Source organism: Terriglobus sp. ADX1 (assembly GCF_036877645.1).
In the GTDB taxonomy this organism is placed as follows: Bacteria; Acidobacteriota; Terriglobia; order Terriglobales; family Acidobacteriaceae; genus Terriglobus.
Map to the genome: position 1 here is coordinate 1 of NZ_JAEDXV010000007.1, position 57,671 is coordinate 57,671.

The 57,671-nt window shown below is 56.3% G+C and carries 45 protein-coding genes and 1 tRNA gene; 23 read left to right on the top strand and 23 right to left on the bottom strand.

Features of this window, described 5'->3' with window-relative positions:
• From JAO32_RS06300 to JAO32_RS06310, 3 genes are all read right to left on the bottom strand, one after another.
• Nucleotides 1–1,851: patatin-like phospholipase family protein (locus tag JAO32_RS06300; protein WP_334238612.1), on the bottom strand; the 1,851-nt coding region annotated here is incomplete at its 3' end.
• Between the two features lie 545 nt (nucleotides 1,852–2,396).
• On the bottom strand, nucleotides 2,397–3,503 hold the full coding sequence (locus JAO32_RS06305; RefSeq protein ID WP_334238614.1) for an NAD(P)-dependent alcohol dehydrogenase: 1,107 nt from the start codon (nucleotides 3,501–3,503) through the stop codon (nucleotides 2,397–2,399).
• A 202-nt stretch (nucleotides 3,504–3,705) separates the two neighbouring features.
• Nucleotides 3,706–4,350: a response regulator transcription factor gene (locus JAO32_RS06310; protein WP_334238616.1), complete on the bottom strand. Its 645-nt coding sequence runs from the start codon at nucleotides 4,348–4,350 to the stop codon at nucleotides 3,706–3,708.
• Nucleotides 4,351–4,822: 472 nt separating this feature from the next.
• On the opposite strand from JAO32_RS06310, the gene JAO32_RS06315 reads away from it, so the two are divergent.
• Entirely contained in the window at nucleotides 4,823–5,575 is a 753-nt protein-coding gene (locus JAO32_RS06315) for a hypothetical protein (RefSeq protein ID WP_334238618.1), read from the top strand.
• 248 nt (nucleotides 5,576–5,823) lie between these two features.
• Here JAO32_RS06315 and JAO32_RS06320 read toward each other — a convergent pair whose 3' ends face one another.
• Nucleotides 5,824–6,450: a response regulator transcription factor gene (locus JAO32_RS06320; RefSeq protein ID WP_334238620.1), complete on the bottom strand. Its 627-nt coding sequence runs from the start codon at nucleotides 6,448–6,450 to the stop codon at nucleotides 5,824–5,826.
• Between the two features lie 143 nt (nucleotides 6,451–6,593).
• Nucleotides 6,594–8,036, bottom strand: a complete 1,443-nt coding sequence (locus JAO32_RS06325) for a PAS domain-containing sensor histidine kinase (RefSeq protein WP_334238622.1) — start codon at nucleotides 8,034–8,036, stop codon at nucleotides 6,594–6,596.
• A 609-nt stretch (nucleotides 8,037–8,645) separates the two neighbouring features.
• Here JAO32_RS06325 and JAO32_RS06330 point away from each other — a divergent pair.
• Nucleotides 8,646–9,182, top strand: coding sequence for a DUF1269 domain-containing protein (locus JAO32_RS06330; protein ID WP_334238624.1), 537 nt, complete (start codon nucleotides 8,646–8,648; stop codon nucleotides 9,180–9,182).
• 319 nt (nucleotides 9,183–9,501) lie between these two features.
• Here the strand turns inward: JAO32_RS06330 and JAO32_RS06335 are convergent, their stop codons facing one another.
• Nucleotides 9,502–10,437 (bottom strand): LysR family transcriptional regulator, encoded by a 936-nt coding sequence (locus JAO32_RS06335; protein ID WP_334238626.1) that lies wholly within the window; start codon nucleotides 10,435–10,437, stop codon nucleotides 9,502–9,504.
• Between the two features lie 244 nt (nucleotides 10,438–10,681).
• Between JAO32_RS06335 and JAO32_RS06340 the strand changes: the two genes are divergently transcribed.
• Nucleotides 10,682–10,912 carry a helix-turn-helix domain-containing protein gene (locus tag JAO32_RS06340; RefSeq protein ID WP_334238628.1) on the top strand — a complete coding sequence of 77 codons (231 nt, stop codon included), beginning with the start codon at nucleotides 10,682–10,684 and terminating at the stop codon, nucleotides 10,910–10,912.
• A 63-nt stretch (nucleotides 10,913–10,975) separates the two neighbouring features.
• Entirely contained in the window at nucleotides 10,976–12,271 is a 1,296-nt protein-coding gene (locus JAO32_RS06345; RefSeq protein WP_334238630.1) for a tyrosine-type recombinase/integrase, read from the top strand.
• Between the two features lie 74 nt (nucleotides 12,272–12,345).
• Here JAO32_RS06345 and JAO32_RS06350 read toward each other — a convergent pair.
• A tRNA-Met gene (locus JAO32_RS06350) sits at nucleotides 12,346–12,422 on the bottom strand.
• Nucleotides 12,423–12,670: 248 nt separating this feature from the next.
• Between JAO32_RS06350 and JAO32_RS06355 the strand changes: the two genes are divergently transcribed.
• A complete protein-coding gene (locus JAO32_RS06355) occupies nucleotides 12,671–13,993 on the top strand; it encodes an acetamidase/formamidase family protein (RefSeq protein WP_334238632.1) in 1,323 nt (440 codons plus the stop codon).
• Between the two features lie 275 nt (nucleotides 13,994–14,268).
• On the opposite strand, the gene thiE is transcribed toward JAO32_RS06355, so the two are convergent.
• Together thiE and JAO32_RS06365 are read right to left on the bottom strand one after the other, a co-directional pair.
• Nucleotides 14,269–14,898, bottom strand: coding sequence for a thiamine phosphate synthase (gene thiE, locus JAO32_RS06360; protein WP_334238634.1), 630 nt, complete (start codon nucleotides 14,896–14,898; stop codon nucleotides 14,269–14,271).
• Nucleotides 14,899–16,368: an outer membrane beta-barrel protein gene (locus JAO32_RS06365; RefSeq protein ID WP_334238636.1), complete on the bottom strand. Its 1,470-nt coding sequence runs from the start codon at nucleotides 16,366–16,368 to the stop codon at nucleotides 14,899–14,901.
• A gap of 210 nt (nucleotides 16,369–16,578) precedes the next feature.
• Between JAO32_RS06365 and JAO32_RS06370 the strand changes: the two genes are divergently transcribed.
• The 4 genes from JAO32_RS06370 (at nucleotide 16,579) to JAO32_RS06385 (ending at nucleotide 20,014) form a co-directional block, all read left to right on the top strand.
• On the top strand, nucleotides 16,579–17,520 hold the full coding sequence (locus tag JAO32_RS06370; RefSeq protein WP_334238880.1) for an aldo/keto reductase: 942 nt from the start codon (nucleotides 16,579–16,581) through the stop codon (nucleotides 17,518–17,520).
• A gap of 86 nt (nucleotides 17,521–17,606) precedes the next feature.
• Nucleotides 17,607–18,056 carry a VOC family protein gene (locus JAO32_RS06375; RefSeq protein ID WP_334238638.1) on the top strand — a complete coding sequence of 150 codons (450 nt, stop codon included), beginning with the start codon at nucleotides 17,607–17,609 and terminating at the stop codon, nucleotides 18,054–18,056.
• A gap of 104 nt (nucleotides 18,057–18,160) precedes the next feature.
• Nucleotides 18,161–19,090 (top strand): TIGR03435 family protein, encoded by a 930-nt coding sequence (locus JAO32_RS06380; protein ID WP_334238640.1) that lies wholly within the window; start codon nucleotides 18,161–18,163, stop codon nucleotides 19,088–19,090.
• A 96-nt stretch (nucleotides 19,091–19,186) separates the two neighbouring features.
• Nucleotides 19,187–20,014: a DUF4159 domain-containing protein gene (locus JAO32_RS06385; RefSeq protein ID WP_334238642.1), complete on the top strand. Its 828-nt coding sequence runs from the start codon at nucleotides 19,187–19,189 to the stop codon at nucleotides 20,012–20,014.
• A gap of 341 nt (nucleotides 20,015–20,355) precedes the next feature.
• Here JAO32_RS06385 and accC read toward each other — a convergent pair whose 3' ends face one another.
• From accC to JAO32_RS06400, 3 genes are read right to left on the bottom strand one after another with little or no spacing between them, the layout of a single operon-like run.
• Nucleotides 20,356–21,747, bottom strand: coding sequence for an acetyl-CoA carboxylase biotin carboxylase subunit (gene accC / locus JAO32_RS06390; RefSeq protein ID WP_334238644.1), 1,392 nt, complete (start codon nucleotides 21,745–21,747; stop codon nucleotides 20,356–20,358).
• A 10-nt stretch (nucleotides 21,748–21,757) separates the two neighbouring features.
• Entirely contained in the window at nucleotides 21,758–22,252 is a 495-nt protein-coding gene (accB, locus tag JAO32_RS06395; protein WP_334238646.1) for an acetyl-CoA carboxylase biotin carboxyl carrier protein, read from the bottom strand.
• Nucleotides 22,253–22,294: 42 nt separating this feature from the next.
• Nucleotides 22,295–23,410: a M24 family metallopeptidase gene (locus JAO32_RS06400; protein WP_334238648.1), complete on the bottom strand. Its 1,116-nt coding sequence runs from the start codon at nucleotides 23,408–23,410 to the stop codon at nucleotides 22,295–22,297.
• Between the two features lie 61 nt (nucleotides 23,411–23,471).
• On the opposite strand from JAO32_RS06400, the gene JAO32_RS06405 reads away from it, so the two are divergent.
• Nucleotides 23,472–24,344 (top strand): metallophosphoesterase, encoded by an 873-nt coding sequence (locus JAO32_RS06405; RefSeq protein ID WP_334238650.1) that lies wholly within the window; start codon nucleotides 23,472–23,474, stop codon nucleotides 24,342–24,344.
• A 1-nt stretch (nucleotide 24,345) separates the two neighbouring features.
• On the opposite strand, the gene JAO32_RS06410 is transcribed toward JAO32_RS06405, so the two are convergent.
• From JAO32_RS06410 to JAO32_RS06420, 3 genes are all read right to left on the bottom strand, one after another.
• A complete protein-coding gene (locus JAO32_RS06410) occupies nucleotides 24,346–24,600 on the bottom strand; it encodes a helix-turn-helix domain-containing protein (RefSeq protein WP_334238653.1) in 255 nt (84 codons plus the stop codon).
• 137 nt (nucleotides 24,601–24,737) lie between these two features.
• A complete protein-coding gene (locus JAO32_RS06415; protein WP_334238656.1) occupies nucleotides 24,738–26,498 on the bottom strand; it encodes an AMP-dependent synthetase/ligase in 1,761 nt (586 codons plus the stop codon).
• A 201-nt stretch (nucleotides 26,499–26,699) separates the two neighbouring features.
• Nucleotides 26,700–31,229 (bottom strand): glutamate synthase-related protein, encoded by a 4,530-nt coding sequence (locus JAO32_RS06420; protein WP_334238658.1) that lies wholly within the window; start codon nucleotides 31,227–31,229, stop codon nucleotides 26,700–26,702.
• A 275-nt stretch (nucleotides 31,230–31,504) separates the two neighbouring features.
• Here JAO32_RS06420 and JAO32_RS06425 point away from each other — a divergent pair, with 275 nt between their 5' ends.
• The 8 genes from JAO32_RS06425 to JAO32_RS06460 all read left to right on the top strand — a co-directional run bounded on the left by JAO32_RS06425 (nucleotide 31,505) and on the right by JAO32_RS06460 (nucleotide 39,663).
• Nucleotides 31,505–31,942: an arginine repressor gene (locus JAO32_RS06425; RefSeq protein WP_334238659.1), complete on the top strand. Its 438-nt coding sequence runs from the start codon at nucleotides 31,505–31,507 to the stop codon at nucleotides 31,940–31,942.
• Nucleotides 31,939–33,048: an N-acetyl-gamma-glutamyl-phosphate reductase gene (gene argC / locus JAO32_RS06430; protein ID WP_334238661.1), complete on the top strand. Its 1,110-nt coding sequence runs from the start codon at nucleotides 31,939–31,941 to the stop codon at nucleotides 33,046–33,048. Before JAO32_RS06425 ends, argC begins: the two co-directional genes overlap by 4 nt.
• Nucleotides 33,045–33,827 (top strand): acetylglutamate kinase, encoded by a 783-nt coding sequence (argB, locus tag JAO32_RS06435; protein WP_334238663.1) that lies wholly within the window; start codon nucleotides 33,045–33,047, stop codon nucleotides 33,825–33,827. Before argC ends, argB begins: the two co-directional genes overlap by 4 nt.
• A complete protein-coding gene (locus JAO32_RS06440) occupies nucleotides 33,824–35,128 on the top strand; it encodes an aspartate aminotransferase family protein (protein WP_334238665.1) in 1,305 nt (434 codons plus the stop codon). Before argB ends, JAO32_RS06440 begins: the two co-directional genes overlap by 4 nt.
• Nucleotides 35,121–36,221: an ornithine carbamoyltransferase gene (argF, locus tag JAO32_RS06445; RefSeq protein ID WP_334238667.1), complete on the top strand. Its 1,101-nt coding sequence runs from the start codon at nucleotides 35,121–35,123 to the stop codon at nucleotides 36,219–36,221. The genes JAO32_RS06440 and argF overlap by 8 nt, the downstream gene beginning before the upstream one ends.
• 135 nt (nucleotides 36,222–36,356) lie before the next feature.
• Nucleotides 36,357–37,694 (top strand): argininosuccinate synthase, encoded by a 1,338-nt coding sequence (gene argG / locus JAO32_RS06450; protein WP_334238669.1) that lies wholly within the window; start codon nucleotides 36,357–36,359, stop codon nucleotides 37,692–37,694.
• Nucleotides 37,695–39,122, top strand: a complete 1,428-nt coding sequence (gene argH, locus JAO32_RS06455) for an argininosuccinate lyase (protein ID WP_334238671.1) — start codon at nucleotides 37,695–37,697, stop codon at nucleotides 39,120–39,122. It abuts the gene before it with no gap.
• Entirely contained in the window at nucleotides 39,109–39,663 is a 555-nt protein-coding gene (locus tag JAO32_RS06460) for a GNAT family N-acetyltransferase (RefSeq protein WP_334238672.1), read from the top strand. The genes argH and JAO32_RS06460 overlap by 14 nt, the downstream gene beginning before the upstream one ends.
• A gap of 48 nt (nucleotides 39,664–39,711) precedes the next feature.
• Here JAO32_RS06460 and JAO32_RS06465 read toward each other — a convergent pair whose 3' ends face one another.
• Entirely contained in the window at nucleotides 39,712–40,518 is an 807-nt protein-coding gene (locus tag JAO32_RS06465; RefSeq protein WP_334238674.1) for an ABC transporter ATP-binding protein, read from the bottom strand.
• Between the two features lie 55 nt (nucleotides 40,519–40,573).
• Between JAO32_RS06465 and JAO32_RS06470 the strand changes: the two genes are divergently transcribed.
• Nucleotides 40,574–42,001 (top strand): phytoene desaturase family protein, encoded by a 1,428-nt coding sequence (locus JAO32_RS06470; RefSeq protein WP_334238676.1) that lies wholly within the window; start codon nucleotides 40,574–40,576, stop codon nucleotides 41,999–42,001.
• 55 nt (nucleotides 42,002–42,056) lie between these two features.
• Here JAO32_RS06470 and JAO32_RS06475 read toward each other — a convergent pair whose 3' ends face one another.
• From JAO32_RS06475 to JAO32_RS06500, 6 genes are all read right to left on the bottom strand, one after another.
• Nucleotides 42,057–42,563 carry a superoxide dismutase family protein gene (locus JAO32_RS06475; RefSeq protein ID WP_334238678.1) on the bottom strand — a complete coding sequence of 169 codons (507 nt, stop codon included), beginning with the start codon at nucleotides 42,561–42,563 and terminating at the stop codon, nucleotides 42,057–42,059.
• A 136-nt stretch (nucleotides 42,564–42,699) separates the two neighbouring features.
• Nucleotides 42,700–43,812: a transferrin receptor-like dimerization domain-containing protein gene (locus JAO32_RS06480; RefSeq protein ID WP_334238882.1), complete on the bottom strand. Its 1,113-nt coding sequence runs from the start codon at nucleotides 43,810–43,812 to the stop codon at nucleotides 42,700–42,702.
• On the bottom strand, nucleotides 43,698–44,939 hold the full coding sequence (locus JAO32_RS06485; protein WP_334238680.1) for a PA domain-containing protein: 1,242 nt from the start codon (nucleotides 44,937–44,939) through the stop codon (nucleotides 43,698–43,700). Before JAO32_RS06485 ends, JAO32_RS06480 begins: the two co-directional genes overlap by 115 nt.
• A gap of 394 nt (nucleotides 44,940–45,333) precedes the next feature.
• The gene (locus tag JAO32_RS06490; protein WP_334238683.1) at nucleotides 45,334–48,555 is read right to left on the bottom strand and encodes an efflux RND transporter permease subunit; all 3,222 of its coding nucleotides are present in this window, start codon (nucleotides 48,553–48,555) and stop codon (nucleotides 45,334–45,336) included.
• Nucleotides 48,552–49,691, bottom strand: a complete 1,140-nt coding sequence (locus JAO32_RS06495; RefSeq protein ID WP_334238684.1) for an efflux RND transporter periplasmic adaptor subunit — start codon at nucleotides 49,689–49,691, stop codon at nucleotides 48,552–48,554. The genes JAO32_RS06490 and JAO32_RS06495 overlap by 4 nt, the downstream gene beginning before the upstream one ends.
• Nucleotides 49,688–51,124, bottom strand: a complete 1,437-nt coding sequence (locus tag JAO32_RS06500) for a TolC family protein (RefSeq protein WP_334238686.1) — start codon at nucleotides 51,122–51,124, stop codon at nucleotides 49,688–49,690. Before JAO32_RS06500 ends, JAO32_RS06495 begins: the two co-directional genes overlap by 4 nt.
• A 269-nt stretch (nucleotides 51,125–51,393) precedes the next feature.
• Here JAO32_RS06500 and JAO32_RS06505 point away from each other — a divergent pair, with 269 nt between their 5' ends.
• The 3 genes from JAO32_RS06505 to JAO32_RS06515 all read left to right on the top strand — a co-directional run bounded on the left by JAO32_RS06505 (nucleotide 51,394) and on the right by JAO32_RS06515 (nucleotide 54,771).
• Nucleotides 51,394–52,734, top strand: a complete 1,341-nt coding sequence (locus JAO32_RS06505; RefSeq protein ID WP_334238689.1) for an ATP-binding protein — start codon at nucleotides 51,394–51,396, stop codon at nucleotides 52,732–52,734.
• Nucleotides 52,734–53,393: a response regulator transcription factor gene (locus JAO32_RS06510; protein WP_334238690.1), complete on the top strand. Its 660-nt coding sequence runs from the start codon at nucleotides 52,734–52,736 to the stop codon at nucleotides 53,391–53,393. The genes JAO32_RS06505 and JAO32_RS06510 overlap by 1 nt, the downstream gene beginning before the upstream one ends.
• Before the next feature lie 85 nt (nucleotides 53,394–53,478).
• Nucleotides 53,479–54,771: a cytochrome P460 family protein gene (locus JAO32_RS06515; protein WP_334238693.1), complete on the top strand. Its 1,293-nt coding sequence runs from the start codon at nucleotides 53,479–53,481 to the stop codon at nucleotides 54,769–54,771.
• A 58-nt stretch (nucleotides 54,772–54,829) separates the two neighbouring features.
• Here the strand turns inward: JAO32_RS06515 and JAO32_RS06520 are convergent, their stop codons facing one another.
• Nucleotides 54,830–55,843 carry a metallophosphoesterase gene (locus JAO32_RS06520; RefSeq protein WP_334238695.1) on the bottom strand — a complete coding sequence of 338 codons (1,014 nt, stop codon included), beginning with the start codon at nucleotides 55,841–55,843 and terminating at the stop codon, nucleotides 54,830–54,832.
• Nucleotides 55,844–56,206: 363 nt separating this feature from the next.
• Between JAO32_RS06520 and JAO32_RS06525 the strand changes: the two genes are divergently transcribed.
• Nucleotides 56,207–57,628, top strand: coding sequence for a hypothetical protein (locus tag JAO32_RS06525; RefSeq protein ID WP_334238696.1), 1,422 nt, complete (start codon nucleotides 56,207–56,209; stop codon nucleotides 57,626–57,628).
• Nucleotides 57,629–57,671: the final 43 nt, after the last annotated feature.

Here is a 57,671-nt window from a genome sequence, read left to right on the forward strand (position 1 = left end):
GCCGGCCGTGACATCGATTCTTGTTCCCGCGGGAGAGGCGAGTTCCGCAGTCCTATTGCTGTAGACGACGTGTCCCGCTACACTTCCGGTCATCCCAGAAAGATGCTGAGTCGGAGATTGGTCTCCCCCCTCCCGCAACTGCCAAAGAACGGTCGAACTGCGATACTGGAAGGCAGCCTGGAGCGACTTGTTCAGCGTCATACCGAGATCTATCCCACCTCCCGCATGCTGCAAGAAACGCTCGGAGATCCGCTTCTGATTCGCCCACATGTAAACCGGCTCGCGGAGAAGTTCAACATGAGGTTGAATGAAGAAACCTCGATTCCCAAGCAACCGATAGTACTCAGTGTCCAAGTGAGTTCGGTATCCAATGCGGATGTTCGAGCGAAGCTCTGATCCGTACCCGCCAAGATTCTGGTCTATAAACCTCATGTCGAACTCCGTACTCGTAACGTTCGAATTCATCGCAACAATATCAGCGCCGAATAGGACGTAGGGCGGGCCGTCCTGTCGTGGTTTCCAATGCAATGCGATGCCATCATCCGGCGAGGTGGAGGAGGACGGGAGATTGAGATCCGGGGAGACCGGAGTCGGGAACGTCGTATAGTACGCGTCTATGCCCCCTGTGCCGCGTACATCGGACACCACGGCTTCGGCTTTGTCTGCATCGAAGGAACGCCCGTCAAGGGTGGCCGTTGCCCGTTCAAGCTGCGTCGTAACCTTTCGGTCCGGGCCTTCCACGCGAACAGTCTTAATCATGCCTAGCGGTGCGCGACGCTTCGATTGAATGTGATCTTGATAGATCTTCCACTCGGATTCATCCAAGGCATACCGTAGCAACTTGTTGCGCTGCGCTTCAGCTGCGTCGTAACCAGCCGTCACGAGTGCGGCGGCTTTGTCGTAGTCCGTGGGGGAGTAATGGCTAACCTGCGGTAGGATTTCGAAGTCCGCTAGAATCCGACTCTTCTCCTCGTTGCGGCTTGAACCCACGGCAAAGGCCCGCGCGAAGATTGCAACTTGAGATGTTGCATCCTTCTCTTCAAAAGGAGCGTCCCCAAGATGGACCGCGATCACAATATCAGAGTGAAGCTCGTTGCGAACAAGATCGGTGGGAAGATTATCAACACTGGCCCCATCCACCAAGACGTGTCCATCTTTGAAAATTGGCGAGAAAACGGCCGGGATCGATATCGATGCTCGTACCGCGAATGGTAGCGGACCCGAGCGGAAGACGGCAGGCCCGAGGGTGGTTAAATCGGTCGCAACACATCGGAATGGAATAGGAAGGTCATCGAAGCTCATGCTCTCGCTGTTGTACGAAGAAAGCTGCGAAGTCAGAAATCCATCGAGCCGGACATCATCAATGAGTGATGTTCCAGAAGTGACCTTACCGTCTTTCGTTCCTAATGTAATGGCTTGCGGAAGATCGTATCGATCTTCCCTTCGTCTGAAACTCAAGTGGCTAAGCGACGGTCTGATGCTGAAGAGATCTCCAAACTGGCCGCGTAAAACAAGACGGTCCACTTCATCCGCTGTTCTCCCGGATGCGAACAGGGAGCCTACAAGTGCTCCCATGCTCGTGCCTGCAATCGCATCCACGGGGATGTGATGTTCAGCCATCCACTTCAAAACACCGATGTGAGCGATGCCCAAAGCGCCTCCGCCCTCTAGGGCGATGCCAATAGTAGGCCGATGCTGTCTGGTGGTGCCCGTCGCCGATGGAATGGTCTCTGGCTTCTGTGCGATTACACTGGACGTCTGCCCAAAGGCATTCATCTGGAGAGTGCAGAGCACAAGAAAGAAGATCGTTTTCCAGCATCCGCGCTTTTTGTAAGGACCGTTTTGTTCCATGCCGCCTCCACGACTAGCACGACCTTCACCGATCGCCACCGATGGGGCGGGTGTCGGATGGTCCGTCTATACCTTTTCAAAATAGGTAGGAAGAGGCGGGGGCGGAAGCGCAATTCCGGGGTGATCTTTCCAACTCTTTCGAGCTGTACGTCGGAGGATCTCGACGGCACAGCACCAAATTCCTTTGACTGAAAATAGTCTGCCACATATAAAACTCAATGTGGGCAGCCCGTCAGTTCGTGGAAACCCATCGCATGCCAGGACTAGCTTGCATCCAGTGAACTCAGATCAATCACAAAACGGAATCTCGCGTCCGCGCTCTTCAGGGTTCAGTTGCGTCGTTTACGTCTTGGATCTTGATCACCTCTACCGTCGGCAAAAATCTTCTTGCGTTCCGTGAAGAAGTCCAGAACCTCTTGGCTCTCCGGGATGCTGCCGATCATGGACCCGGTAAGGCTTAGTCATTGAGCTGCTAAGGGTAGCTTGTTCCAAGGAGCGCTGTAAGGTCCGAGCGTACCCATGGCAGTCGCGTGGCGCCGATGACGTTAACTTGCTTGTAGCGAACTCGAATCGATCACAAAGCGGAACCTGACATCAGAACGCTTGAGTCTTTCCATCGCCTTATTGATGTCTTCCATCTTGATCAATTCGATTCTTGAGCGGATCCCGTGCTCTGCGCAGAAGTTCAGAACCTCCTGGGTTTCGGCGATACTGCCGATCATGGAACCGGCAAGGCTCAACCCTCTTGAAGCAAGCGAGAAGTTGTTCAATGTTCCGGTAAAGGGTCCCAACATGGCCATTACCGTGATGTTTCCCCTCCGCCGAAGTAGGCCCAAATAGGGGGTCACGTCGTATGAGTCAGGGGCGGTGCCGAGAATGTGATGGAAGTATCCAGAGTACTTCTGCATCTCTTCAGCATTTGTGGAAATCAGTACGTTCTTGGCACCCAATTCAAACGCCACTTCGCGCTTCGTTTCGTCGGGCGTGATAGCTGTGACCTCGGCTCCCATGGCATTAGCCAACATCACCGCGATATGGCCAGGTCCGCCGATATCAATGATTCCAACTCTTTCGCCGGGTTTGATGTTGAAGCGCTTGAGCGGTCCGTAAGTAGCGGTGCCGGAGCACAGTAGAGGAGCCGCGCTGGCTGGATCCATTCCTTCAGGAATTCGGAGAACGAACTCCTCACGGACAACGATGTTGTTGGAATATCCACCGAAGGTGTTGTAGTCCGAGCCCTTCGAGAAGAGATACCCACCCTGGGTCAACGTGGGACCATGGGGACCTTCGCAGAGGTTCTCTTCTCCTTCCCGACAGGCCGAGCAGGTGAGATCGCTATCGACCATGTTGCCTACACCGACGATGTCACCAATCTTGAACTTGGTGACATCGTTACCTGCGAATGTCACACGTCCCACAATCTCGTGGCCGGGAATGCAGGGATAGTGGGTCAGTCCCCATGAGTTTTCGAGTAGATGGAGGTCTGAATCGCACACGCCGCAGTAGAGGATATCTAGCAGAACCTCGTTGCTTTTGGGCGCTTCCCGTTCGAACTCCATTCTGCCAAGACTCTTCCCCTCGGTACCCTTCCCGTCAGTGCCATAGCCTATAGTTTGTATCTTCTTGGAAATCGAAGCTGTTCCCTTATCCATCTGTATCTCCTTCCTGGTTGCGATTCGAGTGGATCTTGCGGGCGGGATGGAAGCGCCGCCACATCTGCTTCTTCACGCTAACGATGATTGTCAAAAGGAGAAACTGCCTATAGGGGGCGTTGAACCCAACTCTTTAGAGTGCCGTTAAGCCGCGCCTTGGTATGGTGGCAGGCTCCGGAGTCGTGAGCCACGAGTGTAGGACCTATTCCATCGAATCGCTATCGAAATAGCCTCTTTCCATTGCAACCGCGACCGCGTGGGTCCGGTCGTTGGCCTGAAGCTTTTCGAGGATGTTGCGAACGTGTCCCTTCACCGTCTCGGCAGAGATTCCTAGCCCGATGCCGATCGCCTTGTTCGACTGTCCCTTCGCCATAGAACGGAGCACGTCGAGTTCCCGTGTGGACAGCTCCTCGGCGTTGATGTGTACTGCGATCTCTTGCGCGATCTCAGCGGGAACGCAGGTCCGTCCAGAGTGAACCGTTCGTATTGTGTCGATCAGATCAGTTCGAAGCATTTGCTTGAGTAAGTACCCTCTTGCCCCGCTCTTGAGGGCCCGGGAGGCACTTACATCACCCGCATAGGTTGTCAGGATGATAATCCTGGCTTTAGGGAACTCTTTCAAGATCTCGATGGTGGCATGGATACCATCCATCTCAGGCATACGGAGATCCATCAGCACTATATCGGGCTGACATTCTCGAAAGGAGCGTATTGCCTCGACACCGTTAGTTGCCTCGGCAACAAGCTCCAGATCATCGTGCTCCTGAAATGCGGAAGCTATACCCTCACGAATAAGGGGATGGTCGTCGACGCACAATATCCTGATCTTCCTTGCCGCTCCCGTCATTCTCTCTCCGCTTAAGACAGCACCGATAAGGCTGACACCCGCCCTTGTCAGGACATCGAGACGTGCGCCAACCGTATCAGCGGAGTGTGCTTGAATGCCTCCCCCGAAAGTATGGAGCATTGACAACCCATTGGCCTCCGATCGTTCTGGCGAGACACTTCGAGACCCTCACATGGAGGGGGATTGCCCACACGCCTCCTTGGCGTTTCCGTACAAAGCACGGCCTTAAAGGACAGATGAGGCAGATTGGAAATCAGCAGTTCACTCAAAAGAGCTGGATTCACTCCGCACTTCAGGAGGTTGCGATCCTACGCCACGAGCTTGATCGTGATGAATATCGACGACAGCGAACAACATGGGCGTTTATCTGTACATCGGCCGACACGTAAGTCACAGGGAAGTGCAACCGGTCGGCACAGACGACACCATAAGGCCGCTTGTTCGTTCTGCCCTACAGTTCGAGAGGACACCTATGATCAAGCTCGGCCCCATCGCCCTACTACTGTTTATTCCGTTAGCCCATAGTCAAGAAATGAAAAACCGCGCTGCTTTCACAGGCGGCCTCAGTTCGTTGCCGGATGCACCGAGTCGGAGTGAAAGCCCATCCCAAAATGCTCTTCCCGCCGGTGAGCTTCTCGGACCCGAGCCTCAGCGCGGCACGAGTTTTTCGAATTTGCGCTCGTATAGTGTTGATGAAAAGCTTCCTGCTCAAAGCGTCAAAGCCAAATTCAAACTTGGACTGGAAGACAGTTTCGGCCTGTATTCATTTGTACTTGTCGGCGCAGAAGCCGGAGTGCACCAAGCTACCAACCAATACCCGGCCTTTCGTCAAGGCGCGGCAGGCTATAGCCGCTACTACTGGCACAGCTTCGCCGACCAAGCGGACGAAAACCTCTGGGTTGTCTCCATCCTTCCCTTAGCACTTCACGAGGACAGCAGGTATTACCGACTTGGACGAGGCGGTATTTTCAAGCGCGCGGGATATGCGTTATCGCGAACGGTCATCACACGAACCGATTCGGGAGGCCCAACCTTTAACGTTGCGGAAACGATTGGGGCCGGTGCTGCGGCTGGTATCTCCTCCACCTACTACCCAGGTCAATACCGGACTTGGACGAAGACAGGGCAGCGTTGGCTATCGAACGTAGTGCTGGACGGTGCAACATTCGCTGTGAAGGAATTCCTGCCGGATGTCGAGCGCGCCCTATTCCACAGAAATAAGTGATGCTTGACGCTATGCCAATGAGCGACACAGCACGGCGGGGTCGCTCTCGGAACATGCCGGTTTGTGCTGGCCCATCGCTTTTCTAGACACTGGCAAATTGAAGGTTCTATTGCCCCGGATCAAAGTCGGACAGAAAGCCGCCGATGCTCTGTCGACTCTGAGTGGGAAGCGGAAACTTAGAAATCTGGGTGCGATTTTGCCCGGGTCAAGGACAACGACGTCGGCACCCTCATCTATATAACTACACGTTATTCGAAGTAGCCTCGCTCCATCGCGATGAGTACGGCATGTGTTCGGTCATTTGCTCGTAGTTTTGAAAGGAGATTGCGAACGTGGCCCTTAACAGTATCCTCGGAAATTCCGAGACTGGTTGCCACAGCCTTGTTCGATTTTCCCGTTGCAATCGTCCGCAGTACTTCGATTTCCCGCGAGGTGAGTTTGTCGGTCTTGATATGGGCAGCTATCTTTTGCGCAATTTCGGGTGAAATATGCTTCTGTCCTGCGTGAACGCGCCGGATCGTCTTGATGAGTTCGGTCCTCAGCATCCCCTTCAGGAGGTACCCACTCACTCCATTCTTAATAGCGCGGGACGCATTGACATCTCCGGCATAAGTGGTAAGCATCACGATCCGCGCATGAGGAAACTCATTCAGGATCATCGCAGCGGAGGCAATGCCATCCATTTCAGGCATCCGAATATCCATCAACGTCACGTCCGGTTGGTGTTTTCTGAATGCCGCGATTGCTTCTAGACCGTTCGACGCCTGAGCGACGAGTTCCATGTCGGCTTCATCGCGAATTGCGAAAGCTATCCCGTCACGAATCAGCGGATGATCATCGGCGCAGAGAACTTTAATGCAATTCGATGCTCCCAAATCCTAACCTCGCTCGACATGTGCTTTTGCAGATCGTGTTTTGTGCTCAGGCCTTATTGAAAAAACCGATGCGAAGATCGTGATTGTTAAGATATCGCTGAAGGTTGTTACGGCGCTCCCCCAAAAAGTGTTGGGTTCTGCATTTAAGCCACGTCGTATGCGTGTACCGCTGGGATCTTCAATTCGATGGTGGTCCCAACTCCAAGCTCACTGATCTGGGTCAATTCACCGTTCACAATGTTTGCACGTTCACGCATGCCCGATAACCCAAAATGTCCTTTGCCCGGACCTTCGGCAAGAATGCTAGGGTCAATGCCGACTCCATCATCGATTACAGAAACACCGAATTCTTCGGCATGGTATCGGAACTGCACATGAATGTGCTTCGCATGAGCATGCCGAAATGCGTTCCAAAGAGCTTCGCTGACGATACTGAAGACCTCGCGACTAACGGATGGATAAGGTCGGATCGGCGGTCCCGCGACCTGCACATCGAAGACCGTGGTCTCATCGATCCCCGGAACAGCAGCGAACCATCGACCCAAGCTGTTCACTGTTGCGATGAGATGTTCAGGCTGTTCCGTGCCAAGACGTAGTCCTTGAATTGCTTCTCGTCCTTCAGCAAGCGCTCGATCGGATCGTTCAAGGGCTTCTTCGAGTCGCTCCCTAGTCGGCCCCGAATCGAGACGGCTTGTGGCAGTACCCAGCATAAGCAGCGTCGCCTGAAAATTTTGCAATAGCGTGTCGTGCAACTCGCGGGCTATCCGCATCCGTTCCAAAACACGCTGCTCCAGCACTGCTTCCTCAGCGCGCTTCAGATCCTCAATATCAACTGAGGTGCCATACCATTTGACGATATTTCCGTTCTCGTCAGACCTTGGCACAATTCTGTGAAGCAACCAGCGGTATTCTCCATCAGCGCGTTTACATCGTAGCTGGATATCGATCTGACGGCCGGCTGGAAAGCATTCGTTGTGGGCAGCAAGGAGTTTCGGCAAATCGTCGGGATGGACAACATTTTTCCAGTTGAAGCCAATCATCTGGTCGATTCGCAGGCCATAGTATTCAAGAGTACGGCGATTAAAAAAATCGACACTTCCGTCGGACGACATCGTTCCGCAAAGTACCGGAATCGCATCGATAGTGTCCCGTAGCTCCTGTTCTACACTGTCACGGATCATCTCATCGCGGTGTCGAAGCTCTTCCTGTGCATTTCTCCGATCGTCGATATCAAAGCCCGTGCCATACCACTTAACAACCTCCGCACGCTGGTTGAATGCGGGAGTACATCGAATCAGCCACCAGCGATAAGCTCCGTCGTGTCGGTGTACGCGTATCTCCTGCTCCAGCGGCTTAAGGTTTTCAAGTGACGACTTCCAGGTCGAAGTGAACCTTTCAATATCTTCAGGATGAACTACCGATTGCCATTTCCAGCCAAACGCGGCGCTCGCGGGTAGGCCCGTGTACTCTTCCCACTGCGGATTGACAAAATCGACCGTGCCGTCTGGCAATGCTGACCAGACATATGCGGGGATCGCATTCATCACATCTCGGCACTCGCCAGCGCTGTTTTCCGGAGTGTTCATAAGGCTCTCAGATATGTCATTCTTCAGCCTACAACAGCCGTATAGAAGATCCTACGAAAACTGAATCGGACGCCTTCACCTTCACGAATCAGCTCACTACTATCCACTACTCATGGATGCTCTAGCCATCAGTGCGTTCTCATGAGTGCCTGCTGCGCTGGCTTAGAGGCAGACCGATGGCCCATAGAGCACTCGGGGCCGGGATCACCGGTAACAGGAAGGATAGTCGGAAAAACAGTGTCCGGCAGGTGGTCTTCGCGGTGCGCCATTGCGGTGTTCTCCCGCCTCCAGGTCTGTGTCAGAGCACCGGAGACTTACGTCATTTCCTCTGCGGAGTTTTACGTCGCAGGGCGACCGGGACCAGCGATGGCCGATACATTGCTCGTTGGGATAGGGGCCGTCAGGTTGATCTTATCCAACCTTTTCTGACTGCGTTCCTCCTCCACTTCGTGATGTTTTCAGATCCGTCGAGACAGCGGACACTCAAGATATGCATGCAGACTTCATCAGCCGGGCTTTATACAGATAGCGGCATGAATGAAATAAAGCGCTGACGAAGCTAAGCCTCGGGAACCTTCCCAGAGGCTTAGCTTCCCAATGGAGGGTAGTATGGCGGAGCTACTTGTAGTCGCCTTCAAAGACAATATGTATCGCGCGTCTGGAGTCTTGGACGAATTGAGAGTTCTGGACGACAGATGGATTCTCGAACTCAGTGACGCCGTTGCTGTTCATAGGAATTTGAAGGGTATGTTGACGATAGACCAAAGCTATCAGCCAACTGGCCGCCTAGGGGTTGGATGGAGTGGCATTCTCGGATTTCTAATTGAGGCCAAACTTGCCATACCGGCAGCAGACACTAGCTGCTCCGTGGCTGCCGGCCCACAGGCGAGCGACGCGATAGGTGCGACAAGTGGAACTGTGGATGCTTCCTTCTGGACGGACACATTTGGGGTTTCGGAGGATTTTGCCGCCAAGGCAGGTATGCTTCCGTGCTCTGAGGACTCTGCGATCTACGCCATTCTGGAACCCGCGGATCAAAGCGTTGCAGTGACTCGATTTCAGGGGTATGGGGGCACCATCGTGAGAACCAAATTGCGCGACGGTCAGCAAGTAAAGATCGAGGGAACACGCAACAAAATGCGCTAGCGATCATTTGTCCGCGCATTTCGGTCGACCACCAGAGGACGTAAGAACTTCGTATCCATTCCAGTACAGAATCTCCTTATCACGTAGAGCAAAAGAGAGAACTGACCAGTGCCCACCGCATTCAATAATGCTAACGATCCGTTTGTCCATGTTCATGTGTGCGTTCAATGCGGAGGCGCGTTTCGTCGAGAAGATTTTGAAGACAGGGCATACACGACAGGCATATACCTGTGTCCGAGGTGTGGAGCGGAAGGACCTCTAAATGTAGAGATACGCCCAACAGATACGCTCGAAAAGAGCACCGGCAAGGCAGACTAGATCATCCCGTGAGAGGCAGTCTTCTTTGCGCCCGTTGTCCAACCTCGCTCAACCTTCTACCAGCTGCCTTTACAAACTCATTCACCAGCCGTGACTTGCTGTCAGCACGAACAGCCAGACTCGTGGTGAGTCGGAGTCCATCTTCCGCCAGGGGACGAATGGTGATGCCATCCCGTGCAATCCGCCACGCCGCAGTGCGCGGGAGGAACGCCAAGCCGTGATATTCGCGCACCAATCCAGAAGCCTCGTCAGGGCTAGTGAAGTGAAGGATGTCGGAAGGATATATCTCTTTCTCTGACGTGACGGACAGGATTTGATTGTAGAGATGGGCATTCGTATGCGGTCCGAAAAGCACCCACAGACGGCGCTCCATCTGATTCAGGCAGATCTCTTTGTACGCTGCGAGGGTATCCCCCGTCGGCATCGCGACGTAATACGGATCGCTCGCAATCTCCATAGTGCTTAATTTGCTTTTCGGAGGCACACCGGTTATGAGGGCAGCATCAAGCGTTCCGGCGATGAGTTGTTGCGCCAGTTCATTTGAATAGTTGCTCCACAGTTTGACCTTCATGTCTGGAAACAAAGGAAGCCGGATCGACATGAGCATCGAGACAAAGAACGGGTCAGTATAAGAAGACTTGCCCACATTCAGAATCTCCGTTGGGCCATCAATGACAGCCCTCGCAGAGAGCATGGCTCGCTCGGCGTGGAAGACGACCTCCCGCGTTTCTGCGATAAATACCTGGCCGGCAGGAGTGAGTTCGACGGCCTGACGGCTGTGCTCAAAGATGCGGAATCCGACAGATCGTTCCAGACGGAAAATCTGCTTACTGAGCGTCGGTTGACTCATGTTCAACCTGTCCGCCGCTCGTGAGAAGTGCAGCTCTTCCGCAAGTACAATCGCCGACTGTAGCAAACGAATGTCTGGTAAGACCATGCGCATCCTCCAGAGACCGGGAATTCTGGGACGGACAGCAAACATTTCACTATCGGACGCGTTCAAGTGCCCAACGTGGAAAATATTTTACCTCGAAAACCCGTCGACTGGCAGGGTGTCTTGCTTAGGTCGTCATGCCGAAAAGGCATAACGAGTACCCGAAATTTCATTGGACGAATTGGCCTCCCAGCATGAACCTCGCTTGTGAACAGCAGTAAGGATTCGCTTGCAGAAGGGAGTCACCATGTCCGACCAGAAAAAGCCACCGGCAAGCGTAGTTATGCCCGACCGGCCACAGTTGAACCGCGAACCATTGCTGGACAGTTATCAGGCAGCAGCAATCCTCAAGGTCCATCCGAGGACGCTCCAGAGGCTTGTCCATCGAGGCGAGATCGCAGCCGTGCATGTGGGCAAGCTCTGGCGTTTCAAGCAATCCGCACTGACAGCGTGGATCGACAGGGATATGGCAAGTTGAGGCTCAGATGCAGTGCGAAATCCTTGTTTTTTGATGATTTTCCCGTGTGGCGGCGTTACCCTCATGACAGCTATCCGTGCCGGGAAATCAAGGAAAGGAACCTTGATGGAACGAGCATGTTACCAATTCGGAAGTTTAACCAGAAAGAAGCGGGCGAAGGGTTCAGACACCTGGGAGTTTCGGTTCTACGAAGCGACAGAGCAGGGAGAGCGGAGACGGAAGTCTTGCATCGTTGGCAACGTCGCACAGTATCCAACCAAAGCTCAGGCACAGAAGGCAGTCGAAGCTCTTCTCCTAAAACTCAACTCTGAAACTCCACAGCAACGTTTGGCCGTGGTGACGTTCGGCGCGATATGCGACCGCTACCTTAAGGAAGAGATGCCGGAACGGTACTCCACCTCGAAGTCGTACCGGTCGAATATCAAGAACCACCTAAAGCCGCGTTGGGGCGACTATTTGCTCGACCGCATCCGCCCGATGGCGGTCGAGGATTGGATGAAGAAACTCCCTATGGCTCCGAAGTCGAAGACCCATATCCGGAGCGTGATGCACCTGATGTTCGAGTGCGCTACACGCTGGGAGCTGTTCACCGATAAGCGAAACCCGATTGCATTGGTTCGCGTAAAAGACGGCAGCAAGCGTCGTCAGCGTCCAAGCATTCTGACTGTGGACCAGTTTGAAACCATCGTTGCGCTGCTGAAAGAGCCGTATCGCACGATGGCCTATATCGCCCAATGCCTCGGTCTTCGCGTGAGCGAGATCGCGGCGCTTCAGTGGGACGACTTCGACTTTGAGAAGAATCAGCTTCTCGTTCAGCGCAGCATCGTGAACGGGAACGTGGATGATGTCAAAACCGAATACTCCCAGGATTATGTTCCGTTGCACCCGTCGTTGACTGAGGTTGTCCTGGAATGGAGCAAGGAGGCTATCCCGACTGAAGAGGGCTGGCTCTTTGCAAATCCTATCACCGAGCAGCCTTATTTCCCGACGGAGATTCAGAGGCGTCACCTCCGGCCTGCCGGATGGTGTCTGGTGGAGTGCCCGAAGTGCGGTGTTGGTGCGGGCGTCTGGTGTCGGCAAGATCGCCCGACACCGAACGGGGGTCGCTTACCCATCCACACGGAGCGCCGAGCCGCAGCCGGGAAGTACAGCTCGATTGGTTGGCATACGTTCCGCCATACCTATCGTTCGTGGCTGGACGAGACCGGAGCGCCGATGAAAGTGCAACAGGAACTGATGCGTCATGCCTCGATCCAGACGACGATGAATGTATATGGACAAGCCATGTCGTCATCGAAGAGAGAAGCGAATGGGAAGGTTGTGGAGATGGTGCTCAAGCCGATGAAAGCGAGCGCCTAAAACCATGAATTTTCTTATTGGGAGATATTGGGAGTCGGTCGTTAATACCCGATTCCTCTAAGTTGTTGATTCTTTGGTTGCGGGGGCAGGATTTGAACCTGCGACCTTTGGGTTATGAGCCCAACGAGCTACCGGGCTGCTCCACCCCGCACTTATGAATATAGTCCGATCGGGTACTTTGGTCAAGGTCACGTTCATTGCTCATTCATCAGAGCCCATGAAATCTCACACAAGCCCATCCCATTCATCATGAAGGACTAAGCCAAAGCTATCGATGGAAGCCAGAATCGATTGACGCTTGCCGCGCTAAGCCAGCGAGGCGTAAAAATCACGAAGAAAATTCTGGCAGAATGACGGGTCTTTCCGTAGCTATCAATAACGAATCCCAACGGAGCACTTATGAAAGTCGCCAGCCTCGTTTTCCTGTCGCTTGTCACCCTCCCTGCCCTCACCCAGCAAGCCACCATCACCGGCAAGTGGACGGTAACTCTCGACACCTTCGGCACGCCTACCACCTGGCCCCTCACGCTGGAACAGAAGGGTGACCACATCACGGGCAACTACGCAGGCGACAAACTCGAAGGAACCCTCAAGGACGGCAAACTCACCTTCCATGCCAAGGACCCCGGAGGCGTGGGCTACGAAGACGTCATCGCGACGGTCACAGGCGACTCCATCACGGGCAACATGGTCTGGGCTCAGAACATGACCGCCGACCACCCCACCACGCACGCCTTCAAAGCCGTCCGCGAAGTCCTGCCAAGCGCATCCTCCGCACCGCTCAAGACGCACGAGTTCACACCCACCGTCTTCCGCCGCCAGTACTCCGGCGCATACGAGCCCGTCCTCACAATCAACCCCGGCGACACACTCCACACCTGGACCGTCGACGCGGGCGGCAACGACCCCACGGGCACGCCACGCTCACTCGGTGGCAACCCGCAGACCGGGCCGTTCTACGTCAACGGCGCCATGCCCGGCGACACGCTCGTCGTCCACATCCGCAAACTCCGGCTGAACCGCGACTGGGCCATGAGCACCAACGGCATCGTCCCCCGCGCCAACACGCCAGCACTCGCTGCCAAATCCCAGAACAAGGTAGACCAGGTTCGCTGGCATCTCGACCTCACAAACAGCATCGCCACCCCAGAAAAACCCGGCCCGCACATGCAGCATTACAGCGTTCCGGTGCGCCCCATGCTCGGCTGCGTCGCCGTCGCTCCCGGTGACGCCTCAGGCCCCGGCATCCGCACGGGCGATAGCGGCGGCTTCGGCGGCAACATGGATTTCAATGAAGTCACTGAGGGCGCAACCGTGCTCCTCCCCGTTCGCGTTCCCGGTGCCCTGCTCTTCTTCGGCGACGGCCATGCCGTTCAGGGTGACGGCGAAACCACCGGCGACGCACTCGAAACCTCACTCGACGTCACCGTCCAGGTAGAAGTGCTCAAAGACAAGCGCATCCCCGGCGTCTTCATCGACACCGACACCCACATCATGGCCGTCGGCCTCGACGGCTCCATTGACGCCGCCTTCGCTGACGCCACCGAAACCATGTCCGCTTACCTCGAACAGGAATACAAACTTACCCCGCAGGAATTCGCAATGGTCCTTGGCACCGCCGCCGAATACAAGATCAGCGAAGCTGCTGACCGCAACGCAGGCGTCGTCCTGAAGATGGCCAAGAGCAAACTGGCAACGCTCACCAAACCAGCAACACCCTAGCATCCCCACCATCGAGCATTAAAAGCTATACAAAGAACACAACATCAAGTGCGGGTGCTCCAGATCGGCAAAACTAACCTGGGTTATTGCGCAAGGCGCGTCCAGCGAAGGTCCTACGGTCAAAGACCGTCATCCTGAACGGAGCGAAGCGGAGCTGAATGACCTGCATCCCTCTCAACCCACTACAACGCTCCGGAAGCTACAAAACTGGGCATCCCAAAATGCGCGACCTCTTCCGTAAGGACTAGCTTCAGCCGCTGAGAAAACGGGAAGACCTACTCTCGAACCATCCTCACGAAGCTGCGAACATCCCCATCCAGCAACCCGGAAATCACTGCCACAGAATCCGCACCAGCCTCAAGAACTGCATCCGCATTCCCCTGCGTGATCCCACCAATCGCCACCAGCGGTTTCAGCGTCAACGACCGAGCCAGCGCAACTCCATCCAACCCCACTACGGGCTCCGCATCCAGCTTCGTCGACGTAGCAAACACCGGCCCCACGGCCACATAAGACACCGACAGCAAATCCGCCGCAGAAACCTGTGCAGGGTTATGCGTGGAAACACCCAATACGGCATCCGGCCCAATCACCGCACGAACAGCGGCAACCGAAGCATCCCCCTGCCCCACATGCACACCATCAAATCCTGACGCAGCAAACAAGTGCACACGATCGTTCAGGATCAGCGTCGCATCAACATCCTCAAACACGCGGCGCAGCGAGGTAGCGGTCTCCAGCAGCACAGCATCTGACGCCACCTTATCGCGATACTGCAACAGCGTCACACCCGCATCGCGCCAGGCCTTCGCCGTCTCCAACAAAGAAAGCCCACGCTTCGCACAACTCTCCGCATCCAGAATCGCGTACAGCCGCGGCAACTGCGTCATCGTTTGAAACCCCATTCAATACCGATACACCAGGCTGACGCCCCACACCAACTGGTTACGAGCCTTACCGTTGTTGTACCCACGCTTATCCCACGAATGATCAAACCGCAAATCCGACTGCATCAAAAACGTGCTGCCGAAATACCGGTTCACATAGAGCGTGTTCTCCGTGTACTTTGTCGCGGTGCCGGTGCGCTGCCCCTTCTTGTCATTCAACAAATCAGAACGAAATCCAACCGTTAACGACGGGCTGATCTCACGGTTAAGATAGTTAACCACTGCATACTCCGGGGCAAAGCACCGCAGCATCCCCGGCGCGCACACGGCACCCAACGTACCACTCTCCGGCGGCGGTGGATTCGTAACATCGTTCGCAATGTTCGGCACGTCGCGCTCATACATCACCCACGCTTCCGTTGCCATGTGCCATTTCGCATTGAACTTGTGCATCCAGACCGCGTCATATTGCTGCACATTGTCATACGCATACTTGCCGTCATTAATTCCATTCGCGCAGATGTAGACGTTGTCATGATTTGTTGCCGTCGAATAGTTCACACACGCAATCAACGAAGGCTTATGGTCGCTCGACCACGGTGCCACATCATGTCCAGCAGACATCCCAAGCTGCACCAGCCATTGCTTGTTCAACTTCAGCGTTGCCACAGCGCCCGTCTCCGTTACCGGAGCCGCCGTGTACACAAGCGAACGCGTCATCGTGTAGTTGTTCGGTGCCAGCGGCGAATCCAATCCCGGCAAGGAAAGAAAACGTCCCACACGGATATTCAGCCCATCCTTCACCGGGAAATACAAATCCGCATACTCCATCAGCGGGTCGTAGCCATACGTGCGCCCATCTGACAGCAACTGCCCACTCAGGTATCCCTTGGTCGTCGTAAAGCGATAGTCCACACCGTAGTACAGCGCGGTAATGTGATATCCCCAGTCAAAATGCGTGTTCTGCACCGTATCCGGCAATCGCTCAATAAACGTCACCACTTGGTGCAAACGCGCCGTGTTCGGTGACGAAGCAAACGTCAGCGGGTAGTTACTGTCATGGCTGGTGCTTTGGTTGTAAGTACCCTTTGCCCATCCATAAATCTTTGTGCGATGGTTCTCCATCTTCAACGCCGTCATCAACGGATACATCGTCGTATCCGGCACGCCAATCGTAGGCGACCCACCGTAGCTCCAATCGCCGGAAGGATAAGGCGGGCTATCCAGCGGCGCGTCAAAAGCACGCCGTGCGGGCGTTGGTCCGGCAGGAAGTTTGCCATGCCAGTCAGCCCAATAAAAGCGCCCTAGCCGCTGCACAAAATTCCCGCGGATCACCGTTTGCACATCCGGCAGACTGCTTTTGGAATTGTCTGAGCCAGCGCTCGTCTGCGATTGCTGCACTGGTTGCTGGGCGTACACTCCAGCCATCATGACGCTGGCCAAGGCAACAACCCCGACATGCAGCGTCCGGGTCCTGCCAGACATCATGCTTTCAGTCCTTACAGCGAAAAATGAATGCTTGGTAAAGAGGACACAAGCTTACACTGCCGCCGCAACGACAAGGAAGAACGTCATAGCAGCTTTCGCTCATGCCATCTGCGCCGTTTCGTACCAGATTCACATTTCTGCAGTCCCATTTTGCTTATTGAAAGCGTAGACTCTGGCCAATCTCAATCCTTGGGCTACCGAGGTGGACACATGACCGACGCTGAATTTCGTACAACGAAGTTCCCCTTGCGTGATGGAAGCGGCCATATGCCGGCACTGGGCTTTGGCACCCTCATACCCGACCTGGCCCTGACCGTAAGTGCGACACGCGACGCACTGCAGGCTGGCTTTCGGCATTTCGATTGCGCCGAACGATACCGCAACGAAAGCCAGGTCGGCGAAGCGCTGCAAAGCGGACTCGCCACTCTCGGCCTCAAGCGAGAAGACATCTTCGTCACCACAAAACTCTGGAACAGCAATCACCGCCCCGAACGCGTCAGGCCCGCCTTCGAGGCCAGCCTTGAAAGGCTAAGGCTCACACACCTCGATCTCTATCTCATACACACGCCATACGCCTTTCAGCCCGGCGACAATCAGGATCCACGCGACGCATCCGGCAACGTAATCTACGACACCGGCGTGACCTTGCTCGACACATGGACCGCTCTGGAGAACCTCGTCGATGAAGGCAGATGCAGCGCCATCGGTCTCTCGGATATCACGCTGGAAAAGCTTGCGCCTCTCTACGAATCCGCAAGGATCAAGCCTGCAGTCGTACAAGTGGAATCGCATCCATATCTACCGGAAGATGAGCTTCTCCAATTCTGCAAAGAACGAAGCATCATGCTTCTCGCCTTCGCCCCTTTAGGCCACGGAGCCAGACCGGGCCCACTTGAAGACTCGGTCATCAATCAAATCGCCACACGCGTAGGAAAAACGCCCGCACAGGTATTGCTCGCATGGGCCATTCAACGCGGCACAGCGTTACTCACCACACCGAAATCCGCGGCTCGTGCCCAGGAGAACTTCAACATCTCCCCTCTTCCTCAAGACGCCCTCGACGAGATCAACCGCATCGAGACAAGAGAACGACTCAACAACGTAGTCAATACCGGCGTGCCGGGTTTCATTCCCAGAAAAGCCACCTCCTGAAAACTGGCCCATTTCCTTAACGCAAAACGCGGCGCAGCATTTGCCTCCTTCGCTAAACGCGATTTACATCGCAGGAGAAACAGCCCATGAGCGACATACAAGTCGAACAGAAAACTTTCGAGATGCCTCCGAAAGAAGGCGTCAGCATTGCGTATTTTCTTACCGTCACTGACATTGAACGATCCGCCCGTTACTACGAGAAAGTCTTCGGCGCACGCATCCTCACTCTCGGCGATGGCAACGCACCCTGCTATCTTCAACTCGCAAACATCTGGATGATCCTGAACGTTGGCGGCGGCCCAACCCCTGACAAACCAACCGTGACACTCAGCACTCCTGACCCGGATCACATCAACAGCTTTATGAACTTCCGCGTGGCAGACATGCAGGCATGTTACGAGCTATGGAAGAGCCGCGGAGCCAACTTTCTTACCGAACCCATCGACAAATACGGCGAAATACGCTGCTACATCCGCGATCCAGACGGCTATCTCATCGAAGTCGGACAAAGCCACGCAGGCGTCATGTACGGCTGAAGCCTGAACCAGACGAAAGTTGATCTTGCGTTTACAAACCCTGATTCCGTTCGTCCATACGTCAGTACTGGCACTAGCAGACCGATTCAAACAGGGCCAACGGTATGACAGTGAAAGACACGACAGGAGCGCTGCTGCTTGCTGCGTTCGCGGTCAGCAGCCTTCACGGGCAAGCACCTCAGTCCGCTCAGCCTAAACAGGACGCAACGTTTGCAACCGCCGCTCCCTTGGCCTTCGAAGCGGTATCTGTAAAGCCCGCTCCTCCTGGTTCGTTACCATACGTGCCCGCGTTCATGCGAAACAGGTCTGCACCGATATACGGGCTACAAACGATGGCGGGACCAGTGTGGTTGACGATTTCCTATGCCTATCAACTGCAGATAAGTGAGGCCAAAGCCGCATTCCAAAAGCAGCCCAGTTGGGTCAAGAACCGGATCTACAGAGAGACCTTTCAGGTTAAGGGCGTGGTAACAAGCGAACAGGTACGTGAGATGATCCGCACGATGCTGGCCGATCGATTCCGTCTGCAGATGCACGAGTTCACAAAGGAAGGCGCAGTGAACAGGGTTATGTTAACCAGGCCCGGTGTACTCGGACCGAACCTCAAGCCACATCCAGAAGGGGCAGCCTGCTCAACACAAGCCGATGCATCAGTGGGCAAAGCGCCCGACGCTTCCACACCGTCTGCCCCAAACTGCGGCTTTAGTTACTACTATCTGCCGGGAGGAATCCTACATGTTGGTTTGACGGACAAGACACTTGTCGATGCGGTACGCGCGCTGGCGGGCATCGGTGTCGGCGGCCTGGACACCAAGCCAATCGCGGACGGGACAGGCTTAACCGATAAATACGATGTAGTACTGGAGTTTCGCCCTGACAGCAGAGTGACTACCACCGATCCAGACGCTGACGACAATGGCGCACCAACACTCACCCAGGCGCTGTCTCAGCAACTCGGAGTGCGATTGGAAAGTGGAACGGGACCAGTCAGGATCGTAATTATCGATCATCTTGAAGAACCCACGCCGGACTAATCCGGCCCCAGGCTTTTTGCCGCAGACAAGCGGAAGCGCTCGCTCTCTCGGTGAGTACGATGGACGATACAGTGCCTTGGAGGAATCCGAGTGAGAATGAGGTTGAAATTGTCTCTCGCGCTTGCCCTGCCGATTGCTTTGATCACCACTCTGTGGGCGCAGCGAGCGTTTCGGCAGTACCCCTCGGTTGAGTATGGCCTGAGTGTTCCTCTACCCCCGGATTGGGATGTATCTGCTGAATTTGTATGGGCCCGGTTGATGTATGCCGGGGGACCACTGGATGGGTATCAGCGGACGGGACGCTTCACCGGGCCGTGGCAGGAAGGTCTTTCGCTATGGACGCAGGATTACCCGCGCGCAGACCGCTCACTTATGGCCACCCTTCGACGACTGACACGGATCGATATACGTTCCGTAGAGCAGTCCGTGAATCCGGACGACGGCGACGAGATTTACAACTGGCCCTTCATCTACGCCGTAGAGGTGGGCGAGTGGCAACTCACCCAGGCGCAGGCCAACAAACTGCGTGACTACCTGCTGCGTGGCGGTTTCTTTATGGCCGACGGTTGCCACGGCGCAGAGGAGCGGGCCTACTTCGAGAAGACCATGAAGATGGTGTTTCCTGACCGGCAGCTCATAGACATACCAAATGACGATCCCATCTTTCATACCGTGTTCAACCTCGACGACCGAATGCAGATCGTGGGCGCGGAACATCTGTGGGAGGGACACAAGAAGGATGGCTATGTGGCACGGTGGATGGGGATTTATGACGACAAAGGACGGTTAATGGTCGCGGCCGATCTGAACTCGGATTTAGGTGATTCGTGGGAGTTTCTGGACGACCCGCGCTACCCGGTACAGTACTCGATTATGGGTGCAAAGATCGCGGCAAACTACGTAACCTATGCGATGACGCACTAGGCCCAGGGCCCAGGGTGGCCCAGCGTCTCGAAGAGAAAGGCCAGAGGCCCGCCTATCCCCGTTGGCACTCTTCGAGAAGGGCCCAAAATGTTGTCAAGCCCCTAAGCCATCCAACCCCAACAAACCAAAAGAAATAGAGTTGGCATGGTATTTCCGCCCAAACCACTAAAATAGAACTTGGATAGAAAAGGGCCGCGCAATAAGCGCGGCCCTAACTCTTTTAGAAAGACGATTTTGCCCCTAACCTCAATGGAAAGACGATTTTAGCGACACCAAAACCGTAAACCCAATAGAAAGAAGATTTTAGAAAACAGGGGGGAGGGGGGTACCCCCGCCCCTGTTTACGCACCTGTAGGTTCGTTCGCCGCTTCTGCCTTCTTCCGCGCTGCTTCCTTTTCAAAGAAGCGCTCCATGAACTTCGTATCGAAGTCACCTTTGCGGAAGTCAGGATCGCTGAAGATCTTCTGCTGTAGCGGAATCGTCGTGTGAATACCTTCCACCACAAACTGGCTCAGAGCGCGCTGCATGCGATTCATCGCCTCTTCGCGGTCCTTGCCATGCGTGATCACCTTCGCGATCATGCTGTCGTAGTAAGGCGGAACAACGCCTTCCTGGTACTGATTCGTATCCACACGAACACCGTTTCCACCAGGAACATTCCAGGCCGTGATCTTGCCCGCAGAAGGAGTGAACTTCTCCGGATGCTCAGCGTTGATGCGGCACTCGATCGCGTGACCATTGATCGTCGGACGAGCCGGAACAATATCGGGCAGCTTCTCACCTGATGCAATGCGCAACTGAGCCTTCACCAGGTCAATGCCCGTGATCAACTCCGTCACCGGATGTTCCACCTGGATACGCGTGTTCATCTCGATGAAGTAGATCTCGCCATCTTCATCCATCAGGAACTCGATCGTGCCAGCGTTCCAGTAACCGATCTCACGCAGCGAACGCTCAATCACACCGCCAAGACGCGCACGGATCTCCGGCGTAATCTGCAGCGACGGAGCTTCCTCGATCAGCTTCTGGTGACGACGCTGAATAGAGCACTCACGCTCGCCCAGCGACATCACATTGCCATGCTCGTCGGCCAACACCTGGAACTCGATGTGGCGTGGACGCTCGATGAACTTCTCCATGTACAGGTCACCATTGCCGAAGGCGTTCAGCGCCTCGGTCGATGCCTGGTTGTACAGTCCGGGAAGCTCTTCGGCCGAACGGACAATACGCATACCGCGTCCGCCGCCGCCAGCCACAGCCTTCAGGATCACCGGGTAACGCACATCAGCAGCCCACTGCAACGCCTCTTCCACCGACCCGATAACACCATCGGACCCCGGCAGGATAGGCACGTTAGCCGCCTTCATCGTCTGCCGCGCGGTGGACTTCTCACCCATCATGCGCGTCACTTCCGGACGCGGTCCGATGAACTTGATATTGCTCGCGCGGCACACCTCAGCAAAGTTAGCGTTCTCGCTCAACAGTCCGTAACCAGGATGAATCGCGTCCACATCGGCAATCTCCGCAGCGGAGATAACGGCAGGAACGTTCAGGTAGCTCTCCGCGGAACGCGGAGGACCAATGCAGATAGCCTCATCCGCAAAGCGGACGTGGAGGCTGTTGCGGTCGGCTTCGGAGTACACGGCCACCGTACGGATGCCAAGCTCCCGGCAAGCCGAGATAACCCGCAGCGCAATCTCGCCACGGTTTGCGATCAGGACCTTCTTGAACATGCCCACGTCCTTACCGCGGCCGTACCGCGAACAGCGGCTGACCGTATTCCACGGGCTTACCGTTCTCAGTGAGGATCTTCACCACTTCGCCAGCGATGTCGCTCTCGATCTCGTTCATCAGCTTCATGGCTTCCACGATGCAAACCACCTGGCCGACAGAGATGGTGTCACCCACCTTCACGAATGGCGCAGAACCCGGAGCCGAGCTCTCATAGAACGTGCCCACGATAGGCGACTTTACCTCGTGCAGCACCTCTGCAGGGGCAGCAGGTGCTGTCGGCGCAGGAGCAGCCAGCGGTGCAGTCGCGACCGGTGCCGGGGCCACATGCGGAGCCGCCGCAAAGTGCGCAAACTGCGCCGGATCAAATGCGATCGGAGCAGCGGGCTGCGAAAACTTGATGCGGACATGCTGCTCGCCGCGGTGAAGATCAAATTCGGCGATGCCATTGTCCTTCAAGAAGGACACAAGCTCGCGAAGTTCCTGCAAATCGTTCTGTTCCATCATCTTCCTTATGCCTGCCTTGCGCTCTCGGCATTCATTGCCGCGCTACAGTTCCATCCAGCCTTTATGCACCGGGGTCAGAACCTCGGCGCCATCTTCCGTGACCAGCACAGAATCTTCGATGCGCACGCCGAAGCGTCTGGGCAGATACACCCCGGGTTCGATTGTAATCACGGTTCCGGCCTTCAGAACGTCTTTACTATCTTTCCCTACCCGAGGAACCTCATGAATCTCCAGTCCGACGCCGTGTCCGGTGGAGTGGGTGAAGTATTTCCCATACCCCGCCCCCTCCAAAACCGACCGCGCCGCACGATCCACCTCACCGCAAGCAACACCCGCACGGACAGCATTCACAGCCGCCTGCTGCGCCGCGAGAACCGCTTCGAAGATTTCTCGCTGCTCTGTCCAACGTTGCTTCCAGCGTGATGGAACCGGCTTTTCACCATATCCAATCGCGAAGGTGCGGGTCATGTCCGAGCAGTAGCCATTCAGCACAATGCCAAAGTCCAGCGTGACCAGATCACCGGGAGCAATTCTTGCTTCTGTGGCCCTCGCGTGCGGCTGGCTGCTACGCTCGCCCGCAGCCACAATCGTCTCAAAGCTCATCGCCTCTGCACCGGCCAACCGCGCGCGATATTCCAGCTCGGCGGCAACCTCGCGCTCCCGCATTTCCGGCTCGATCCAACCGAGCAGGCCTTCGTAAAGCGAACACGTCAACGAAGCTGCTTGACGCATGCAATCCATTTCGGCGGCATCTTTAACCACTCGCAATGCTGCAACCAGCCCATCTGCGGGAACGAAGAAGCCTCTCTTCCCTACGGCTTTCTTCATCGCAGCCAGAGAAGCCACCGTGGTCTGCGTGCGATCGAAGCCGCACTGAGCCGCATGCTGTCCAGCCCAACCGCATGCTTCCGCAAGTGCGGATTTGGGGGCGATACGAACGGTCGCGCCCTGCACTTCGCGTTTAGCCTGCACGGTATAGCGGCCGTCGGTAAACAAGCGCGCAGACATGCGCGGCTCTGCCACAACCACCAGTGCAGCATTCGATCCTGTGAAGCCCGTCAGATAACGGACATCAGGAAGGTGCGTTACCAGCAGCGATGGTAGGGAGCGGCGTCGCAACTCCTGCGCAAGCTGGCGGATACGTCCGCGATGCATCATCTTCTTTAGGATACGATGCCGAGCGTTTCCCTGTCGTATGGCAGAGCCGGTATCATTGCGTATGTCCTCGCGGAAGAGCGCAACTGGAAACCTTACGCGACGGCGCTTTCTCGCGGGAGCCACGCTTACTGTGGGCGGTCTAGCCGTTTACTCCGGCGAGATTGAAAGACACATGCTGATGACCGTGGAACGCACGGTTTATATCCGCAATCTGCCTGCTCCCTTTCACGGCTTCCGCATTGCACAACTCAGCGACTTCCACTTTCATGACTATGACGAATCATTCTTTGTCCGTCATGCCGTCGAGCGTGTGAATTCGCTTGCGCCCGACATGGTGGCACTCACAGGCGATTTCGTTACGACCAGAGGAGACCAGCCCAATATAGTTATTCCCAATGCTTATGCATGCGCGGAGATACTGGGGACGCTTACGTGCCCGATTCGTTTTTGCTCTCTCGGTAATCATGATGTCCTCATTAAGGAGCAAGTGGCCGACGCATTACGTCGAAATGGCCTCCAAGTCTTGATAAACCAGTTCACCGCATTGGAAAAGCGCGGTGAAAAGATATGGATTTCAGGCGTTGCGGATGCTTATTTTGATATTCCAAACCTCTCGCTTGCCATTCCACAAAGAAAGCTGAACGAACCGATCATTCTGCTGGGACATGAACCGGACTTCGCCGATACGGTTGCCTCACAGAACTATGTCGTTGACTTAATGCTGGCGGGGCACACGCACGGTGGGCAAGTTCGACTTCCCTTCCTGCCAGCACTTCTTCTACCTGCCATGGGTGAGAAATACGTAGAAGATTTACATCAGGTGGGTTCTTCGGCGATGCAGGTCTACGTCAACCGTGGGCTTGGTTGCATGCACCTGCCATTTCGATTTAATTGCCCACCGGAATTGACGCTGCTTACGCTGCAACCTGCCTGACCTATTTTGCGGAACGCGCTGGCTTCTTGCTTTCCGGCTTTACCATCACCGGTTCTGGCGCAACGACGCCCGACTGGCGATCCATCCATGTATCCAGCAAGGTCTTCTTAAACCGCCAGCGGTTTCCCAGTTTGAATGCGGGCACAAATCCCTCTGACGCGTAGCGGTACAGCGTGTCGCTGCTGATTCCCAGATACCCAGCAGCCTGACGGATATCCATGACTTCGCGAATGGCTGTTTCTGCGGCGTTCGGCATGGTTTCTTCCAGGGGAATTTAGGATTCGCGGGAAGTCACAGCTTCCCGGCCCCATACTTGTACCCCTTTCCCTGCTTAGGTACAAGCAAATTCTTTTAGCTGTGTCGGTTACCGAGTCCCCGACACCGACTACAGCTCTAATCGAGGTCCGCACCGCTATACATGGACTCGATCTCTTTTGCATAGTTGGCAGCCACAACACGGCGCTTCAACTTCAAACTGGGCGTCACTTCGCCGCCGTCTACCGTCCATTCATCAGAAACCAGTCGGAAGCGTTTCACTTTCTCCCAAGGCGACGCTTCCTGATTCACGCGATCAAACTCTTTCTGATAACGCTCAATCACTTTTTCATCGTGAATCAATGTCTTGCGATCGGTAGCAGTGATTCCCTGCTCCTTCGCCCACTCTTCGAGTGCGGGAAAATTCGGCGAGACAATCGCGGCAACGTACTTTCGCTTATCGCCCTGCAACGCAACAAACCCGATCAAGGACGATACCTTCAACTTGTTCTCAATGGGCTGAGGCGCAATGAATTTGCCGCCAACAGTTTTGATCAACTCCTTCTTACGATCCGTGATGGAAAGGAAGCCTTCGGAGTCGATCTTGCCGATATCGCCAGTCTTGAACCACTCACCATCCATCACATCTGCCGTCTGCTCTGGCTTCTGCCAATAGCCCTGGAAGATACTGGGACCGCGAACTTCCAACTCGCCGTCCTCTGCGAAGCGCACATCAATGTTGTTCAGCTTCGGTCCGATCGTGCCAAGCTTATTGCGTCCTGGCAGATTGACGGCGATAACCGGAGAGGTCTCCGTAAGCCCGTAGCCTTCGAGAATAGGGATGCCTGCCGAAGCGAACCACTGCGCCAGGTCAATGCCGAGCGGAGCACCACCAGCGACAAACACTTTCACGCGTCCACCGAAGGCCTCGCGCAGCTTGCTGTACACCAGCTTGCTCGCAATCTTCCATGCCAGCGAAGAGGGTTCGCCCTGCATCTGCGCCACTTCATCACGATGCTTTGCACCAGTTTTGATGGCCCACTGGAAGATCTTCGCTTTCAGGCCACCAGCCTTTAGCGCTTTGCCCTCAGCCGATTGACGCACGCGTTCGTAGACGCGCGGTACTGCGACGAAAATCGTTGGCTTCACCGCAGCCATTGCAGGCAGCACTCGCTCTGGACGGCTGACATAAGCGAGCGTGACATTCTCCGCATAGAACAAGTAATCAATATGCCGCGCCGTTACGTGCGACAACGGAAGGAACGACACCATCAGGTCATCCGCGCCGAAGCGGAATAGCTCCGTGGTCATCGACAGATTTGAGGCGATGTTGCCGTGCGACAGCACGACACCCTTCGCATCGCCTGTGGTCCCTGACGTGTAAATGATGGTGGCGATGTCTTCCGGCTGCACGGATGCTACAGCTTGATCAAATGCAGCATCGCGATCCGATGATTCTTCGCCGGCAACAAGGTCGCCAAAGGGGATGCCGATTTCTCCACCATCCATTACCACGACCGTCCCCGCGAATCCTGTGCCAACAACTTTCTTGGCAGCGTCCTGCGTGGAGACGAAGACAATCTTCGCGCCGCTATCGGCAAGCTGTGCTCGCGTTTGATCTGGCGTTAGCGTGGGGAACATGGGAACGTCGATGGCGCCAATGGCGAGCGATGCAAAATCTGTTACAGCCCATTCCCAGCGATTTTCCGCGATGAGGCCAACGCGATCGCCCTTTGCAATGCCCTGTGACTGCATCCATGCAGCCAGGCGCCTCGTGCGCCAATACAGGGCGTCGCAGGAGATAGCCTCCCACTGTTCACCAACGGGTGTAAGGATGGCGCGCTCACGGCCGCGCGATGTGGCCTTCAGGAAAACGTCGTTCAGCGTACGCAGGTCCATGCATCTCCCAACAGGGCATGTAGCAGCCCAACGGTCATCCTACATGGAAGCAGAAAACCTTCTGTAGGGTTGGACGACAAATCATCGTATCCACGCCTGTCGCGCGTGGATACGATGATCTCTCTTCACCTCATGAAAGTGTTCTTGAAGAAAAAATGGATCCGGCTAACCCGGATCCATTTCGTTTGTTTATCAAGTGACTCAGGCCTGCGGCAATGGCACCATGCGGAGGAACCTTGCAGAGTAAGCCGGCCAGTCTGCCAGCATACGCGCTGCGCGCGTGCTGCCTGCCTTCTCGGCATGCTCTTCCAGTAGCACTTTCAGCTGCGCCTGCGCTTCCGCATCGACCTCTGCAAACGGAACCGCCTGCAGGAATTCTGCGTGGTAACGCGTCTGCGAGAGAACGGTGTCATCCACGTCGTAAATCCACGCGATGCCGCCGGTCATACCTGCGCCGAAGTTCATACCGATTTCGCCGAGAACGACGACCGTACCACCCGTCATGTACTCGCAGCCGTGATCACCCACGCCTGCAACGACTGCCGTTGCGCCGGAGTTACGCACCGCGAAACGCTCGCCTGCATAGCCCGCAGCAAACAGCTTGCCTGCAGTTGCACCGTAGAGAGCGACGTTACCCAGGACCACGTGATGACCGCCGCTGCCAACCGCCATACCCCGCGCGCGGATGACGATCTCGCCACCGCTGAGGCCCTTACCGACGAAGTCGTTGGCTTCGCCGGTCAGCTTCAGGTGCATGCCTTCTACGGCGAATGCGCCAAAGCTCTGGCCCGCAGTGCCGACTAGGTTGATGTTGATCTCCGGCACCGGCATCGGCGATTCCGCCTTTGCACGCAGAACGGAAATCTCACCGGCAATACGAGCGCCCACAGCGCGGTCGCGGTTGGCAATCCTATCTGTGACCTCGTACGGCTTGCCTTCCACAACTGCTGCCAGCGCTGGTTCCACCCAAGGCTCATCCAGAGCCGGACGGCTCTCGGGACGATCGTTGCGGATGCCAGCCCACTTGCGCGGACCTTCGCCCACCTGTGCCAGCATCGGCGACAGATCCAGACCGCCGTCAGCACGTACCTGCTGCAGCAGGTCGACACGTCCAATCGCGTCCTCAATGGATGCGAGGCCGTAGCGCGCCAGCAACTGCTGCAGATCGCCTGCAAGCTGCTGGAAGAAACGCACCACATGCTCCGGCTTGCCACGGAAACGCGCGCGAAGCTCCGGCTTCTGTGTAGCAATGCCCGTGGGGCAGGTGTTCAGGTGGCACTGACGCGCCATATCGCAACCCAGCACCACGAGAACCGCTGTACCGAAGGCGTATTCGTCCGCACCGAGCAAAGCCGCAATCAGAACATCGCGTGCCGTAGACAAGCCGCCGTCTGTACGCAGACGAACTCGTCCACGCATGCCGTTTGCCATCAGCGTTTGTTGTGCTTCAGCCAGACCAAGCTCCCACGGATTGCCCGCGTACTTGATGGACGACAATGCCGCAGCGCCTGTGCCACCGACGTTTCCGGCGATGACTACGTAATCGGCATATGCCTTCGCGACACCCGCTGCAACTGTACCTACACCACAGCTTGAAACCAGCTTCACACCCACTGCCGCCCGCTTGTTCACGCGCTTCAGATCGTGGATCAGTTCTGCCAGATCTTCAATGGAGTAGATGTCGTGATGCGGCGGCGGCGAGATCAACGGCACCCCCGGCTGCGCATGACGCAGACGCGCGATGAGACCGGATACCTTATGACCGGGAAGCTGACCGCCTTCACCTGGCTTGGCTCCTTGCGCCACCTTGATTTCAATCTCTTCCGCGTGAGCAAGGTATTCCGCGGTGACGCCGAAACGTCCGCTGGCTACCTGCTTGATGCGGTTGTTCAGCAGCGAATGGATCGCGGGAGCTTCAACCATCGGCTCAGCAACCGCAACGCCACCCTGCGCAGGCTTGTTCACGAATGCAGAAGCCTCACCCGGCTGCGGCACACGGCGATTGCCCGGATGCGTACGGTAGACGTCAGAGTCTTCGCCGCCTTCACCCGTGTTGCTCTTACCGCCGAGCGTGTTCATCGCAATGGTGATGGTGGTGTGCGCCTCGGGGCTCAGCGAACCAAGTGACATCGCGGAAGCGATGAAGCGCTTGTACATCGAGGAAGGCTGCTCCACCTTATCCAACGGCAGTTCCGCACCCGCCGGAGAGATCTCCAGAAGCTCACGCAGCACCGTGGGTTCATTGCTGGAGTCCACTGCAGACGAGTAGATCTGGAAAGCCTTCGCCGGGTCTTCCGGAAGAGCCACGTTGCGAGCCGACCCCACGACGGATTGCAGAGCCTTCACATGCGACGGCGCCCATGCGTGCGGCTCCGCAAGATCTGCCTTGCGGAACTTCACCCAGCCATAATCTGGCAGGTCAACCTTCGCCTGAAGCTCATCCGATACAGGTGCTCCCCAGTTCTGACGAATGCTGTGTTCAATCTGAGCAAATCCGATGCCGCCAATGGGTGCAGGAGTGTTCGGGAAGCAGCGGTCTACAACCTCGTTGCCCAGGCCAAGAATGTCGAACGGATACGCTCCGCGGTAGCTGTCAACCACGCTCACGCCCATCTTCGACATGATCTTTGCCAGACCGGCATCGAAGGCCTTCAACATCTTTACTTCCGGAATCTTCGGATCGCCGTCTGCACCTGCCGTTGCACGTGCTGTCTCCAGCGCAAGCCACGGGCACACTGCACCTGCGCCATATCCGATGAGCACAGCAGCATGATGGACATCGCGCACATCGCCTGCTTCGACCGCAATACCAGCGGCAGTGCGCAGTCCAGCCTTCACCAGTGCGTGATGCACCACGCTGACAGCGATAGCCATCGGGATGGGCAGATTGTTCGCATCTGCGTAACGATCGCTCAGCAACAGGATCTCAACACCGGCGCCAACCAACTCCACAGCGTTGGTACACAGCGCTTCAATGCCGACCTGCAGCGAGAAATCTTTGTTGAAGACGCATCTCAACTCGCGCAGACGGAGAGTGTCATTGTGCGGATACTTGCCCTGACGCAGCGCATGCAGCTTGCCCACCGAAAGGAACGGCGACACGAGCGACATGCCGGGCAGCGTGGCGTGCTTGTCCAGCATGTGCGACCACGGTCCCAGGCGTGTGTGCAGCGAGACAACGATGGCCTCACGCAGAGGATCGATTGCCGGATTCGTCACCTGCGCAAAGCGCTGACGGAAGTAGGCGTAGATGGGACGCGGCGTGCGCGCCAGCGGGGCCAGCGGCGTGTCGTCGCCCATGGACCAGACTGCATCCTTGCCATCCGTCGCCATCGGCGCCAGGATCATGCGCACATCTTCTTTCGTGTAACCGAACTTCTTCTGCGCGCGGGCAATGGCATCAAAATCCGTCGGAGGCAGGTCAACCCACTCTGCCGAAATCGTCAGATCGTCGATCAGTGCTGCGTAGGAACCGTCTTCATCGAACAGGTCCAGCAACTGGTCGTTCTCGTAAATCTTCTTCGCCTCAAGATCGACGACCAGCATCTGACCAGGACCAAGACGTCCGCTGTGAAGCACCGTTTCCGGATCGATATCCACCAGACCGGCTTCGGAGCCTGCAACAACGAGGCCATCCGTCGTAATGGCATAGCGGCTGGGACGCAGACCATTGCGGTCCAGCGCAGCGCCTACATAGCGGCCGTCGGCAAATCCAAGCGCCGCAGGGCCGTCCCACGGTTCCATGGTGTCGCGGTGGTACTTCAGAAAGGCCGATTCACGATTGGTCACCGCAGGCGGTAGCAGTACACGGATTGCTTCGGCAATGGTGTAGCCATTGCGCGTCAACAGTTCCACGGTTTCATCCAGCGATGTGGAATCTGTGCCGTCCTTCGTCAGGATGGGCTGGCACTCTGCAGGCAGCGTGGAATAACGCGCTTCCATGCGAGCACGGTTGCCCCAGACGGTATTGATTTCGCCATTGTGCGCAAGCATCCGACCCGGCTGTGCGCGATGCCATGCAGGCGTGGTGTTCGTTGCATAACGCTGGTGAAACAGAGCATACGGCGTTACATACGCGGCATCCTGCAGGTCCGGAAAGAACTCCGGCAGCAAACGGCCGCTGCACATGGACTTGTAAACAATCTTGTTTGTGGAAAGCGAAGCGACGTAACCGGATGTTTCGCCCGCCTCAAACTTCCGTTCAAAACTCTTGCGCGCCAGATACAGGCTGCGTTCCAGATCCTCAACATCCGCCGTCACCAACACTTGACGAATCTCCGGCATCGTTCCCAGTGCAATCTCGCCCAACACTTCCGGCTTTACCGGAACATCGCGCCATGCAAGTACCGTGAGGCCCTGCTCCAGCAGGCATGCTTCCAGCACAGCACAAGTATTGGCACCCTTCTCATTGACGAAAACCACACCAACGCCCAGCGGCTTCTCTTCGGCAAGCACAACGCCGGTAGCAGCCAACAAAAGCGCACGCGGAACCGTCGTCATAATGCCCACGCCATCGGAGCTCTTGCCATCCGCAGCAACAGCGCCACGGTGAGCCAGGCGGGCAAGTGCCGTCAGTGCGTCTGCGAGCACCTTATGCGACGGTTTATTTCCGGAATCCGCAACAAATCCAACACCACAGGAGTCGTGGTCAAAGCGAGGGTCGACAAGCGAGCGCACAGGACGACAGGCACTCGTGACCTCAGAACGGGTCGGCAAAATCTGGGTGGCCATAGCTCATTCTACTGCGCAAAAACACCGCCGGATAGCGGAAACGCAGTCTTTCTGTAAGGGTGCCTAACCATTTCCCGCGGAAGCGGCAGAAATGCACAACGGGAAGTCTTGACTGGTAGGGCTCTGTATATTTATACATGTTTATGCATACTTATGCATCGGCGAATTTACGCCATGCATCCAATGCATAGCCGGGAGACGGCTCTGAATTTCTCTCGCTACCGCCCCCACCACAGGTCAACGGCAGCTATCTTCTTCGGGTGTGAGGCATCTTCATGAAACAGCAGCGCCAATCAGCAATTCGCGAGCTTCTGGTGACGACCGCAATCGTCAGTCAGGACGAGCTCCGCAAGAAGCTGCAGAAGCGCGGGTTCACCGTGACGCAGGCGACTCTGTCGCGCGATTTCCACGAGCTTCGCGTCTACAAGGGACCGAATGGATATGCGCTTCCTGGCGATCTGGATGAAGAAGATGACGACCCCGGCATCAAGGAAACGCTGTTCAACTTTGGGCTGGAAGTAAAACAGGCTCAAAATCTTCTTGTTCTGATCACACGCACCAGTGGAGCGCAGCCCGTGGCCGCAGCACTGGATTACGAAGATTGGCCGGAAATGCTGGGTACGATTGCCGGCGACGATACGGTCCTTGTCATATGCGCCGATACAAAAGGCGCTGCCGCGCTGAAAACGCGCATGGAAGAGTTGATCGGATGAGCACAGCACTGTATGAAACGGAGCCGCTGGCTACACTGGCGAAGCTCCCACGTCCTACCGTTCGCACCGCTGTTGCAGGTGTTACTGGTTATGCTGGTGGCGAACTTGCACGTTTGCTGCTAAACCATCCGCGCCTGCGCGAGACGCAGCCGATTTTCCTGGGTCGCATGGGTTCTGAGGCTGACGGCCCCACTGTTTACGATCTGCATCCGCACATTGCGCAGAACGGGATCGGTGCGCCCGCGGTAGTTCCCTTCACATGGGAGACGCTGCGTGACAGCGGCACTGAAATTTTGTTTCTTGCGACGCCGCATGAGCAGTCGCGAGAGTGGGTTCCGGCCGCGCTTGAAGCTGGTATCCGCGTCATTGATCTTTCTGGCGCATGGCGTTTGCACAACGCAGCGAATGCGGCAGTGTACAAGCTGCATGATGCAGATCCCGTGCTTGCTGCAAAGCTGCAGGAAGAAGCTGTCTACGGTTCCCCGGAGCTGCATCGGAACGAGATTCGGGAGGCACGCCTTGTAGCCAACCCCGGTTGCTATTCCACCAGCATCATCCTCGCTGTTGCTCCATTTGTTCGCGCCGGAATTGTCGATCTGGACCATGGGATTGTGTGCGATTCGAAGAGTGGTGTCAGCGGCGCGGGCAAAGCACCAACGGCAAAGACGCACTTCATGTATGCCGCAGACAATCTTTCGGCGTATGCAGTTTTCGGACATCGGCACACGGGTGAATTGCTGGAGCAGCTTGGATTGAGCAGCGATCAGATTCAGTTCACGCCGCATCTGCTGCCGATTCCACGCGGCATTCTTTCGACCATCTATCTAAGGCTGAACGAGAAGAAATCCGCTGCCGAAGTGGAACCTGTACTTCGCAACTTCTATGCAGGCAGCCCGATGGTGCGAGTGCATCGCGCAGGTGATCTGCCGCAGATTCAGCATGTGGCGCGAACGAATTATTGCGATATCGGATTTGAGCTTGCGCCGGATGGTAAGCGGCTCGTTGTTGTTTCCTGCCTGGACAATCTGCTTAAAGGTGCGTCCGGACAGGCTGTACAGAACTTGAATGTGATGTGTGGTTGGAAGGAATCGGAGGGACTCCTGTGAAGTATGTCGTAAAGCTTGGGGGTGCCGCTCTGGAGAAGCCGGAACTGCTGCATGCGATTGGCAAGGCCATCGCGGAGCTGGTTGCGGACGGGCATCAGGTGGCAATTGTGCACGGTGGTGGCGTTCAATTAACGAAGACGCTGCAGGCGCTGGGCAAGAAGAGTGAATTTATCAGCGGTCTGCGTGTGACCGACGCGGAGACGCGCGACGCTGCGCTGATGGTGCTGGCGGGCCGCGTCAATAAGTCGCTGGTAGCGTCGCTGGGACAGCAGGGACAGGCTGCGGTTGGCATCTGCGGTGGCGACGGACATGTGTTCCGCGCACGCAAGAAGAAGACCACACCAGACCTTGGCTTTGTTGGCGAGATCGCGGCGACTGATCCGCGTTGGCTGGAAGCTATCTGGAAGATGGGCGCAGTGCCCGTCATTAGCTCTATCGCGCTTGGTTTCGATGGCGAGTACTACAACATCAACGCCGATGAAATGGCGAGCGCAGCGGCTGCTGCGACGAAAGCCGACGCGCTGATCTTCCTTACGGATGTCCCGGGAGTGAAGGGCGCGGACGGCCAGGTAATGCGCTGGCTTTCGCTCAAAGAGATTCCGCAGCTTGAGAAACAAGCCGTCATTTCCGGCGGAATGCTGCCAAAACTGAATGCGTGTCGCGATGCCCTTCTGGCTGGCGTGAAGCGCGTTCGCATCCTACCTGCAGAAGCGGCAAAGGTATTGCCGGATCTGATCAGTTCGCGTGTGAATGACGGAACGGAGGTCATGGTCGCATGAACAATTTCACCGAGCACGACAACTCAATCATCAACGGAGGCGCAGCAGACATGAACCTTGTTGCTACCCAGGCCGCGGAGAAGAAGCTCCTGCTTCAGACCTATGACCGCCACCCTATTCTCCTCACGCGCGGCGAAGGCGTGCACCTGTTCGATGATGCTGGGAACCGATATCTGGATTTACTGAGTGGCATCGGTGTTTCTGCGCTTGGCTACGGCCATCCCGCGATCACCAAGGCCATACACGAGCAGACTGCAACGCTGCTGCATACGTCAAATCTCTTCTATCACCAAGGCACAGCCACGCTTGCAGTCAAGCTGACAGAGATCACCGGCATGGACCGCGTCTTCTTCTGCAACAGCGGCACGGAAGCATGGGAAGCCGCGCTGAAGCTGGCGCGTGCGCACGCAGGTGTTTTGCGCGCAGAAGGAAAGACCATCGGCACGCGCTTCATCGCTATGGAACACAGCTTCCACGGCCGCACCATGGGTTCCGTTGCAACGACGCACAAGCAGAAGTATCGCGAGCCGTTTAACCCGGTGATGCCGGACGTGATCTTCGTTCCATTCAACGACGTGGACGCACTGCGCGCGGCATTTGATGAGAACGTATGCGCTATTGCGTTGGAATGCCTCCAGGGCGAGGGTGGCATTCACCCCGTTTCGAAGGAGTTCCTCGCGGCTGCACGCGAGCTGTGTGACAACAGCGGTGCTCTGCTGCTCTGCGACGAAATTCAGAGCGGCATGGGACGTACCGGCAAGTGGACGATGTACCAGCACTACGGCATTCAACCCGATGTCACCACGCTGGCCAAGCCCATTGCAGGTGGTCTGCCGATGGGCGCGATGCTATGCACGGAAGAAGCAGCACGCGCGATTACGCCGGGCATGCACGGCACCACCTTTGGTGGCGGACCGCTGGCATGCGCTGTTGCGATTGCCGTGATTGACGAGATTCAGCAGTCGCGTCTTCTCACGCATGTAACCGAAGTGGGTGATTATTTCATCGCGCAGCTTCGCACGCTGGCTGCGGAACACGACAGCGTGGTGGAAGTGCGCGGTGCTGGATTCATGATCGGTGTTGAGATGAAGTCGGCTGAAATCGCAAAAGAGGTCGCAGACAAGATGTTGTTTGAACGACACATCCTGATCAACCGCACCAGCGAGACAGTCCTGCGCTTCCTTCCTCCCTATCTGATTACGAAGGCAGATGTTGACGAAACGATTGCTGCCTTGAGCAGCCTCATTGCAGATGCTGAGACGGCACAAGCCGCACTCGCCGAGGAACAGGTCCATGGGTAGCAAAACTGTTGTTATGGGAAGCACTTCAGGCGCTTCCGATGTAATCGATATGCCGAAGCCCAAGGTTGCGCTCGGAATTCAATCCGACGCAGGTTTCACGGAAGCAGCAAAGAGCCTGCGCGGACGCGATCTCTGCTCCATGAGCGACCTCTCCGTGCAGGAACTTGCCGCCATTATGGAACTGGCACATGCAGTCAAGGCGCATCCGGAAGACTTCAAGCACGCGCTGGATGGCAAGCAGATGGTGCTGATCTTTGAGAAGGCATCGCTTCGTACACGCCTTACGTTTGAAGCAGCCATCAACACGCTTGGCGGCAACGCAATTTTCTACGATCAGACGCAGTCACCACTGGGTGAGCGTGAGTCCCTCTCGGATGTCGCGCACAACATTGAGCGCTGGATGAACGTAATTGTGTTGCGTACCTACGCGCATGAAACGGTCACCGAGATCGCAGAAGTCAGCAAGGTCCCCGTCATCAATGCACTCAGCGATTACGAACATCCCTGCCAGGCCATTACCGACTTCATGACGATTGAGGAGCGCTTTGGCACAGCAGAAGGCGTGAAGTTCACCTATGTTGGTGACGGCAACAATGTATGCAATTCGTTGATGCTCTGCGGCGCTCTTCTGGGCGCGCACATGACCATCGCAACTCCCAAAGGCTACGAACCGAAGTTGGAGATCATTCACAAGACGATGGCCATTGCCGAAGATACTGGCGCAACCATCACGCTGACACATGATCCCATCAAGGCCGTAGAGGGTGCCGACGCGATTTACACCGACGTCTGCATCTCCATGGGCCAGGAAAACGAAACCACCAAGCGCACGCCCATCTTCAAGCCTTACCAAGTGAATGAAGCGCTGATGGCACACGCTACCGATCACACAATCTTCATGCACTGTCTTCCCGCACATCGTGGTCAGGAAGTGACGGATGCGGTCATCGACAGTGAGCAGTCGGTGGTCTTTGACCAGGCAGAAAACCGTATGCACGCGCAGAAATCGCTGCTGCTGATGCTGCTGGGCGGAGCGAAGCGCATTCCCCGCGACCGCGGTGTAAACGGCAAGCGCCGCCGCACCCTCGCATAAAACCTGTCAGCGGCTGCAACACATTTGCAGCCGCTGACTTACACTAAAGTTCCCGGAAAGATTCAGGCCCGGCACGTTGCACAAAGCGTTGCCGGGCTGTCACACGCTGGCAACACCGCACGAAAGGCCCCACTGATGTCCGTCATTCTCGAATCGCTTCCCACCGGCCAAAAGGTCGGCATTGCTTTCTCCGGTGGTCTGGATACCTCCGCCGCTCTGCATTGGATGAAGCAGAAGGGTGCAATCCCCTATGCCTACACCGCGAATCTGGGACAGCCGGATGAATCCGATTACGACGCGATCCCGCGCAAGGCGCTGGAGTACGGCGCGGAGAAGGCACGGCTCATTGATTGCCGCGCGCAGCTTGTTCGCGAAGGCATCGCCGCATTGCAGTCCGGTGCATTCCATGTGACCACTGCCGGCGTCACTTACTTCAACACCACGCCTATTGGCCGCGCTGTTACCGGTACCATGCTGGTCACGGCGATGAAGGAAGACGACGTCAACATCTGGGGCGACGGTTCTACCTACAAAGGCAACGATATTGAGCGTTTCTATCGCTACGGCCTGCTCGTCAACCCGGATCTGAAGGTCTACAAGCCTTGGCTGGATGCCACGTTCATTGACGAACTCGGCGGCCGTAAGGAGATGAGCGAGTTCCTCATCCGCTCTGGCTTCGATTACAAGATGTCGACGGAGAAGGCGTACTCTACCGACTCAAACATTCTGGGCGCAACACACGAAGCGAAGGACCTTGAACATCTCAGCACGTCCATGAAGATCGTTGCGCCTATCATGGGCACGGCGTTCTGGCGCGACGATGTGGACGTGAAGCGTGAGCAGGTAAGTGTGCGCTTCGAAGAGGGCACACCTGTTGCGTTAAACGGTAAGGAATATAACGACCCCGTGGAACTGATGCTGGTAGCCAACCGCATTGGCGGACGTCACGGCCTCGGCATGTCTGATCAGATCGAAAACCGCATCATTGAGGCGAAGAGCCGCGGCATCTATGAAGCGCCCGGCCTTGCCCTGCTCTTCATCGCTTACGAACGCCTGATCACCGGCATCCACAACGAAGACACCATCGAGCAATACCGCGAAAACGGTCGCAAGCTGGGTCGTCTGCTCTACCAGGGTCGCTGGTTTGATCCGCAGGCCATTATGCTGCGCGAGGCCTCGCAGCGTTGGGTTGCGCGTCCTGTTACCGGCGAAGTCACGCTGGAACTGCGTCGTGGTAACGACTACTCCATCCTGAATACGGAGAGCCCGAATCTCACGTTTGCCCCTGAGCGTCTCTCGATGGAGAAGACAGAATCATCGTTCTCGCCGCGTGACCGTATCGGTCAGCTCACCATGCGCAACCTGGACATCACAGACACACGCGCCAAGTTGGCGACGTATGCCGCCAGCGGTCTTATCTCACTGAGCAGTGGCTCTGAGATGCCCAAGCTCAAGGGTGCGGAAGAAGCGTAAATGGCAAACGAAGCAAACAAAATGTGGTCAGGCCGCTTCCGCGAGCCGCTGAACAAAGCATTCGAGCAGTGGCAGCGCTCCTTCCCGTTTGACTGGCGCTTGTTGCCGCAGGAAGCCGAAGCCAGCAAGGCGCACGCAAAGACCATCGCTGCTGCGGGCATTCTCACTGATGCTGAGCTGCAGTCCATCGTGAATGGACTCGACTCACTTTCAGACGATTTCGCAAATGCGCGCCTGAATCTGAAGAGCGATGTTCCAGAAGACATTCATCACTTCGTGGAACTGGAACTGAAGGAACGCATCGGCATCGTTGCGCTGAAGCTGCACACCGGCCGCAGCCGCAACGAACAGATAGCCACCGACCTGCGCCTGTACGTTCGCGATGCCATCGACCGCGCCATTGCGAATCTTGCAGCATGGGCTACTTCCCTGCTCTTGCTCGCGCAATCTTCCGGCGAACATGCAATGCCGAGCTACACGCATCTGCAGCGTGCAGAGCCTGTGCTGGTAGCGCATTGGCTTATGGCCTACTTTGAAATGGCCATGCGAGACATCACGCGTTTGCAGGATGCGCGCGCCCGCATGAACTTCTGCCCGCTCGGCTCGGGCCCCATCGCTGGCGCAACGCTGAAGCTGGATCGCACGATCGCCGCAAAGGAACTTGGCTTCACCGCGCCCACATCGAACAGCATGGATGCCACCAGTGATCGTGACTTTGCGTTGGAGTTCGCGCAGACCGCTGCAACGATCGGGCTTCATCTGTCACGCTTCGCAGAAGAGATCACGCTACATGCAACCGCTGAGTTCGGATTCATCGAGCTCCCGGAAGCCTTCAGTACCGGCTCCTCTGCCATGCCGCAGAAGAAGAATCCCGATCTGACCGAGCTTGTGCGCGGCAAGAGCGGTCGCCTGCTTGGTGCGGCAACCACCTTCGCCACCATCATCAAAGGACTTCCGTTGGCCTACAACAAGGACATGCAGGAGACGCAGGAAGCTACCTTTGAAGTTGCGGAAACACTGGATGGCATGCTGCCGCTACTCGCACCCTTTACCGCAGCACTTCAGTTCCGTTTTGATCGCATGGAGAATGCTGCAACACACGGCTATCTGAACGCGATGGCTGCAGCGACTTATCTCGTGTACAAGGGTGTCCCCTTCCGCACTGCGCATGAGAAGATTGGCAACGCAGTTCGTTTCGCACTCGATACAAATCGCGAACTGAATGATCTAAGCGTGGAAGAATTGAAGAAGTTCGGTGAGGAATTTGGCAGCGACTTCCACGATGCCATCACACTGAAAGCAACATTGGATTGCCACGACGTCATTGGCGGCACGGCCATCCACCAGGTAAAAGAATCACTCGCTTCGGCGCAAAAGAGGCTTGAAGAACTCAAGCGCCAGATGGAGACACAACATGCCCTCGGCTAGTGTTCGAAAGGCGCGCCTGCAGGACGCGGCCAATATCTTCGAACTGGTCAACTCGCTTTCCGGCGACGGCACGCTGCTGCGCCGCCAGTACGCGGAGATCTGCGAAAATGTACGCGATTTTTATATTGCCGAGAGCGAAGGCGGTGTCTTCCTCGGCTGCGGCGCATTGCATCTGTACGGGCCACACCTGGCAGAAATCCGCTCCATCGTCATGAAGCCGGAAGCTAAGGGACGGGGCGCGGGCGGCATGCTGCTGAAGGCTTTGCTGCAGGAAGCGGAAGACCACGGCGTGCAGACTGTCTGCCTGTTCACACGTATTCCGGACTTCTTCTTCCGTTACGGTTTCCGCACCACCATGGATCGGACCGCATTGCCGGACAAGATTTACAAGGACTGCCAGAAGTGTCCGCGGCTGCACGCTTGCGACGAAGTGGCAATGCTGCGCGGCCCCGTGCCTCGTGTTGCGGTGCTTGGTCCAGCGAAGATCAAGCAGCCTGAACTGGTTCCATTACAGATCGCCTTCACCGGCACCGATCACTAATAACAAAGGCGCCCGAAAGGGCCGCCTTACTTCTTCCCCTATAAGCAACTACCACGCGTGCAAATAACCATCTTTCTCCGTGATGTTCACGCGCACACCGAACAGATCGTAAAGTTTGTCTTCCGTGATCATCTCCTCGCGCGATCCATCCGCAACGATGCGTCCGTCACGCATCATCAGCACGCGATCAATCTCCGGAATGATGTCTGCGATGTGATGCGTTACCAGGATCAGCCCGGTTCCCTGCTGCACCAGGCTGCGCATGGTGTTGCGCAACTCTGCCTGGGCTGCGATATCCAGAGCATTCGATGGTTCATCCATTAACAGCATGCGCTCTTCAGGAGTATCGCCACTGCCCACCAAGGCACGCGCAATCATCACACGCTTCTGCTGTCCTGCCGAGAGAGTTCCCAACTCCTGCTGCGCGAACTGTTCGGCCCCCACATGCTTCATGGCAAGCGTCGCGAGTGCCCGCATCTCCTCCGTCACAGTGAGATTCGGCCATAGCGTTGCGGAGGAGAAGAAGCCCGTCAACACTGCATCAAACGATGTCGTGTGACGTGCGGACTTACTCGGCGGCTCCGACGTGACAACACCCAGCTTGCGTTTCAACTCCGTCAGATCCCAGCGCTGACGACCAAAGATCTCCACGTGCATACCGGGCTGCACCAGCGGATAGATCTCTGACGTCATGGCCTTGATGAGCGTACTCTTGCCGCATCCATTGGGGCCAAGGATGGCAATACGTTCGCCACGCCGCATCTCCAGATGGATATCGTGAAGGATGGTGCGTTCGCCACGCATCACATTCACGTTGCGGAACGAAAGGAAAGGCTTAAGCTCTTCAGCGGACAACAGTCACTCCATACGGCGCAACAGCGCTCATAGATTCAGTGTAATGATCAAAGGCATGAGTAGCAGCGAGAGTGCGGCGATTGTAGGTAGCGGGCCAAATGGTCTGGCTGCAGCCATCGCACTCGCGCGTGCTGGTGTGCATGTCACTCTCTTTGAGGCAGCACCGCAAGCGGGAGGCTGTCTTCGCTCGGAAGCATCGACGTTGCCCGGCTGCATTCATGATGTAGGCGCTGCTGTCTTCCCGTTGGCAAAAGCGTCGCCGTTCTTCCGTACATTGCCGCTGGAACAACATGGGCTCACATGGATTGAGCCTGATATTCCTGTCGCACATCCTTTAGACAACGGCAACGCTTTAGCACTTTTGCATGACATCGACGCAACGACATCGCTACTAGGTAAAGACGGGGAGCAATGGAGGCAGTGGATGCGTCCTCTGCTGACTTCATGGCCGTCGTTGCTGCAGGATGCGTTATCGCCGTTGTTGCGCGTGCCGCGTCACCCATTCCGCATGGCCCGCTTCGGAATGATTGCACTGCAATCAGCTCATGGCATTGCTATCCAACTCAAGACCGCACAAGCACAAGCACTGCTCGCCGGTCTCGCTGCACATGCCAACGTTCCGCTGGAGATGACAGCAAGTGCAGGCGCAGGTCTCGTATTGGCTGCGGCAGCTCACGGTACAGGTTGGCCCTTTGCACGGGGTGGATCGCAGAATGTTGCTAACGCCATGCTTTCGCTACTGCAAGAACTTGGTGCAGAGATTGTGCTGCAACATCCGGTTGCGTCCTTACGTGATCTGCCAAAGACGGATGCACTTCTACTCGATGTCACACCACGCCAATTCGTCTCCGTAGCCGGCGATGCGCTTTCTGAATCGGAGGCGAAGTCGCTGTCTGATGTCCAGCTCAGCCCGGGTGTGTGCAAGGTGGATTGGACACTCTCTACGCCGATTCCATGGCAATCCGAACTTCCGCATCGTGCCGGAACGGTGCATCTTGGCGGCAGCTTTGAGGAAATTGCTGCATCCGAACGCGATGCGTGGAATGGCATTGCGAATGATCGTCCTTATGTCCTTCTCTCGCAACCCAGCCTCTTCGATGCAGCGCGTGCCCCTGCAGGTATGCATACGGCGTGGGGATACTGCCATGTACCCAACGGGTCAACGGAAGACTTCACCCAACGTATCGAGGGACAGATCGAGCGGTTTGCACCGGGTTTCCGCGACACCATCCTTGCGCGGCATGTGCGCACTGCTACCGATATGGAGCGGTGGAACCCGAACCTGTTAGGCGGCGACATCTCCGGTGGCGCCATGACTCTGAAGCAGATCGTGTTGCGAACGCGACATCGGACACCGCTGCGTGGTGTCTATCTGTGCTCGTCGTCTACGGCTCCGGGCGGTGGTGTGCATGGCATGTGTGGGTGGCATGCGGCGTGTGCAGCTGCCGTGGATATGCAACTACCGCGTCTGCGACTGGCATAAACGCCAACTGCGGACCGAAGTCCGCAGTTGGTAGTTCCTACGAAGGATGTGTTGCTTACATGGCAGCAGCGGGAATGACACCGCAGGCGATGCGTTTGCCCGATGCGCCTGCCGGGTCAGTCTTCTGGTCATCTACCAGTTCATGTACCACCACGGTCTTGCCGTAGATGGACGACATGGATGCGGTGTCCAGAGAGATATCCGGATTGCTGAGCGTAGCCTTGCCCTTGCCGTCAGAACCCACCTTCACGCTGGAGGCGAAATCGCCGGCGTGGTGACCTTCGGGATTCTGGTAGCCGTGATGCTTGTTGTCCGGATTGAGGTGGCCTTTGGCGCTGGCGAAGTCCGGTGCGGTGCAGGCATCACCCGCATGTACGTGGATGCCATGCTCGCCCGGAGGCAGGTCATGCAATGACACCTTCATGTCCACTGCCTTGCCCTTCTTGGCAAACTCCACGGTTCCCACATCCTTGCCAGTGGCATCCTTCAACTCAACCTTCACTGGCTTCTGTGCCACGGCAAACGCAGTCATGCTACATGCACCCAGTACGATTGTTGCCATCCACGACTTCTGCATATTCTCCCAACCTCTCCCTTGTGAGTCTCCGGACATGGTAACGCGGAGAGCTTACCCTCATCACGCAATACCGCTTGGTGACTTGGATTCGCTCTCCGCGCTGAATGATGCTTGGATACGTCTATTGACCGATCTGGCTGGAAAGCGAATCGATGAAGTCTGCTTCATCGTTCAGGCTTTTCACCAGAACATCCAACTGCTGCTTCGCTTCGTCGAAGCGGCCTGCTTCGATGGCCTCACGTACCCCCGGCAGGGTGCTGGCACCGTAGCCGGTGTAGGTTCCCGGGGCATAGATGAGGTGTTTCACCCACGGGCGTCCGGGCAAGCCAGCGTCGGAGAGGAGCTTGCGCTCGCTCACTGCCAGACCGTCGTTCAGGGCCTTGCGCTTCTCCGGGGAGAGCGCAACTGCCTTCGCTGCCAGTCCCTCGTAGCGAGTGGATGCAGTGGACAGCTTGCTGATGGCGGAGTCCAGAGTGGTCCAGTCGTAGGTTGGGGGCATGGGCAGCGCGGGTGGCGGCGTGAGGGAGTTCTTCGGGTCGTTCGCCAGGGTGAATGCACCGGACTTGAGGGCGCGGTCACGTTGGGTGGACTCCGCCTGCATGGTCTTCACCTCAGCCTTGAGGTTGTCCGCGTAGTCCTTCACCGTAAGCGCAAGCTCCGTGAAGTTGTACGGCATGACATCCGCGTTGGCGATGCGCAGGACGATGGTTCCCGCGGTCTGGGCGAACAGCTTGCCGTAGACCTGATCCTTGTCGGCGAACTGGTCCCAATGCCAGGGTGTGTCGTAGGAGGAGTGGTAGGTGCCTCCACGGTCTTCGCCGCCGTAGCCGATGTTGATGGACGCTACGCCGAGGTGGTCGATGAAGCCCGCGTAGTCCGAACCGGAGCCTGCGGGGCCAAACGGAATGGTCTTGCGGCCGGAGCCATCACCACCGGAGCGGCGACCGCGACCGGTCATGGTAGCGGCCTTCTGCCGATCCCATACACTCTTGCCGGTTTCAGGGTCGGTCATCTCGCGGGTGACGTCGTTCACCATGAGCTCGAAGCTCTGGGAACCGCTGCCACCGAAGTAGCCGCGGCCGTTCTCGTCGGAGTTGATGTAGATAGCTCCGTGCTTGGTCAGCTCGTCGGCGTGGCGCTCTGCCCACTCCGTGGAGCCGAGCAGGCCGGGTTCCTCACCGTCCCATGCGGCGTAGACGAGGGTGCGCTTCGGACTCCAGCCCTGCTTGTGCAGTTCACCCAGTGCGCGCGCTCTTCCATGAGGGCAGACTCGCCGCTGATGGGATCATCCGCGCCGTTGACCCAACCGTCGTAGTGGTTGCCGCGCACGACCCATGTCTCTGGCTCTTCACTGCCCTTTAGTGTGGCGATGACGTCGAGCACAGGCTTGGTTCCCCAATCGGATTCCACCTTCAGGTGAACCTTCTCCTTGCTGGGACCGAACTTGTAGGTGAAGGGCAAGGCACCGCGCCACGTGGCGGGCACTGTGCGGCCATCCAGTTGGGCCAGCAGTGGTTTGGCGTCGCCCCACGAGATGGGAATGGTGGGGATCTGCATGATGACCTTGCTGTCCTTGATGGCGAGGCGCTTCACGCCGGGGACAGAGGGTTCGCCGGGAGTGAGTGGGTCACCTGCGTAGAGTGTGGTGTCTGCTACGGAGCCGCGCTGCACGCCCCACTCGGGACGCATGGGACCCTGCGGGATGGCATCGCCCGTACCGAAGCCGTCGTCTGCGGGATCGGAGTAGATGATGCAGCCGACTGCTCCGTGCTCGTAGGCGAGCTTGGGCTTGAGTCCGCGCCAGCCGCCGCCGTAACGGGAGATGACGATGGCGCCCTTCACGGAGACGCCGTTGCGCTCCAACTCCTCATAGTCGGCCTTCATGCCGTAGTTCACGTAGACCAGCGGCGCGGTCACATCGCCGTCGACAGCGTAGATGTTGTACGGCGGCATTGCGGGGCTCTTGTCCTGCGTGTACGGATCTTCGGGAACAGGTGGCTCTTCCAACTTCGCCTTGTAGGGCTTGCTGCCGAGCAGTTCCAGCACGCGCACCTTTGGCGTGGGATAGAGCACGTCAAAGGACTCGATCTTCGCGTCCCAACCCCACGACTTGTACTGCCCCACAAGCCATTCCGCGTTGGCGCGCTGCGCAGCCGAACCTACGTTGTGGGGATGTCCGGCGAGCTTATGCATGTTCGTGGAGATGCGCTTTGCGTCGGGCAGCGCGAAGAACTTCGACTCGAGCTGTCGCTCTGTCTGTGCGCTCTGCGGGGTGAAGCCGAGGATGGGCTTGGGAGCTTCCTGCGTTACGGCAGCAATGGGAAGCAGAAGGGCGAGCGAGGCAGCAGCGAGTCGGCGCATTTTCTTTTGTGGCACTCCCGGAATGGAGGGGTACCCCCCTCCCCCCTGTTTTTGCAAAATCGTCATTCTACGGGAGATAACTGCGGGGTATGCCGCAAAATCGTCTGCCGCAAGGACTTAGAGGCAAAATCTTCTTAACAAAAGACTTAGCTTGCGCTGGGCAAAGCCAAGTCCGCTACATTTTCGGGTGCGATTTCAGTGTAGCAAGTTTCAGGAGAATTACCGGCAGCCGCAGATGATTGATGGGAATGGGGTTACGCGGCGAGGGGCTTGACAAGATTTTCGAGCACTCAAAAAAATGCTTTTCTCTTCACCCAACGAGCGAGTGAAGAGAAAAGCAAAAGGAGGCACTACGTTGAATGGGAAGCCTGCTGGCTCCCATGTCTGCCACCCCCTAGATCGGCATAGGTTCTGCATCCGGTTCTATTTCGGGTTGTGGCAAGACGTCGTTCGGACCTGCGATCCAGACATAAAGTGTGGGCAGCAGGAAGATGCTCATGACGAGGTCAGAGATGAGACCGCCTACGATGACGATGGCAAAGGGACGCTGCGAATCGGAACCGATGCCATGCGAGAGAGCTGCGGGAAGCAGGCCCAATACAGCGACGAGCATGGTCATCATGATGGGTCGCAGTCGAAGCACTGCTCCTTCTACGGCAGATTCTTCAATGGAATGGCCGCGTGCGCGAAGCTGGTTCATGTATTCGAGCATGATGACGCCGGTCTGCACGGACACACCGAACAACGCGAGAAAGCCAACGCTGGACGACACGCTGATGTTGGTGTGTGTGACAAGCAGCGCAAGCAAGCCACCGACACGCGCCAGCAGAACGTTAACGAGAATCAGGAACGCCCATTTGAACGACTTGAACATCATGTAAAGGATCATGAAGATGAGCAGCACAGTGAGAGGCACGATGATGGCAAGACGTTTGTCTGCGCGCTGCTTGCTTTCATATTCACCGGCCCATACGAAGTGGTAGCCCGTGGGTAGTTTTACTTCGCGATGAACCGTGTCGATGGCTTGTTCAACAGTGCTGCCAAGATCGCGATCACGTACACCGTACTTGACGGCGATGTAACGCTGCTCGCCTTCACGATAGACTTCCGACGCTCCATCGGTTGTTTGAATGTGGGTGAGTTGCGCCAGTGAAACGCGCTCGCCTGTTGGCGCTAGCAGACGGATGTTGCGAATGGCCTCTTCGGTATCGCGGTACTGCTTCTGGTAGCGAAGGACAACGTCGAAACGAGCTTCGCCCTGCAATACCTGGCTTACAGCGTTGCCACCAACTGCAGTCTGAATGGCATCCTGAATATCAGCGACGTTGATGCCCCATCGCGCCGCAGCAGCGCGGTCCACGGTTAATGTGAGATTCGGTTGACCGATGATGCGGAAGAGACCGATGTCAGCGACACCGGGAATCTTGCTCATGACGTTGACGACCTGATTCCCTTTTGCCTCAAGCGTCTTCAGATCGTCGCCGTAAATTTTGACGGATAGCTGACCTTTGACGCCACTGACAGCCTCTTCCATGTTGTCTTCAATGGGTTGTGAGAAGCCCCAGATGACGCCGGGAATCTTATCCAACTGCTGATTCATGGAAGCGATCAAGTCGTCCTTGTTCTGATGAAAGATGGGACGCCACTGATCGCGTGGCTTGAGGTTCACGAAGTATTCCGTGTTGAAGAAACCGGTCCAATCTGTGCCGTCGTCAGGACGACCGATCTGGCTGACGACTTCTGTCACTTCAGGAAATTGTGCAAGAGCAACGCGTGCCTGATTGGCGATGGCAAGACTTTCGTCCGGTCCTGTAGAAGGAGCGAGTGAGCCGCGGACCCATAGCGCGCCTTCATCAAGATGCGGCAGGAACTCAGAACCGAGCACGCCACTGTAAAGTAGGAAGATAGCGAGAAACAGGCCCGCCACGCCTATGCCTACTGTGATGCTGCGATGATGAATGGCTTCGCGTACACGTTTGCGGTACGTGCGCGTGAGGAATTCAACGACGGGGTTGTCCCATTCACTTGCGCCTTTGCGGAACAGCAGACTTGCAAGCACCGGCGCAACGATCATGGAGAACAACAACGCGCCCAACAGAGCGTATGCCACGGTCCACGCCATGGGTTTGAAGAGGCGGCCTTCTACAGATTGCAGCGTGAAGATGGGGAGATACGCCGTGATGATGATGGCGATGGCGTAGAAGACGGGGCGCTGCACTTCATGTGCGGCCTCGCGAATTTTCTCTTGCGGAGAGAGACTCGAATCTGCGCGATGACTAAGATGGCGAACGATGTTCTCCACCATCACGACGCATCCATCAACGACCATGCCGAAGTCGAGCGCGCCGAGAGACAACAAGTTGGCGGGGATGTGTTGGAGGTCAAGACACATCGACGCAAAGAGCAGCGCAAACGGAATGGTGACGGCGACGATGATGGCTCCACGCACATTGCCGAGGAAGAGCATCAGGATGACGATGACAAGGATGATGCCTTCCGTGAGGTTGTGCAGTACGGTGTGCGTGGTGAGATGGATGAGATCACTGCGATCAAGGAATGGAACGATTTGAACGCCCGGTGGCAGCAGTCCTGGCTTAGCCGGGATTGCGGGCTGTGCCTTGTGGAACCAGCCTGCAGGCACAGCGGGTTGCGCGGGTGTTCCGTTTAGCTCAATTACTTTTTGTTCAATTGCCTTGAGTGCAGGATCAGCGTCTGCGCCCTTCTGCAGCAGCAGCACACCTTCAACGGTGTCAGGGATGTCGATGAGTTTGCCGTTCTTCGCTCGATAGGTTTTTGAGATCTGGCCGAGACGAATCTTCGGTCCCTGCTCTACATCAGCGATGTCGCGGATACGCAGCGGTGTGCCGTTCTGCGTTTTGATGACGGTGCTTTCAATCTGCTGCACTGTCTGGAACAAACCAACGGCCTGCACATTAATTTGCTGCGTGCCTTCTGTAATGAAGCTGCCACCGGCATTGGTGTTGTTGTTGGCGAGTTGTTGCTCCACCTGCGCGATGCTGAGGCCGTAAGACACCAGCTTGTCCGGGTTCAGATGGATCTGGTACTCCTTCGTGAGGCCGCCGAAACTGGCCACATCGACAACGCCGGGCACGCTTTTGAACTGCTTTTCGACGTACCAGTCCTCAAGCGACTTCTGCTCCATCACGTCGTAACTTGGATTGGTGCTTTCGATGGTGTACCAGTAGACCTGGCCTACGGGGCTCCAATCAGTTTGCAGTTGCGGAGTGAGTCCTGCGGGGAGCGTGACACCACCAAGACGCTCCAACACACGTTCGCGATTCCAACTGTTCGTGGAGTCATCGTCAAAATTCATAACGATGCTGGAGATGCCGGCGAGGCTGAAGGAACGCAGCGTTTTCATCTGCGGTATGCCGGCCATCTGAATTTCTGTGGGAACGGTGATCTGCTTTTCAATGTCCTCTGCAGAGTGACCGGGCCACTGCGTGATGATGTTGACGTAGTTATCCGCGACGTCAGGATAGGCTTCCACCGGCAGACGATGGAAAGAGATTGCGCCCCATACGAACAACAGCAACGTGACGGCGAGGATCAGCAGCCGGTTCTGGAGAGCGAAGTCAACGATCCTGCGAATCATTGCGCCTCCAGCGTTGCTTCCAACTGCAGGACGTTGGAGACGACTTGCTGGCTGCCCTGAATGCCGGAGGTGATCTCCTGACGGTTGCCGGGAAGCACTGTTCCAAGCTGCACAGCCACGCGACGAAAACGATTGTCGCTGGCAGGAACGAAGACCCAATCGCGATCATGCAGATGCAGGATTGCAGACGTTGGAACGACAGGATGTGGCTCTGATGTTTTTGCAGTAAAGGTTGCGTTGACGAATAGACCGAGACGTAAAAAGCCGGGATTGGCAACTTCAATACGCACTTTCGCTGTGCGGATGCTGGGATCGAGGGTGGGGTCAATCTCAGAGATGCGGCCTGTGAGTGGCTGGTTCGCATATCCATCAACCATGATGCGAACTTCCTGGCCGAGCGCAATGTTGGGTAGATCGTTCGCGTAGACATCGCACATGACCCATACGTGGCTTAGGTCCGCGACGGTAAATGCGTTGGAGGAACCGGAGTACGTGACGCCTACAGCGGCGGCGTTGGTGACGGATTGTGCAACGACTACACCTGAAATGGGCGCATAAACATTGACGATGCTGCTGGGATGATGTTTGTCGATGCCGAGTGTGGCGAGCTGTTGATCGGCTGCGTCGAGATCGGCCCTGGCGTCTTTCTCGCTGTCCTCTGCCTGTTCGAGACTGCTGAGCGGGATGGCTCCGTGTTCGTAGAGGTCCTTGGCGCGGAGATAGGCTTTGTTGGCTAATTGCTCGTCGTTGACTGCTTTGAGATAGGCGTTGAATGCGCCGGTTACGTCGTTGCTCTGCACACGTAACAACAACTGCCCTTTCTTTACCTGATCGCCGAGACGCGTCTTGATGTCGATGACGCGTCCGCTGGCGAGGGAGATTACGGGGACTTCACGCGAGATGTCAGGGCTGACAACGCCTGTGACGTTGAGTTGGCGCGGTGTGTTGATGAGGCTGGCGGCGACGAGAGGAAACAGTTCAGGCTTGGCAACCTGAACGAGACTCATGTCGCCAGCTTCGACGGGTGCTGCCGTTTTGGGTGCGCCATCGGCGGGATTGAATGGCTGCTTGTTGCAGCCCGCAACCACACCACATGCTGTAAGACCGAGAACGACGAGGGAGCGAGAGAACATCATGGAATCACCTCACGGCCAACAGCAAGATTGAGTTGAGCGCCAGCAGTCATGTAAGTACCGATGAGTTGGAGATAGGTCAGCTCTGTGCTGCGAAAGCTGTCCTGTGCGTTCAATAAATCCAACAGCGATGCACCACCGCGCTGGTAAGAGTACGTAACGTTGTCGCGGATGCGGCTGGCCTGATCGAGATAACTGGCTCGGTAGGGTCGAAGGAGATTCAGCGTGCTTACGACCTGCGCATAGGCAGAGTCGACATCGGCGAAGACCTGGGCATCCACGGCATCCTGCTGGAGTTGATTGCGGGTGATATCGAGCGCTGTACGAGCCTTCTCACCCTGATTGCGATCGAAGATTCGCAGGGGAATGCTCACACTCAAGCCGAGTGTTTGATGGGCGTAGGGGTTTGAGAACGAAGGGTTGTAGGTATACCACGCGCCGAAGGTTGGATCAGTGGAACCATTCGCGATGGCGAGTTTGTGATTTGTAATCGCCTGCTGCACGGTTTGGTACGCGGCCTTCAGATCGGGGCGACTATCGAGCGCAGTCTGGTGGTAGGTTTCGAGTGGATCCACCTGATCCATGAAGTCGAAGTTGCCCTTTACGTCGAACTTTTCAATGGGCGTTTTGTCATGCATCAACTGAAGCAGAATGATCTTGGACTGCCGCAGATTGACGATGGCGGTTTCCAGTTCTGACTCATACTGTGTTCGTTGTAGCTGGATGCGATCGAAGTCGACCTGAGCGATGTCGCCCTTCTGCCACCGTACTCGGCTTATCTCAATGAGGTGGTCGTAGTAATCGAGTTCTTCATGCGCGAGCGCCAGGATGGCTTTCGCCTGCATGGTTGCGATGAATTGCGAGCGCAGGTTGAAAAGAAGGTTGCGCTCCAGATCCGCATGCTGCGAGGTTGCGATGGCGGTTCCCTGACGTGCGCTTTCCGTTCGAAGTTCTCGCTTACCATCGCGCTCGTGCAGGTAGCTGATATTGGGTGAAGGAGAAACGCCGGAGAGTGGGCGCCAGACGCCTTGATACGGAGCGATCTGCGTGCCGTCTGCATTGACTGTGAACTGTGGATTGGGACGGAGATGCGCTGTGATCTCCTGCGCCTTCATCTCCCGCACGTTCACCGTGTCTGCAGACAGCGTGGGGTTTTGCGCTTCGAAACGAGTCTTGACATCGTCCCAGCTCAAGCCATTGGGATTGGAAGCCGCAGCCTGCGCCTCTTGTGCGGAGTGCATTGGCTGTGTGGGTAAACCCGCTATGCTTTGGGATTGTTGATCCTGTGCCTGCAGCGTGTGGCACGAGGCTGCAAGGGAGATGACGCATACGAGAGCAAGGCACGAGAAGTATCCGCGACTCTGTTGTCGACGCTCTATCTGGCCACTTGCGGCGAATGCCTGTGGCCGCAGCCGCATGGTGGTCGCTGGGCTCATGCTTTGACGATAGGAGAGGAAGAAAGCCGCAAAAGACTATCTTTTGGGATACCCAGGCTATCTTTCAGCCAAAAACTCCGTACTATTCTCTGTGTTGTTTCAAGATGGAGTTCAGCTTCGCCGGGAGAACCAGGATGGACGCGAATGTCGACGATCAACCGTTAGCGTCTTCGCGGGAGACTGCTTCCGAGCGAAAAGGTACGAGCCCTCTCGGAAATTTTCTTACTGCTCCCTTGCGGCAGAATAGGCCCGTTACCATTGCGGCCGCTATGGCTCTCATCGTCATCGTTGTTGTCGCCAACTGGCGCAGCGCCGATGAGGTGCCGCTCGGTTTCCTGTACCTGTTTCCGATGCTGATGCTGGGCCGCGTGCTGCGGCCGTGGCAGACCATTGTGGCCGCGGCGCTCTGCACTTATCTGACCGAAGTCTTTGACCCGTTTGCGTGGGAGTTTCGGAATGGCGTCACGCGTGACGTACTGTACTTTGTTGCGTTCTTCACGATTGGTATTTTTGTGTACCAGGTGTCGCGGAATCGCGCAGTGATGGATGCGCAATTACGCCAGATTGAAATCCAGAGTGCAGCACGATTGGAAGCAGAGCAGCAGTTGCTCTCTTTAATTGAGAGCAGCCCCGCCGCGATCATCACGACAAAGTTTGATGGAACGATCCTGATGGCGAATGAAGCGGCGCAACGACTGCTCTGCGGCACGTCATCGCCGCGCCTGGTGGGCAGAACACTACATGACTTTCTGCCGTCGCTGCTGCATGTGACACAACGTGATCCTGGTCATCACTCTTTCCGCACAGTGATGCAGGCGCGTGGACGCAGGATGGATGGCGATACGTTTCTTGCGGAGGTCTGCTTCTCGACGTATTCCACCGTGGCAGGGCCGCGCTTTACAGCAATGATCCTGGACTCATCTGAAGAATTGCGTAGCCGCGAAGAATCAAGTCTGCATCAGATGCTTGCGGGATCAAGATTGGCAGTGAGCGCTATGTCGCACGAGATACGCAATGTTTGCGGAGCAATTACGGTGGTGCATCGCAACCTGTCGCATGCGCACGGAGAGGTTTTCGATAAGGACTTTGAAGCGCTGGGGAACCTGGTGCTTGCATTGGAGCGCATTGCCGCGGTGGATTTGCGGCCCTATCCCGAGCAGTTGGCACGCGTGGACATTCATGCTTTGCTGGAGGACCTGCGCATTGTGATTGCGCCGTCGCTACAGGATTGTGCTGCGACGCTGGTGTGGAATCTGGAGCCGCACTTGCCATTGGTATGGGCCGATGGAACGAACCTGATGCAGGTGTTTCTGAATCTGACCACGAACAGCATCCGCGCGCTTTCGCAGGTGGAATATCCAGCGGTGTTGGAGATTCATGCGTTTCAGAAAGAGACGACGGTGATTGTGGAGGTGCAGGATAATGGCGGAGGCGTACCGAACGTGGAACAGCTCTTCCGGCCTTTTCAAGAGGGCGCGCAGAACACCGGACTTGGGCTGTATCTGGCGCGGGCATTTACGAGGGCTTTCCGCGGGGATTTGCAATATCGCGCGATACCGAATGGCGCCTGCTTTATGGTGAAGCTGCAAAGCGTTGAGGATGAACTGTAGTGACAAATAGTCCTATACGGTTGTTGTTCGTGGATGACCACACACTCTTTCGGGAGAGCGTCGTGCGGCTGCTGGTACATGAGCCGGATATGACGGTGGTGAGCCACTGCGCGACGCTTGCGGATTCGCGCCAGGTTCTGATGACGCAGGAAGTGGATGTGGTGCTGCTGGACTACGACCTGGGGAACGAAGTGGGAACACGGTTGTTGGAGACGTTGCCACAACTGCTGCATGCGCCACGATTTCTGCTGGTGACGGGTGGTATGGAAGTGGCCGAGCTGCAAAGAGCGCTGAATGCTGGCGCATCTGGTGTGGTATTGAAACACAGCGATCCGAGACAGTTGTTGCGTGCGATTCGCGCCGTGGCCGAAGGCAACCAGTGGTGGGACGAGAGCGCGATGCGCATGTTTCTTGCGCCAGCAAAAAGGATTACGGACGTTCATAACCCTGTTGTCACGGAGCGTCAGCGACAGATCCTCCACCACATTCTGGATGGACTGAGCAATAAGGAAATCGGAGCTGTACTGGGCATTTCAGAAACTGCGGTGAAGGCGAGCATCCAGGAGTTGTTTCATAAGGCTGGTGTGAGGACGCGCAGCCAACTGGTGCGGGTGGCTTTGGAACGGCATTCGGAAGACTGGCTCAAGCCTCGGAGTTAGGTATCTGAACTACCTTTAGCTATATTTCATAGCCTTAGGGTCTGTGGTGACATAGAGTCTCAAAGACAGATCTCCGGAGGTTGTGTTGAAGCGACTTGTGCAGTTTGTATTTGTGCTGGCTGTTCTGTTTCTGCTTGTGCAGATCGTTCGTCCTTCGATTCCGACCCAACCCGCGGCTGCTGAGATTCATGCGCCTGAGAATGTGCGGCGGATTCTGCGCAAGGATTGCTATAGCTGCCACTCCGATGAGCGTCGGCTTGCATGGTTCGATGAACCGGAGCCAGCTTATTGGCTTGTGCGGAAGGACATTCTGGAAGCGCGCGAGCACCTGAACTTCTCAACGCTGGGCAGCAAGCCGGATGCTGTGCAGAAGGCCACGCTATACGAAGCTGTGAACATGATCCAGCTTGGCGCGATGCCCTTGCCGCGCTTCCTGGCGTTGCACCGGGACGCGCGTGTGACGCCGGAAGAGTTGGCGACGCTTAAGGATTATCTATCGCCGTGGGGTCCTCTTCCCGCTCCCACTGATACAAAGGGCGCACCTACAACAACGACACGAGTTGCGTTGGACAGTGTGAAGCCGGAGTGGAATGGGTTGGCGTTTGAGCCAACGTTCGCGACGTGGAGACCGATTAGCTTCACCGATCGCGGCGACAATCACACGTTCCGTTTCATTCTGGGCAATGATGTTGCGACAAAGGCCGTGGCTGAGGGGAAGATATCTCCATGGCCGGATGGCGCGAAGCTGGCGAAAATTGCATGGAAGCAGGAAACCAGCAGCGACGGAACGCTTCGCGCAGGCGACTTCATCCAGGTGGAACTGATGGTGAAGGACGCGCAGAAGTATGCGTCCACTGCAGGATGGGGTTGGGGTCGGTGGCGCGGGCTTGATCTGCAACCCTATGGCAAAGATGCAAGCTTTGTGAAGGAATGCACAGGTTGCCATCTGCCGGTGAAGGGTGACGACAATGTGTACACGTTGCCTATGACTGCTGCCACGGTGCCGGGCACAGAAGTGGTTAACAATCACGCGGTCAAGCTGCCTGCGTCACTTCCCTATCAACCACTGGCGTGGACACCGATGACGATGCTTTCCGATCCTGCTCAGCGGACGCTTTCTGTTCTGTATGGCAATGACGCGGCTTTGCACAATAGCGCTGGCGGGGTGGTGGCGTTGGTAACGTGGGCGGAGCGGGATGATCCGCACTGGTTTGGCGGGAGGATTCCAGATTCGCCGGTGCGTGTGGAGTTTCTTGCGAACGGTGCGGAGTACCAGCAATTCGCGGGGCCGCAATGGGCCAAGGTGGAATCTACCGCGAGTTTCGTTGCACAGCGCAAAGAGCTTCTGTTGAGTTTGAAGCCGGTTTCGTTGCCTTAAATGATGGCGCGGCAAGTGCACGATGTTTGACCGTGCACCTGCTGTTGCATGCGCTGATCTATGCGGAGAGCACCGAGGTTTTGCCGTCGGGTGTTTTCGTAATGGCGTGGAGTGTGTTGCCTGCCGCATCGATGTGACGCAGCGTGAGCAGCTTTTCCGTGACTGAAAGATGGCTGAAGCCGTTGACTTTCTGTGCCCAGGGACCACGTTGGTCCGGGGTGATCTTCAGGTCGTAGAGGTCTGCGCCACCACCACCGGAGAGGAAGAAGCTGGTGGGATGACCGGCGAACTCGAGATGCTGCAGATCGTGATCGTGTCCTGCAAGATAAGCGTGCACGTTGTAACGCTGTAGCAAGGGATCCCAATCGCGGATGAGCATGGGGTGGTCGCCGTGCGGGCCGTCCGTGTAGACAGGATGATGCGCCATGACGATGGTGAAGGGCGTGAGGTGCGGCTTGGCTAGTTCCTTCTCAAGCCATGCAAGCTGCGCTACGCGTTCTTCTTCCGTGAGTGTGAAATTGCGGTTCGGCGTGCCGTCGGGGTTGGGTTTGATTTCGTGCGGCATGTTGCTGTCGAGCGCGATGAAATGGATGAGCGGCTTCTTTGCGGGAAAATCGAAGCTGTACCACTTGGCGGGCATGGTCCAGCGTGTGTGGCCGCGGCGCGCGTAGGCTAGTTCCGCTTCGACCTTGCTGGTGGGATACATCTGGTAATCGTGATTGCCGAGGATGGCGTATGCCGGGCCGGGAAAGACGCTGGCGGGATAGAGGTCTTCAAAGTGGGTCTTCCAACGCGGCGAATCGACACCACCGGGTAATTCGTCGTACCAGTTATCGCCGAGCATGAGGAGCGCTTGCGCATGAAGACGCTGTGCCTGCGCGTACTTCACCATGCCTGCGGCAACCAGCTCCTGGGCGGCAGGACGTGCATATCCCCAATCGCCAACCATGAGCAGATCGGCTTCGCCATGTGGCGCTGCAGCGATGGCAGGGATGGCCTGCGAGGCAAGAACGGCGGCGCTGAAACCGATGGTCTGCCGCAGAAAGCGGCGACGAGTGATCTGCAAATCCATTGTTTCGGGATTCCCTTCTGGGTCCACTTATACCAACCGATGATGAAGGTGTCGCAAATTCCTGGAGAAAGGCAGTCATCTTCGGTTTCCGTTTTCACTGCGGATAATAACTGACTGGACTCGCTGACTTTCGTGTTTATCAATTTGTAAGTCGTTACATTTTCGCTTAGCCATTTCGTTACTTCTGCGCCGATCCTTCTCGTTGTGATTTCAGTCAGAATCGAACAACCGACGAAGAACATTGGTTGTCGCATGATATCTCCCATTTGGGAGATGGCGATCGTGCAGTGGCACGGAAGAATGGTCCTCAAATTATGCCGGAACAAGTGAATGAGGAGATATGTCCGGCTTGGGGGATCTTATATGCGTTATCTAGTAAGTGTGTTGCTGGTTTGGGTCCTCGGAGTGGGGGGCATAACCTGGGGGCAGGACGCGAACGGTCAGGACCTGGCATGTGGCGATATGCCCCAGAAAGCAACTTTGACCAAAAGCGATCCTGCAAGCATCGAGGGAGCAATTACGGCCATCGCAATGCTGAGACAGTGTCAGATCGTAAACCGCCCCGGACATAGGGGCACCGATGATGAGAAACGGTGCATCAGCAAGACACTCGGAAGCGGAGCCTATCTCGCTCTCGCGCATATCGACTTAAGCACGAACCCGTTTTATTCCAACGTCGGCGTTCGAGAATTGGTGAAGTGCGTCAACACACCGACAAACACGGATGTAAATGGCGGTGCGGCACAATCGCAGGTAACGCTGGAAGCGATCCAGAATCACTTAGCCGACTTTCTGGCTGAGAGGCAAGATTCGTCCAAATTACACGAACATCCACTTCCGGATGTGCAGACCAGTCGATATCGGATTATTGGCGGTCTCTCTGTCGCTGCTGCGGCTTCACAAACGCCGGAAGGAAAGTTCTGGGGTGATGCCGCGGTGCATTTTCCACTGTCCAGATACCAGGATTTGGGCGCTATCTTTGCGTTGTGGGGCGATCTGCGGATCGCAAGCATTGCACAGCCCGGGCCGATTTCAAGTATTGCAACGAATGGGGTCAGTTCTTATGTGACTCCGGCGAGCGCTGCTCCGAGCGACATCGTGCAATCGTTTGAGTTACATGCGGGATTAGATGGGGCACTCTATACATTTGGGAAAAACAGGACTCCAAACACAATTTCACTTGTTGCCGCGGGTGGCATTATCACGCCGATTTCTACATCACAATGGACACCGGCGTTCTATCAACTTAGTGACAACCTTATAAGCGACCTGAAAGGCACATACTCAGAAGCTTCATCGCAATTCGATTCGGCATGTAAACACGATTCGAACGGCAAACTGATTCCATGCTACGTTGCATTTCCTCCACAGGATCGGACAACGCTCTATCGTGACTGGGGCACCGGAGTACGAATGAAGTGGTTCTGGTATGACAAGACCGCGAACACATATACATTCCCGTCGAATGTCGATTTACTGTTCGGGCAGAGTGAATATGTTACGGGCGGAAAGCTCTCGGGATGGGTACTTCACTTTGGGGGGACTACACCGATTCCCGCATATCCCTGGCTTTTTGTAACCGGATCTTTTGACACAAGGCTAGAAAAGGCAAATCCGGGAAATTCATTTACGCTTGTATCCGCTCCATCGGGTACAACCCTTACGCTGACAGACAACAATGTAGTTGCCATTCCTGTGTCACAGCCAAATCGAGATCGTTGGCAGTTTGGCATCGGGTTCGATCTGCCGACGATCATGAAGCATTGGCCGAAGAAAACGCAATAGTTAGCTTTCCTTACTTTCAGCGGGATATCTGCTGAAAGTATAA

What these genes read in the sequence shown, in the direction of transcription:
- JAO32_RS06375 (WP_334238638.1), top strand. Translation starts at nt 17,607, where the DNA reads ATGAGCGACATACAAGTCGAACAGAAAACTTTCGAGATGCCTCCGAAA.
- JAO32_RS06475 (WP_334238678.1), bottom strand. Translation starts at nt 42,563, where the DNA reads ATGGCAACAATCGTACTGGGTGCATGTAGCATGACTGCGTTTGCCGTG.
- JAO32_RS06365 (WP_334238636.1), bottom strand. Translation starts at nt 16,368, where the DNA reads ATGATGTCTGGCAGGACCCGGACGCTGCATGTCGGGGTTGTTGCCTTG.
- JAO32_RS06400 (WP_334238648.1), bottom strand. Translation starts at nt 23,410, where the DNA reads ATGATGCATCGCGGACGTATCCGCCAGCTTGCGCAGGAGTTGCGACGC.
- JAO32_RS06485 (WP_334238680.1), bottom strand. Translation starts at nt 44,939, where the DNA reads ATGCGCCGACTCGCTGCTGCCTCGCTCGCCCTTCTGCTTCCCATTGCT.
- JAO32_RS06490 (WP_334238683.1), bottom strand. Translation starts at nt 48,555, where the DNA reads ATGATTCGCAGGATCGTTGACTTCGCTCTCCAGAACCGGCTGCTGATC.
- JAO32_RS06310 (WP_334238616.1), bottom strand. Translation starts at nt 4,350, where the DNA reads ATGACGGGAGCGGCAAGGAAGATCAGGATATTGTGCGTCGACGACCAT.
- JAO32_RS06345 (WP_334238630.1), top strand. Translation starts at nt 10,976, where the DNA reads ATGACAGCTATCCGTGCCGGGAAATCAAGGAAAGGAACCTTGATGGAA.
- JAO32_RS06335 (WP_334238626.1), bottom strand. Translation starts at nt 10,437, where the DNA reads ATGGTCTTACCAGACATTCGTTTGCTACAGTCGGCGATTGTACTTGCG.
- argF (WP_334238667.1), top strand. Translation starts at nt 35,121, where the DNA reads ATGGGTAGCAAAACTGTTGTTATGGGAAGCACTTCAGGCGCTTCCGAT.
- JAO32_RS06425 (WP_334238659.1), top strand. Translation starts at nt 31,505, where the DNA reads ATGAAACAGCAGCGCCAATCAGCAATTCGCGAGCTTCTGGTGACGACC.
- JAO32_RS06330 (WP_334238624.1), top strand. Translation starts at nt 8,646, where the DNA reads ATGGCGGAGCTACTTGTAGTCGCCTTCAAAGACAATATGTATCGCGCG.
- JAO32_RS06305 (WP_334238614.1), bottom strand. Translation starts at nt 3,503, where the DNA reads ATGGATAAGGGAACAGCTTCGATTTCCAAGAAGATACAAACTATAGGC.
- argC (WP_334238661.1), top strand. Translation starts at nt 31,939, where the DNA reads ATGAGCACAGCACTGTATGAAACGGAGCCGCTGGCTACACTGGCGAAG.
- JAO32_RS06385 (WP_334238642.1), top strand. Translation starts at nt 19,187, where the DNA reads ATGAGGTTGAAATTGTCTCTCGCGCTTGCCCTGCCGATTGCTTTGATC.
- JAO32_RS06470 (WP_334238676.1), top strand. Translation starts at nt 40,574, where the DNA reads ATGAGTAGCAGCGAGAGTGCGGCGATTGTAGGTAGCGGGCCAAATGGT.
- JAO32_RS06520 (WP_334238695.1), bottom strand. Translation starts at nt 55,843, where the DNA reads ATGGATTTGCAGATCACTCGTCGCCGCTTTCTGCGGCAGACCATCGGT.
- JAO32_RS06460 (WP_334238672.1), top strand. Translation starts at nt 39,109, where the DNA reads ATGCCCTCGGCTAGTGTTCGAAAGGCGCGCCTGCAGGACGCGGCCAAT.
- JAO32_RS06525 (WP_334238696.1), top strand. Translation starts at nt 56,207, where the DNA reads ATGCGTTATCTAGTAAGTGTGTTGCTGGTTTGGGTCCTCGGAGTGGGG.
- JAO32_RS06340 (WP_334238628.1), top strand. Translation starts at nt 10,682, where the DNA reads ATGTCCGACCAGAAAAAGCCACCGGCAAGCGTAGTTATGCCCGACCGG.
- JAO32_RS06370 (WP_334238880.1), top strand. Translation starts at nt 16,579, where the DNA reads ATGACCGACGCTGAATTTCGTACAACGAAGTTCCCCTTGCGTGATGGA.
- JAO32_RS06500 (WP_334238686.1), bottom strand. Translation starts at nt 51,124, where the DNA reads ATGAGCCCAGCGACCACCATGCGGCTGCGGCCACAGGCATTCGCCGCA.
- JAO32_RS06505 (WP_334238689.1), top strand. Translation starts at nt 51,394, where the DNA reads ATGGCTCTCATCGTCATCGTTGTTGTCGCCAACTGGCGCAGCGCCGAT.
- JAO32_RS06410 (WP_334238653.1), bottom strand. Translation starts at nt 24,600, where the DNA reads ATGCCGAACGCCGCAGAAACAGCCATTCGCGAAGTCATGGATATCCGT.
- JAO32_RS06420 (WP_334238658.1), bottom strand. Translation starts at nt 31,229, where the DNA reads ATGGCCACCCAGATTTTGCCGACCCGTTCTGAGGTCACGAGTGCCTGT.
- thiE (WP_334238634.1), bottom strand. Translation starts at nt 14,898, where the DNA reads ATGGGGTTTCAAACGATGACGCAGTTGCCGCGGCTGTACGCGATTCTG.
- accB (WP_334238646.1), bottom strand. Translation starts at nt 22,252, where the DNA reads ATGATGGAACAGAACGATTTGCAGGAACTTCGCGAGCTTGTGTCCTTC.
- JAO32_RS06415 (WP_334238656.1), bottom strand. Translation starts at nt 26,498, where the DNA reads ATGGACCTGCGTACGCTGAACGACGTTTTCCTGAAGGCCACATCGCGC.
- JAO32_RS06325 (WP_334238622.1), bottom strand. Translation starts at nt 8,036, where the DNA reads ATGAACACTCCGGAAAACAGCGCTGGCGAGTGCCGAGATGTGATGAAT.
- JAO32_RS06315 (WP_334238618.1), top strand. Translation starts at nt 4,823, where the DNA reads ATGATCAAGCTCGGCCCCATCGCCCTACTACTGTTTATTCCGTTAGCC.
- JAO32_RS06355 (WP_334238632.1), top strand. Translation starts at nt 12,671, where the DNA reads ATGAAAGTCGCCAGCCTCGTTTTCCTGTCGCTTGTCACCCTCCCTGCC.
- accC (WP_334238644.1), bottom strand. Translation starts at nt 21,747, where the DNA reads ATGTTCAAGAAGGTCCTGATCGCAAACCGTGGCGAGATTGCGCTGCGG.
- JAO32_RS06440 (WP_334238665.1), top strand. Translation starts at nt 33,824, where the DNA reads ATGAACAATTTCACCGAGCACGACAACTCAATCATCAACGGAGGCGCA.
- JAO32_RS06405 (WP_334238650.1), top strand. Translation starts at nt 23,472, where the DNA reads ATGTCCTCGCGGAAGAGCGCAACTGGAAACCTTACGCGACGGCGCTTT.
- JAO32_RS06495 (WP_334238684.1), bottom strand. Translation starts at nt 49,691, where the DNA reads ATGATGTTCTCTCGCTCCCTCGTCGTTCTCGGTCTTACAGCATGTGGT.
- JAO32_RS06380 (WP_334238640.1), top strand. Translation starts at nt 18,161, where the DNA reads ATGACAGTGAAAGACACGACAGGAGCGCTGCTGCTTGCTGCGTTCGCG.
- argH (WP_334238671.1), top strand. Translation starts at nt 37,695, where the DNA reads ATGGCAAACGAAGCAAACAAAATGTGGTCAGGCCGCTTCCGCGAGCCG.
- argG (WP_334238669.1), top strand. Translation starts at nt 36,357, where the DNA reads ATGTCCGTCATTCTCGAATCGCTTCCCACCGGCCAAAAGGTCGGCATT.